The organism is Pseudomonas sp. MF6751 (assembly GCF_016613265.1).
Lineage (GTDB): Bacteria > Pseudomonadota > Gammaproteobacteria > Pseudomonadales > Pseudomonadaceae > Aquipseudomonas > Aquipseudomonas fluorescens_BV.
This window is the reverse complement of record NZ_JAENSV010000028.1, coordinates 1-57,245: the sequence shown is the minus strand read 5'-3', so window position 1 is coordinate 57,245 and position 57,245 is coordinate 1. Positions and strand designations below refer to the sequence as shown.

General features: G+C 60.4%; 52 protein-coding genes and 3 pseudogenes (1 of these 55 running past the window's edge). 23 read left to right on the top strand and 32 right to left on the bottom strand.

The genetic code is table 11. From position 1 onward, the window contains the following. The 3 genes in view from JJD66_RS20245 to hpaI are tightly spaced (at most 16 nt apart) and all read left to right on the top strand, a layout consistent with a single transcriptional unit that may run on beyond the window. Window positions 1-659, top strand: the 3' portion of a protein-coding gene (locus JJD66_RS20245; protein ID WP_198716044.1) for an MFS transporter. The gene continues 646 nt to the left of window position 1, outside the view; the window shows 659 of its 1,305 coding nt (coding positions 647-1,305); the start codon falls outside the window, past its left edge; the stop codon is at window positions 657-659. Between the two features lie 11 nt (window positions 660-670). Next, window positions 671-1,474: a 2-oxo-hept-4-ene-1,7-dioate hydratase gene (gene hpaH / locus JJD66_RS20240; RefSeq protein ID WP_105227274.1), complete on the top strand. Its 804-nt coding sequence runs from the start codon at window positions 671-673 to the stop codon at window positions 1,472-1,474. A gap of 16 nt (window positions 1,475-1,490) precedes the next feature. Continuing rightward, the gene (hpaI, locus tag JJD66_RS20235) at window positions 1,491-2,291 is read left to right on the top strand and encodes a 4-hydroxy-2-oxoheptanedioate aldolase (RefSeq protein ID WP_200648868.1); all 801 of its coding nucleotides are present in this window, start codon (window positions 1,491-1,493) and stop codon (window positions 2,289-2,291) included. 124 nt (window positions 2,292-2,415) lie between these two features. Here the strand turns inward: hpaI and hpaR are convergent, their stop codons facing one another. Next, entirely contained in the window at window positions 2,416-2,838 is a 423-nt protein-coding gene (gene hpaR, locus JJD66_RS20230; RefSeq protein WP_014719078.1) for a homoprotocatechuate degradation operon regulator HpaR, read from the bottom strand. Window positions 2,839-3,045: 207 nt separating this feature from the next. Here hpaR and JJD66_RS20225 point away from each other — a divergent pair. The 5 genes and pseudogenes from JJD66_RS20225 (at window position 3,046) to JJD66_RS20205 (ending at window position 7,219) form a co-directional block, all read left to right on the top strand. Continuing rightward, window positions 3,046-4,343 (top strand): annotated as a pseudogene (locus tag JJD66_RS20225) (NAD(P)/FAD-dependent oxidoreductase). Between the two features lie 134 nt (window positions 4,344-4,477). Continuing rightward, the gene (locus JJD66_RS20220) at window positions 4,478-4,843 is read left to right on the top strand and encodes a cupin domain-containing protein (protein WP_186560905.1); all 366 of its coding nucleotides are present in this window, start codon (window positions 4,478-4,480) and stop codon (window positions 4,841-4,843) included. Between the two features lie 13 nt (window positions 4,844-4,856). Next, on the top strand, window positions 4,857-5,678 hold the full coding sequence (locus JJD66_RS20215; protein ID WP_200648867.1) for a molybdenum cofactor biosynthesis F family protein: 822 nt from the start codon (window positions 4,857-4,859) through the stop codon (window positions 5,676-5,678). Next, window positions 5,671-6,474, top strand: a complete 804-nt coding sequence (locus JJD66_RS20210; protein ID WP_200648866.1) for an SDR family NAD(P)-dependent oxidoreductase — start codon at window positions 5,671-5,673, stop codon at window positions 6,472-6,474. The genes JJD66_RS20215 and JJD66_RS20210 overlap by 8 nt, the downstream gene beginning before the upstream one ends. After that, window positions 6,464-7,219, top strand: coding sequence for an SDR family oxidoreductase (locus JJD66_RS20205; RefSeq protein WP_200648865.1), 756 nt, complete (start codon window positions 6,464-6,466; stop codon window positions 7,217-7,219). The genes JJD66_RS20210 and JJD66_RS20205 overlap by 11 nt, the downstream gene beginning before the upstream one ends. A gap of 112 nt (window positions 7,220-7,331) precedes the next feature. On the opposite strand, the gene feaR is transcribed toward JJD66_RS20205, so the two are convergent. From feaR to JJD66_RS20190, 3 genes are all read right to left on the bottom strand, one after another. Next, window positions 7,332-8,273, bottom strand: coding sequence for a transcriptional regulator FeaR (gene feaR, locus JJD66_RS20200; RefSeq protein ID WP_198716050.1), 942 nt, complete (start codon window positions 8,271-8,273; stop codon window positions 7,332-7,334). A gap of 114 nt (window positions 8,274-8,387) precedes the next feature. Then, window positions 8,388-8,954 (bottom strand): DUF3156 family protein, encoded by a 567-nt coding sequence (locus JJD66_RS20195; protein WP_200648864.1) that lies wholly within the window; start codon window positions 8,952-8,954, stop codon window positions 8,388-8,390. Further along, the gene (locus tag JJD66_RS20190) at window positions 8,917-10,416 is read right to left on the bottom strand and encodes an APC family permease (protein WP_198716052.1); all 1,500 of its coding nucleotides are present in this window, start codon (window positions 10,414-10,416) and stop codon (window positions 8,917-8,919) included. The genes JJD66_RS20195 and JJD66_RS20190 overlap by 38 nt, the downstream gene beginning before the upstream one ends. Window positions 10,417-10,633: 217 nt before the next feature. Between JJD66_RS20190 and JJD66_RS20185 the strand changes: the two genes are divergently transcribed. Then, window positions 10,634-11,956 carry a hypothetical protein gene (locus JJD66_RS20185; RefSeq protein WP_200648863.1) on the top strand — a complete coding sequence of 441 codons (1,323 nt, stop codon included), beginning with the start codon at window positions 10,634-10,636 and terminating at the stop codon, window positions 11,954-11,956. Between the two features lie 32 nt (window positions 11,957-11,988). On the opposite strand, the pseudogene JJD66_RS20180 reads toward JJD66_RS20185, so the two are convergent. Both JJD66_RS20180 and JJD66_RS20175 read right to left on the bottom strand, forming a co-directional pair. After that, window positions 11,989-12,462, bottom strand: a pseudogene (locus JJD66_RS20180) (flavin reductase family protein); the annotation flags it as partial. A gap of 56 nt (window positions 12,463-12,518) precedes the next feature. Next, complete coding sequence (locus JJD66_RS20175; protein ID WP_032901980.1) at window positions 12,519-13,688, bottom strand: p-hydroxyphenylacetate 3-hydroxylase oxygenase component; 1,170 nt, start codon at window positions 13,686-13,688, stop codon at window positions 12,519-12,521. Window positions 13,689-13,923: 235 nt separating this feature from the next. Between JJD66_RS20175 and JJD66_RS20170 the strand changes: the two genes are divergently transcribed. After that, window positions 13,924-15,411, top strand: coding sequence for an aldehyde dehydrogenase family protein (locus tag JJD66_RS20170; protein WP_200648862.1), 1,488 nt, complete (start codon window positions 13,924-13,926; stop codon window positions 15,409-15,411). Between the two features lie 111 nt (window positions 15,412-15,522). Here the strand turns inward: JJD66_RS20170 and JJD66_RS20165 are convergent, their stop codons facing one another. After that, window positions 15,523-15,927, bottom strand: coding sequence for a RidA family protein (locus JJD66_RS20165; protein ID WP_060763682.1), 405 nt, complete (start codon window positions 15,925-15,927; stop codon window positions 15,523-15,525). A 357-nt stretch (window positions 15,928-16,284) separates the two neighbouring features. Between JJD66_RS20165 and JJD66_RS20160 the strand changes: the two genes are divergently transcribed. Further along, entirely contained in the window at window positions 16,285-16,758 is a 474-nt protein-coding gene (locus tag JJD66_RS20160; protein WP_198716056.1) for an Sbal_3080 family lipoprotein, read from the top strand. Between the two features lie 178 nt (window positions 16,759-16,936). Here JJD66_RS20160 and JJD66_RS20155 read toward each other — a convergent pair whose 3' ends face one another. The 4 genes from JJD66_RS20155 to JJD66_RS20140 all read right to left on the bottom strand — a co-directional run bounded on the left by JJD66_RS20155 (window position 16,937) and on the right by JJD66_RS20140 (window position 20,555). Continuing rightward, window positions 16,937-17,869 carry a pyridoxamine 5'-phosphate oxidase family protein gene (locus tag JJD66_RS20155; RefSeq protein WP_200648861.1) on the bottom strand — a complete coding sequence of 311 codons (933 nt, stop codon included), beginning with the start codon at window positions 17,867-17,869 and terminating at the stop codon, window positions 16,937-16,939. Window positions 17,870-17,948: 79 nt separating this feature from the next. After that, complete coding sequence (locus tag JJD66_RS20150; protein WP_200648860.1) at window positions 17,949-18,833, bottom strand: LysR family transcriptional regulator; 885 nt, start codon at window positions 18,831-18,833, stop codon at window positions 17,949-17,951. Beyond that, on the bottom strand, window positions 18,833-19,753 hold the full coding sequence (locus JJD66_RS20145; RefSeq protein ID WP_200648859.1) for a LysR family transcriptional regulator: 921 nt from the start codon (window positions 19,751-19,753) through the stop codon (window positions 18,833-18,835). The genes JJD66_RS20150 and JJD66_RS20145 overlap by 1 nt, the downstream gene beginning before the upstream one ends. Before the next feature lie 169 nt (window positions 19,754-19,922). Continuing rightward, window positions 19,923-20,555 (bottom strand): glutathione S-transferase family protein, encoded by a 633-nt coding sequence (locus tag JJD66_RS20140; protein WP_200648858.1) that lies wholly within the window; start codon window positions 20,553-20,555, stop codon window positions 19,923-19,925. Window positions 20,556-20,770: 215 nt separating this feature from the next. Between JJD66_RS20140 and JJD66_RS20135 the strand changes: the two genes are divergently transcribed. Further along, window positions 20,771-21,847, top strand: coding sequence for an aldo/keto reductase (locus JJD66_RS20135; RefSeq protein ID WP_054898365.1), 1,077 nt, complete (start codon window positions 20,771-20,773; stop codon window positions 21,845-21,847). A gap of 267 nt (window positions 21,848-22,114) precedes the next feature. Beyond that, a complete protein-coding gene (locus JJD66_RS20130; protein WP_200648857.1) occupies window positions 22,115-23,320 on the top strand; it encodes a DUF1835 domain-containing protein in 1,206 nt (401 codons plus the stop codon). 15 nt (window positions 23,321-23,335) lie between these two features. Here the strand turns inward: JJD66_RS20130 and JJD66_RS20125 are convergent, their stop codons facing one another. Next, window positions 23,336-23,857: a chemotaxis protein CheY gene (locus tag JJD66_RS20125; RefSeq protein WP_200648856.1), complete on the bottom strand. Its 522-nt coding sequence runs from the start codon at window positions 23,855-23,857 to the stop codon at window positions 23,336-23,338. Window positions 23,858-24,055: 198 nt separating this feature from the next. Here JJD66_RS20125 and JJD66_RS20120 point away from each other — a divergent pair, with 198 nt between their 5' ends. From JJD66_RS20120 to JJD66_RS20075, 10 genes are all read left to right on the top strand, one after another. Continuing rightward, window positions 24,056-24,745 (top strand): fimbrial biogenesis chaperone, encoded by a 690-nt coding sequence (locus JJD66_RS20120; protein WP_014719099.1) that lies wholly within the window; start codon window positions 24,056-24,058, stop codon window positions 24,743-24,745. A gap of 23 nt (window positions 24,746-24,768) precedes the next feature. After that, window positions 24,769-25,752 (top strand): fimbrial protein, encoded by a 984-nt coding sequence (locus tag JJD66_RS20115; RefSeq protein ID WP_200648855.1) that lies wholly within the window; start codon window positions 24,769-24,771, stop codon window positions 25,750-25,752. A 57-nt stretch (window positions 25,753-25,809) separates the two neighbouring features. Then, complete coding sequence (locus tag JJD66_RS20110) at window positions 25,810-28,608, top strand: ATP-binding protein (RefSeq protein ID WP_200648854.1); 2,799 nt, start codon at window positions 25,810-25,812, stop codon at window positions 28,606-28,608. Further along, complete coding sequence (locus JJD66_RS20105) at window positions 28,595-29,788, top strand: EAL domain-containing response regulator (protein WP_003192443.1); 1,194 nt, start codon at window positions 28,595-28,597, stop codon at window positions 29,786-29,788. Before JJD66_RS20110 ends, JJD66_RS20105 begins: the two co-directional genes overlap by 14 nt. A 70-nt stretch (window positions 29,789-29,858) precedes the next feature. After that, on the top strand, window positions 29,859-33,032 hold the full coding sequence (locus JJD66_RS20100) for a hybrid sensor histidine kinase/response regulator (RefSeq protein WP_200648853.1): 3,174 nt from the start codon (window positions 29,859-29,861) through the stop codon (window positions 33,030-33,032). A gap of 23 nt (window positions 33,033-33,055) precedes the next feature. Continuing rightward, window positions 33,056-33,703: a response regulator gene (locus JJD66_RS20095; RefSeq protein ID WP_054898360.1), complete on the top strand. Its 648-nt coding sequence runs from the start codon at window positions 33,056-33,058 to the stop codon at window positions 33,701-33,703. Between the two features lie 198 nt (window positions 33,704-33,901). Further along, a complete protein-coding gene (locus tag JJD66_RS20090) occupies window positions 33,902-34,504 on the top strand; it encodes a fimbrial protein (RefSeq protein WP_014719104.1) in 603 nt (200 codons plus the stop codon). A 75-nt stretch (window positions 34,505-34,579) separates the two neighbouring features. Next, window positions 34,580-35,320: a fimbrial biogenesis chaperone gene (locus JJD66_RS20085; RefSeq protein WP_105227296.1), complete on the top strand. Its 741-nt coding sequence runs from the start codon at window positions 34,580-34,582 to the stop codon at window positions 35,318-35,320. 85 nt (window positions 35,321-35,405) lie between these two features. After that, window positions 35,406-37,916 carry a fimbria/pilus outer membrane usher protein gene (locus JJD66_RS20080; protein ID WP_200648852.1) on the top strand — a complete coding sequence of 837 codons (2,511 nt, stop codon included), beginning with the start codon at window positions 35,406-35,408 and terminating at the stop codon, window positions 37,914-37,916. A 59-nt stretch (window positions 37,917-37,975) separates the two neighbouring features. After that, window positions 37,976-38,812, top strand: a complete 837-nt coding sequence (locus JJD66_RS20075; RefSeq protein WP_200648851.1) for a 5'-nucleotidase, lipoprotein e(P4) family — start codon at window positions 37,976-37,978, stop codon at window positions 38,810-38,812. A gap of 59 nt (window positions 38,813-38,871) precedes the next feature. On the opposite strand, the gene gspD is transcribed toward JJD66_RS20075, so the two are convergent. From gspD to JJD66_RS19975, 20 genes and pseudogenes are all read right to left on the bottom strand, one after another. Next, entirely contained in the window at window positions 38,872-40,998 is a 2,127-nt protein-coding gene (gene gspD, locus JJD66_RS20070; RefSeq protein ID WP_200648850.1) for a type II secretion system secretin GspD, read from the bottom strand. Window positions 40,999-41,003: 5 nt separating this feature from the next. Beyond that, entirely contained in the window at window positions 41,004-41,504 is a 501-nt protein-coding gene (locus JJD66_RS20065) for a general secretion pathway protein GspN (RefSeq protein ID WP_200648849.1), read from the bottom strand. Beyond that, window positions 41,501-42,103 (bottom strand): type II secretion system protein GspM, encoded by a 603-nt coding sequence (gspM, locus tag JJD66_RS20060; protein ID WP_020300756.1) that lies wholly within the window; start codon window positions 42,101-42,103, stop codon window positions 41,501-41,503. The genes JJD66_RS20065 and gspM overlap by 4 nt, the downstream gene beginning before the upstream one ends. Continuing rightward, entirely contained in the window at window positions 42,078-43,070 is a 993-nt protein-coding gene (locus tag JJD66_RS20055; protein ID WP_200648848.1) for a PilN domain-containing protein, read from the bottom strand. The genes gspM and JJD66_RS20055 overlap by 26 nt, the downstream gene beginning before the upstream one ends. Further along, window positions 43,067-43,768: a general secretion pathway protein GspK gene (locus tag JJD66_RS20050; RefSeq protein WP_200648847.1), complete on the bottom strand. Its 702-nt coding sequence runs from the start codon at window positions 43,766-43,768 to the stop codon at window positions 43,067-43,069. The genes JJD66_RS20055 and JJD66_RS20050 overlap by 4 nt, the downstream gene beginning before the upstream one ends. Then, window positions 43,765-44,373 (bottom strand): prepilin-type N-terminal cleavage/methylation domain-containing protein, encoded by a 609-nt coding sequence (locus JJD66_RS20045; RefSeq protein WP_200648846.1) that lies wholly within the window; start codon window positions 44,371-44,373, stop codon window positions 43,765-43,767. The genes JJD66_RS20050 and JJD66_RS20045 overlap by 4 nt, the downstream gene beginning before the upstream one ends. Beyond that, window positions 44,370-44,702, bottom strand: a complete 333-nt coding sequence (locus JJD66_RS20040) for a type II secretion system protein (protein ID WP_034128223.1) — start codon at window positions 44,700-44,702, stop codon at window positions 44,370-44,372. Before JJD66_RS20040 ends, JJD66_RS20045 begins: the two co-directional genes overlap by 4 nt. Then, window positions 44,699-45,124 (bottom strand): GspH/FimT family pseudopilin, encoded by a 426-nt coding sequence (locus JJD66_RS20035; RefSeq protein WP_034128224.1) that lies wholly within the window; start codon window positions 45,122-45,124, stop codon window positions 44,699-44,701. Before JJD66_RS20035 ends, JJD66_RS20040 begins: the two co-directional genes overlap by 4 nt. Before the next feature lie 7 nt (window positions 45,125-45,131). After that, window positions 45,132-45,542: a type II secretion system major pseudopilin GspG gene (gspG, locus tag JJD66_RS20030; RefSeq protein WP_087715863.1), complete on the bottom strand. Its 411-nt coding sequence runs from the start codon at window positions 45,540-45,542 to the stop codon at window positions 45,132-45,134. Between the two features lie 20 nt (window positions 45,543-45,562). After that, window positions 45,563-46,759 carry a type II secretion system inner membrane protein GspF gene (gspF, locus tag JJD66_RS20025; protein WP_200648845.1) on the bottom strand — a complete coding sequence of 399 codons (1,197 nt, stop codon included), beginning with the start codon at window positions 46,757-46,759 and terminating at the stop codon, window positions 45,563-45,565. Further along, window positions 46,756-48,423 carry a type II secretion system ATPase GspE gene (gspE, locus tag JJD66_RS20020; protein WP_442800181.1) on the bottom strand — a complete coding sequence of 556 codons (1,668 nt, stop codon included), beginning with the start codon at window positions 48,421-48,423 and terminating at the stop codon, window positions 46,756-46,758. Before gspE ends, gspF begins: the two co-directional genes overlap by 4 nt. 255 nt (window positions 48,424-48,678) lie before the next feature. Next, window positions 48,679-49,023 (bottom strand): annotated as a pseudogene (locus JJD66_RS20015) (substrate-binding domain-containing protein); the annotation flags it as partial. Window positions 49,024-49,560: 537 nt separating this feature from the next. Next, window positions 49,561-50,193 (bottom strand): LysE family translocator, encoded by a 633-nt coding sequence (locus tag JJD66_RS20010; RefSeq protein ID WP_200648844.1) that lies wholly within the window; start codon window positions 50,191-50,193, stop codon window positions 49,561-49,563. A 68-nt stretch (window positions 50,194-50,261) separates the two neighbouring features. Then, window positions 50,262-51,155 (bottom strand): AraC family transcriptional regulator, encoded by an 894-nt coding sequence (locus JJD66_RS20005; protein WP_234452280.1) that lies wholly within the window; start codon window positions 51,153-51,155, stop codon window positions 50,262-50,264. 89 nt (window positions 51,156-51,244) lie between these two features. Next, a complete protein-coding gene (locus JJD66_RS20000) occupies window positions 51,245-52,195 on the bottom strand; it encodes an MBL fold metallo-hydrolase (protein ID WP_200648843.1) in 951 nt (316 codons plus the stop codon). Window positions 52,196-52,278: 83 nt separating this feature from the next. Then, the gene (locus JJD66_RS19995) at window positions 52,279-53,022 is read right to left on the bottom strand and encodes an SDR family oxidoreductase (protein ID WP_200648842.1); all 744 of its coding nucleotides are present in this window, start codon (window positions 53,020-53,022) and stop codon (window positions 52,279-52,281) included. Between the two features lie 123 nt (window positions 53,023-53,145). Continuing rightward, window positions 53,146-53,943, bottom strand: a complete 798-nt coding sequence (locus tag JJD66_RS19990) for an aldolase/citrate lyase family protein (RefSeq protein ID WP_200648841.1) — start codon at window positions 53,941-53,943, stop codon at window positions 53,146-53,148. Between the two features lie 11 nt (window positions 53,944-53,954). Beyond that, on the bottom strand, window positions 53,955-54,737 hold the full coding sequence (gene hpaH / locus JJD66_RS19985) for a 2-oxo-hept-4-ene-1,7-dioate hydratase (protein ID WP_200648840.1): 783 nt from the start codon (window positions 54,735-54,737) through the stop codon (window positions 53,955-53,957). A gap of 95 nt (window positions 54,738-54,832) precedes the next feature. Next, window positions 54,833-56,140 (bottom strand): MFS transporter, encoded by a 1,308-nt coding sequence (locus JJD66_RS19980; protein WP_200648839.1) that lies wholly within the window; start codon window positions 56,138-56,140, stop codon window positions 54,833-54,835. A 69-nt stretch (window positions 56,141-56,209) separates the two neighbouring features. Next, complete coding sequence (locus JJD66_RS19975; protein WP_234452281.1) at window positions 56,210-56,962, bottom strand: polysaccharide deacetylase family protein; 753 nt, start codon at window positions 56,960-56,962, stop codon at window positions 56,210-56,212. Between the last annotated feature and the right edge of the window lie 283 nt (window positions 56,963-57,245).

The following is a 57,245-nucleotide window of genomic DNA, read 5'->3' as shown; positions in this document are numbered from 1 at the left end:
GGCTGACTGCCGAGCAAAAGCAGCAACTGCGCACCCAATTGAGCAACGAGGAACAGCGCAAGACCATCACCTCGTTCGGCGGCATCCTGCGTGACCCGCAGGTGTGGCTGCTGGTGGCCGTGTACTTTGCGGTGATGCTGGCGGTCAACACCCTGGCGTTCTGGATGCCCACCCTGATCCACGGCGCCGGCATCGGCCGTGACAGCCAGGTCGGCTTGCTCAGCGCCGTGCCGTACCTGGCCGGCTGCTTCTTCATGCTCGGCTGCGGGCGCTCGTCCGACCGCCACCGCGAACGCCGCTGGCACCTGTGTGTGCCGTTGCTGATGGCGGCACTCGGTATCGCCGTCGCGGGCCTGGCGCCCGGCAATGCGCTGCTGGTGATGGGCGGGCTGGTGGTCGCCGGCATGGGCGCCAGTGCCGCGCTGCCGATGTTCTGGCAACTGCCACCGGCGTTTCTCTCCCACACCACCCAGGCGGCGGGCATCGCCATGATCAGCTCGTTCGGCAGCATCGCCGCGTTCCTCGCGCCGTACCTGATCGGCTGGATGCGCGACGCCACCCAGAGCGCCAGCCTGGCCCTGTACGTACTCGCCCTGTTTATCGCCCTCGGTGGCTTGCTGGTGCTGCGCACCCAGGCCGCCATCGTCAACCCACACTAGAGACCGTTGCCATGCTCGACTCCCAGCAAATCCTCGCAGCTGCCGCCCACCTGGACCGCGCCGAACGCAGCCGCGAACAGGTGCGCCAGTTTTCCCTCGACTACCCCGATATGACGATCGAGGACGCCTACGCCATCCAGCGTGAATGGGTCGCGCAGAAGATCAAGCACGGGCGCACGCTCAAGGGCCACAAGATCGGCCTCACGTCACGGGCCATGCAGGTGTCGTCGAATATCACCGAACCCGATTACGGCGCCCTGCTCGACGACATGTTTTTCGACGAAGGCAGCGACATTCCCTTCGAGCGTTTCATCGTGCCACGGGTGGAGGTGGAACTGGCTTTCATCCTCGGCAAGCCGCTCAAGGGCCCCAACTGCACGGTGTTCGACGTGCTCGACGCCACCGAATGGGTGATCCCGGCGCTGGAAATCATCGACGCCCGCATCCAGCAGGTCGACCCGCATACCAACGCCACCCGCAAGGTGTTCGACACCATCTCCGACAACGCCGCCAATGCCGGTGTGGTGCTCGGCGGCCGCGCCGTGCGCCCCACCGAGATCGACCTGCGCAAGGTGCCGGCGGTGCTGTATCGCAACGGCGTGATCGAAGAGTCCGGGGTGTCGGCGGCGGTGCTCAACCACCCGGCCAAAGGCGTGGCGTGGCTGGCCAACAAGCTGGCGCCCTATGACGTCACCCTGCTGCCCGGCCAGGTGATTCTCGGCGGCTCGTTTACCCGCCCCGTGGCAGCCCGCCCTGGCGATACCTTCCACGTCGACTACGACCTGCTCGGCTCGATTGCCTGCCGCTTCGTCTGAACCCAGGAGTGCTTTCATGGACATGCCTGTCAACCGCTTCAAGCAACGCCTGCACAACCGCGAGGTACAGATCGGCCTGTGGCTCGGCCTTGCCAACGCCTACTGCGCGGAACTGGCCGCCAACGCCGGTTTCGACTGGCTGCTGATCGACGGCGAACATGCGCCCAACCAGCTGGGGGACATGCTCGCGCAATTACAGGCCATCGCGCCCTACCCCAGCCAGGCGTTGATTCGCCCGGTGATCGGCGACACGGCGCTGATCAAACAACTGCTGGATATCGGCGCCCAGACGCTGCTGGTGCCCATGGTCGAAAGCGCCGCCCAGGCCCGGGAACTGGTGCGCGCCCTGCGCTACCCGCCCCAGGGTATTCGCGGGGTCGGCAGCGCCCTGGCCCGCGCCTCGCGCTGGAACACCATCGCCGAGTATCTCGACCAGGCCGATGCGCAGATGTGCCTGCTGGTGCAGATTGAGAATGCCGAGGGCCTGGCCAATCTGGACGCCATCGCCGCTGTCGAAGGCGTGGACGGGGTGTTTATCGGCCCGGCAGATTTGAGCGCGTCCATGGGGCATCGGGGTAACCCGGGGCATCCGCAGGTACAGGCGGCGATTGAGGACGCCATCGTGCGTATCGTCAAGGCGGGTAAGGCGGCAGGGATTCTCAGTGCTGATGAAAATCTCGCACGGCGCTATATCGAGTTGGGGGCGACGTTCGTGGCGGTGGGGGTGGATACCACGGTGTTGATGCGGGGGCTGCAAAGCCTGGCCGGGAAGTTCAAAGACTTACCGATGGCTGCCAATACCGGTGGTGTCTACTGAGATCCAATGTGGGAGCTGGCTTGCCTGCGATAGCGCTGGGTCAGCTGGCTTATTTGTCGCTGACGCACCGCTATCGCAGGCAAGCCAGCTCCCACAGTTGACCGGTGGTGGTTCAGTCATTAGTTCAGCGCTTGATGTTCTTCAAGTCATCCAGCAACCCCAACAAGGTCTGGAATTTCTCTTCGCCAAACTGATCCTGCAAGCGCTGGTAGTTGGCCTCCATGCACTGGCTCATGGACTCGAAACTCGCCTTGCCCTTGTCCGCCAGGGTAATCAGCACCCGGCGCTGGTCTTGTTCGGCCTTGCGCCGGTGCACCATGCCGGCCGCTTCCATGCGCACCAGCACGCCGGTCATGCTCGGTTTGAGGATGCAGGCCAATTCCGCCAGTTGGTAGATCTCCAACTCACCATGCTGTTCAAGGATGCGGATGATGCGCCATTGCTGTTCGGTCAGGCCGTGTTCATTCAGGGAAGGACGGAAAAAACTCATCGCGGCCTCGCGCGCTTGCAGCAAGGCCAGGGTCAGGGATTGTCGAGGTGTGGACATAGGGCTCAGGGTCACGAAGTATTTAGTTAATAGTTTAACGAAACTCTAACATTCCCGGCCGGCGAGCGCGCTATAACTTGTAGGTGCCCTCGCCCGTGGCGCGCTGAATCAAAAACCCGGGCACGCAGGATCAAGACTTCCCGCCCGCCAGGGGCCCTAATGGAGGCATCCGCTTTAGCGCCTTCCTTCACTTTTTCAGGCTGCGCCATGATCAACATCGAAACCCCCACGTACTACACCGCCACCAAGAAATACAACCTCAGCTTCCCCACCCTGGAACAGGATATCGAGGCAGACGTCGTGGTCATCGGCGGCGGCTTTTCCGGGATCAACACGGCCCTTGAGCTGGCGGAAAAAGGCATCACCAACATTGTGGTGCTTGAAGCGCGCTACCTGGGCTTTGGCGGCACGGGCCGCAACGGTGGGCAGATCATGGCAGGCATCGGCCATGACCTGGAGAAGATCAAGAAGGACGTGGGCGAAGACGGCCTGCGCCAAGTGTTCGAGATCAGCGACCTGGGCGCCGACATCATCAAGAACCGCATCGCCAAGTACAACATCGACGCGGACTTTTGCCACGGCTACGGCTACATGGGCTTCAACGCCCGCCAGGAAAAAACCCTGCGCGCCTGGGAGAAGGACTTCAAGTCGATCAACAGCCAGCACGAAATCCGCTTTCTCGGCGGCTCCGACGTGCAGCAGATCATCGGCTCCACCGCCTACACCAGCGCCCTGCTGCACATGGGCGGCGGGCATGTGCATTCGCTGAACCTGCTGCTGGGCGAAGCCACCGCACTGGCCAGCCATGGCGTGAAGATCTTCGAGAACAGCCCGGCCCTGGACGTCAGCTACGGCGAGCGCATCACCGTGCGCACCGGGCGCGGTTCGGTACGCGCCAGCAAGTTGCTGTGGGCCTGTGACAGCTTTCTCAACAAGCTGGAGCCAGAACTGCACCGCTCGACCATCAACACCTATGCGTTCCAGATGATGACCGAGCCGTTGTCCGAGGAGTTGATCCAGCGCATCAGCCCGATCCGTGGGGCCTACAGCGATATCCGCCCGGTGATCGACTACTACCGCGTGACTAACGAAAATCGCCTGCTGTTCGGCGCCGCAACGCCTTTGGTGGAGCATATTCCCGGCGACCTGAAAGCCTGGAACCGCCACCTGATGCTGAAGATTTTCCCCTACCTCAAGGACGTGAAAATCGACCTGGCCTGGGGCGGCCCAATGGCGTGCAGCCCGAACCTGTTCCCGCAGGTGGGCACCTTGCCGGGGCGCAGCAACGCGTTTTTCGTGCAGGGCTATTCCGGCTTCGGCGTCACCCCCAGCCACATCATCTGCAAGGTGCTGCCGAAGGCATGAGCGAAGGCTCGGCGCGCTATGACCTGGTCAGCTCGATTCACCGCCCCACCATCATCGGCAAGGACGCGATTCGCCCGCTGCTGCTGACGGCGGGCAAATCCTGGCACCAACTTTCCGGCTACTGGAACGGTCGCCGCTAACCCCCTGTAGGAGCGGGCTTGCCCGCGAAAAACTTCAACGATAACGCGTGCTTCCTGAATGAACGCGGCGCCTGTGAGTTTTTCGCGAGCAAGCTCGTTCCTACAAAAATCTCGTACTTATCGGAGCATCTGCCATGACACTTACCACCCTCAAACACAACGTCCAGCTGTCGGAACTCGATGCCTGGGGCACCGTGGCCGACCTCGGCTCGCAAATCCTTGAAGGCGACGTCCGCGCCTTCGGCAAGATGACCTTTGGCGCGCCCACCGATGCGGTCAGCAGTGCGTACTTCGGCACGACCCAGGGCAAGTTCCGCATGGTCTACCCTTTCGCCGAGCAAGCCACGGTGGTCACCGGCGAAGTGGTGCTGACCGACGAGTCCACCGGCCAATCCACCCGCTACAAGGCCGGTGACAGCTGGTTCGTGACCAAGGGCACGCCGGTGCTGTGGGAAGTGGTCAGCGAGAGTTTCGTCAAACACTACTTCGCCGTCGTGTAAGGGAGGCGTTGCCATGTCGAATTCATCTGACTGGATCACCGTGGGCGCCCTGGCTGAGGGGTTTGCACCCGAGGCGTTCATCCTGCCGAACCTGGCCGACCTGGCGGGCCAGACCTTCACCCTGCACTTTGCCAATGGCTGGCGGATCGAACATCGCTTCGAGCAGGAGCGCCTGGCCTGGCACGCTGCCGACGGTCACTCCAGCGGCAGCGCCGCCTACCGCGCCAGCTCGATTCGCCCGGGCCTGTACCTGGTGGACTTTATCAAGCACGAGGCGGGGCAAAGCTGGTCGATCAGCCTGGTGCTGGACACGCCAACGGCCTCCTTTACCGCGGTGATTGGCCGTATGCCAGAACCGGCACAGACCCACGAAGGCCTTTACCACCGCGCCCTGGCCGGCAAACCGTTGACCTCGGTACAGGTTGACTTCCTCCATGGCAGCCTCGACCGGCCGTGGCAGGAAGGCCACTGCCTGCACGCCCCCACCGACGAGTTGGTCGGCCTGCGCAACCACTACCGCTACAGCCCCAGCGAGGTCTACGAACACATCTACCTCAACCCTCGGTTCTACGCCTGGCAATGCCTTGAGGGCGTGGAAAAAGGCTTGTGCGACACCGACCGCTGCCATTACTACAAGATCGCCGAACAGCTGTACCTGTTCGTCTGGCAGGAGAAGATTGTGCCGACCCTCGGCCTGGTGCTGATCGACCTGCAACAGCACCGCAGCGACGGCAAGATCTTCGGCTATGCCGGGGCGTCCTTCGACGCGCTGTCGAACTTCCCGATCAGTTCCTATTGCCAGGTGCTCAACCGCACGGAGTACCCCCGTGACTGAGCCGCGCACGGTGGTGATCACCGGGGCCGGCACCGGCATCGGCGCTGCCTGCGCACGCTTGTACGCACAGGAAGGCGCGCATCTGGTGCTGATCGGTCGGCGTCGTGAGCCACTGGAACAGGTGGCACAGGACACCGGCGGGCTGATCCTGGTGGGCGATGCCGCCTGCCCGGACACCTGGGACGGCTTCATCCAACAAATCCGCAGCCACTTCGGGCGCCTCGATGTGCTGCTGGCCTGTGCCGGTGGTCACGGGCTGGGCAGTGCGACCCAGACCAGCCCGGCCACCTGGGAAGGCGCGCTGCGCAGCAACCTCGACAGTGCGTTCTACAGCGCTCGCGCCTGCCTGCCGCTGTTGCAGGAAAGCGCCGGGAACATGGTGCTGATTGGCTCCATCGCTTCATTGGCGGCAGGCCCCGAGGTGTGTGGCTACACCACCGCCAAGCATGCGCTGCTCGGGCTCAATCGCTCGCTGGCCCGTGATTATGGGCCCCATGGCGTGCGGGTGAACGCGGTGTGCCCAGGCTGGGTGCACACGCCGATGGCCGACGCGGAGATGCAGCCGTTGATGGAGGCGTACGGCGAAACCTTGCAGCAGGCCTATACGCGTGTGTGTGCCGATGTACCGCTGCGGCGCGCCGCCCGTGCCGACGAGATCGCCAAGGTGTGCCGCTTCCTGGCCAGCGACGACGCCTCGATCATTACCGGCGCCACGTTGGTGGCGGACGGTGGCTCCAGCATCGTCGACGTGCCGACGCTGGCGTTTACGCGCCTGGAGCCTGCCCATGACGAATGACCTGGATTTCAGCGGCCAGGTCGTGCTGGTCACCGGCGGCGCCCAGGGCATTGGCCTGGGCATCGTCCAGGCCTTTGCCCAACGCGGTGCGCGGGTGGTGATTGCCGACCGTAGGGTTGAACAGGCTGAAGCCCTGGCTGCCGGGTTATGCGCGCAAGGGCATCACGTTGAAGCCGTTGGCGTTGACCTGGCGAATGCCGAAGCGGTGTTCGCCTGCGTCCAAGGCTTGGCGCAACTGGATGTGCTGGTGCACAACGCCGGGTACTTTCCGCTGACCGCCTTTGCCGACATCACCCCAACGATCCTGGAGCGCACCCTGGCGGTGAACCTGTCGGCGCTGTTCTGGCTGACCCAGGCGGCGTTGCCGATGTTTCGCGAACAAGGCCGGGGCTGCGTGCTGGTGACGTCTTCGGTCACCGGCAACCGGGTCGGTTATCCGGGGCTGAGCCACTATGCGGCGTCCAAGGCCGGGGTGAATGGGTTTATCCGCAATGCCGCGCTGGAGCTGGCGCCGTTGAATGTGCGGGTCAACGGCGTGGAGCCCGGCATGATCGCCACCCCGGCGATGGATAACCTGGGCGATGCGGCCGTGAACGACAGCATCGCCCGCCGTGTGCCGCTGGGGCGCCTGGGCGCGGCGGCGGATATTGCCGGGGCGATGGTGTTTCTGGCCTCTGACCTGGCGGGCTATATCACCGGGCAGACGCTGGTGGTGGATGGTGGCGCGACGCTGCCCGAAATCTGAAACCGGAACTGAGTGTGAGGCTTGTCACAATGCCAGTCAGCTAAGCGCAATCCCCTGTGGGAGCTGGCTTGCCTGCTCCCACATTGGATCTCATGCAGCTTGAAGGACCTGTTTATGCCCCCACCGCCTGCAACCGGCTGGAACGAAAATCCTTGGGCGATACCTCGAACTGCTTCTTGAACGAGCGGCTGAAATGCGCCGAGTCGGTAAAGCCCCATTTGTACGCAATCGAGGTGATCGACTCACTGCGCAGGAAGGGGTTGGTCAAGTCGTCTGCGCTGCGCTTGAGCCGTGCGCGCTGGATGTAGCGGCAGACGCTGTCGTCCTGTTCCTCGAACAAGCGGTACAGGTGCCGTACCGAGATATTCAGGCGGTTGGCCAAGCCAATCGGGCTCAGGCCAGGCTGGCCCAGCGACTCATCAATGACCTTTTGCACGTAGCTGCGCAGGTTATTGCCCTGCAACGAGGCGACGCCTTCACAGCGCTCATCGCCCTGCTCCAGCGCCGAGCCCAGCAGCGACACAAAGGCCGCCTGCAGTGCGTCCACTTGCGTGGCATCGTCGTCAGTGTCGTCCTTGCACAGTTGATCCATCAGCACATGCAACATGCGCCCGCAGGCTTTGGTCGAGGATATCTTGCCGAACGCCCGCGTCTGACCACCCAGATGCTTGCACACTTCGGTACGCGACAAAGACAGCGAAGCATGTTCGATCAAACCAAAGGGCGTGATTTCGATGGAGCCCACCGAATCCATCAACAGCATTTCGCCGGGGGCCAGTTGCACCGTCTGGTCGTTCTGGGTGATTTGCGAGTAGCCGCTGCGTTGGCTGACCAGGAAACATTCCTGGTCGTTGTCATGGTCGGCGTGGTGCGTCGAGCGCTTGATCAGCCCGGCATTGGTGCGCAGGATGGCCAAGCCACGCGGCAGGTTATGGATCTCGCCGATAAACAGCGAACGGTTGAAAGCCAGTTCGGTATCGAAGTGGCCGCACGCGTCGCGCAGTTCGCGGTTCCAGCTGTCGAGCCCGTCGGGTGCATGCTGTGGGATGCTCATTGGGTGTCTCCGCAGTGGCGTTATTCTTGTTGTTCTGGTGCAATAGTTAACATGTTATCTATATGCACGCAACAACAACCTGTTTGCCCTTTGCAGAAGCACTAATGGTGCCAATCAGAGGTCCGACAATACCCGCCGCAACCCGGCCAGTACGGCCAAGAGATACCCGCGTTGCTCGGGGCTCAACGCAATGTAGCGCCGGAACGCCGGCATGCGGTTGACCACCTCGCTGCCGCCCATATGCTCCAGGCGCACGCACCATTGCTGGTCTTGCAGCTCGATGCGCAGGCGCTTGAAATCCAGCGGCATCAACGCGTGGAACAACACGCTGTCAGCCTGCAAACGCGCCTGCAACTCACGGCCCAGTGCCTGGTTGCCAGCGCGGCGCCGCACATGAATACCGCTGCGCCGGATCGCGCCGCCATGGTGCACCTCAAAGCTGCCAGCGCCACCCGCTGCAGCAGGAACCCGCAGGACACATTCGGTCAGCACCAGGTGCATCAACAACTGCGACTCGGTGCGCTCGACAATCTCGAAGGCCACACCGCCCACTTCAAGGCTTGCCAGGCCCAGGTCACGCCGCAGGTGGGCCAGGGTCACCCCCGGCCGATACCCGTTGGGTGCGCGGTCAGCACGAAACAGCTCAAACAGTTTTTGCCGCAAGGTCGCTATAACCCTCATGGGCGTGCCCCGGTTCGTGATTGAATTCCTTGGCCAACACCTCTTCCACACAGGCGGGCTTGAAGGGGTTGACCTTCTGCACCACCAGGGTCCAGAACAGCGCATAGGTGGCCGTCACGCCGAGCATCACGCCAAACGGCACATAAATGTCAGCCGGGTTCATGCCTGGCGGAGTGATAAACCACATGCCCAGCAGGATGCCGATGCTGGAGACGATCTGCGGCAGCGGGAACCACGGCGAACGATAGGCCCGAGGCAAGTCCGGACGGCGAACGCGCAGGATCACCACCGACAGCGTCACCAACAGGTAAGCGAAACTCCACGCGCACACCGCCGCCAGCACCAGGTGCATGATGTTGTCGGTGTTGCCGCCCAGGTACAGCGCATGCAGGCACGGAATCAACATGGCCACCAGGATGCACAACAGCGGCGTCTTGAAACGCGGGTGCAGGTAGGTGAACACCTTGGGCAAGGCGCCATCCACCGCCATGCCGTAGAGGATGCGCGGCACGCCGGCCATCAGGGTATTGATGGTCGCAGCGCCAGCGAACAGAAAGCCGATACCCAGCCACAACGGGCCGATCTGCCCCATTACCTGTTCGGCAAATCGGGGGATGGCCATGGGTGTGTCCAGCAGGTGCACGCCGGACGCGGCGTCGAGCACGACGTTTTCCACCTGGCGCTTCATCGCCGCGCCATAGATGAACATGCACGTCGCCACGCCCATCAGCCCGAGCATCATCGCCCGTGGCATCACCTTGGCCGATTGGCGCAGGTCCGGCGCCAGCGGGGTGACGAACTCGCAACCCACGAACATGAACATCGCCATGCCCACCAGCGACAGCACGGTGACCAGGTCGGTGCCCACCAGCGACTCACCGAACCAGCCCTCCAATTGCACCGCCGGCGCGGCGATCAGGCCCAGTACGCCGAACACCATCAGGGTGGTCCACATGCCGAAGGTCAGGATGATCTCCGCCCGGCCAAATGCGCTGACGCCAAAGGCGTTCAGCACGCCGAACACCAGTACGAAACCGACGCCCAGCAACCACGAGCCGCCGGCCGACTCTGCCAGGGTATTGAGGTGTTCGAAGTTCACCAGGGCCATGACGCCGGCGAGGATGGTTTCGGCGGTGCCGGCGAACACATGCACGATCAGGTAGGCCGACAAGGTCCCGGTGATCGCAAAGAACCGGCCCATGCCGCAGTTGATGTAGTCGTACACCGAACCGGTGGTGGGCAACATCGAGGCGGCCTCGGCAAAGGTTGTCGCCTGGGCCAGCATCATCACCACGGCGATCAGCATCGCCAGGGCAAACGCGCTGCCACCGATGCCAAAACCCATGGTGGCGGTGAGAATCACCGGGCTGGCCATGATCAGGCCGATGGTGCTGGCCAACGCAGTGGGAAAACCTACCGTGCCCCGGTTGAGGTGTGCGGTGAGTCGGTCGTTGATCGACATGGAGGGGTCCTCGAAGCGGTTTTTTTTAATGTGTCGGCACTCTGCGCCCCACTCCCGTTGATCGTCTTGCCCCTGTCTGCCGCCGGTTTTGTTGCTGCCTGCCAAGGCCTGCTGCCTGGCGGGCAGAGTCAATTGCCTGGCACGCAGGGAAAAGACTTGGCCTCACACCGCTCGCCCTAATGCGCCCTCACTCTTAACCAAGATGGGGGCAATAACAATGGAGCACACACTGAAAAACCGCTGCCTGCGCCAGACGGTCGGCCTGGGCGTGGCACTGTTGGTGGGCCAGGCGCAGGCCATCGAGTTGTATGCGGACGCCGACACCCAGGTCACCGGCAACTTCCTCGCCGTGTACGGTATGTTCAACAGCCCGAAGAACTACGATGGGCGCAGCGGCGGCTCCACTTGGCGTGAGGCGTTCATCAAGTACGGTCTGAGCGTCGAACAGCGCCTGGGCAACCTGGGCGGTGTGTATGGCACGGCCAACCTGGTGAGTTCCGGTACCTGGGGCGACGGCGATGCGGCCGGGTTGACCAACGGCACCGAGCGCACCACCAAGTTTGACGAAGCCTTCGCCGGCTGGCGGTCTGGCGAGTTGTTACCGGCGCTGGGCAAGGACGGCCTGGACCTGTCGTTCGGTCGCCAGATCATCATGCTCGGCGACGGTTTTATCCTTAACGACGACGGCCCCAACCTGGGCAATGGCGTCGGCGACGGCGAGTTCAATCGCGGCGGCGCCTACTACATCGCCGCACGCCATGCCTTCGATAAGACGGCGGTGATTCGCCTGGACGGCAAGGACGGTGTGCATGGCAGCCTGATGTGGATCAAGTCCGACAACCGTGCCCAGGCCCTCACTGAAATGGCCGCCGGCACCCTGGAATACAGTGCCGCGCCGGGCACCCTGGGGCTGACCTATATTCACGGCATCGATGTGGATGAGCGCTTCGCCACCGACCTGCAGCGCCAGCGCAAAGGCATGAACCTCTACAGCCTGCGCGGCACCGGCAATGCCGGTATCGACAACGCGCACTTCGCCTTCGAACTGGCGCGCCAAAGCCGTCGCGATGGCCAGGAAAATGCCGGTTACGCCGAAGCCGGCTACACCTTCGCCAACCTGCCGTGGTCACCGGACCTGACCTACCGCTACGCCCGATATTCGAAGAACTGGGACGGCATGTTCTCAGGCTTCAACCGTGGCTACGGCACCTGGGTGCAGGGCGAAGTGGCAGGCAACTATTCCGGCCCCTTCAACAGCAACACCGCCGTGCAGCACGTGGCGCTCAAGGTCAAACCATTGGAGAACGTCACCCTGGGGGCGCTGTTCTTCGACTACAACACCGTCAGTACCCACGGCCAATTGAACCTGGATGGCCGCGAACTGGACCTGTATGCCGAATGGGCCGTCAACGAGCACCTGATCATCACGCCGCTGCTGGGCCTGTACAAACCCGATAAATCAGCCGATACCGGTGGCAATCAGGTCGGCGGCAACGGCACCAATGTCTACAGCCAACTGGTGGTCGCCGTGCCGTTCTAAACTGCTTCGGGCGCGCAGGGAGGCAGCGCCCGGACCTCGGCATAGGCGCCCTGATGATAGAGCAGCGGCGCACGGCCAAAGTCATCAAAGGCCACCACCTTGCCGATCATGATCCAATGGTCGCCGCCGTCCACCTGCTGGTATTTCTCGCAGTGAAAACGCGCCGAGCAATCGGCGAATACCGGCGAGCCACCCTCCCCCGGCTCGTACTCGATCAGGGCGAAGCGGTCTTCACGGGGGCGGGCAAAATTGTTCGACAGGTGCACCTGGTCCGCCGCCAAGACATTCACGGCAAAGTGGCTGGCCTCCTCGAACACGGCATGGCTGTTGGAGCGTTTGTCGATGCTCCACAGCACCAGCGGCGGGTCGAGGGACACCGAGTTGAAACTGTTGGCCGTCACGCCCACCTTGCGCCCGGAGGCGGTGGCGGCGGTGACCACGGTCACGCCAGTGGCAAAATTGCCCAAGGCGCGACGAAAGGCTCGTGGGTCGAATACGTCGGACATGCAAGACTCCCGGGTGGCCTCTATGGGCCGCCCTGATTGTTGTAGGGAAAACGCAGCTACACCATGCTCGGGTCGGGCTCCAGGCCCATCAGCTCACGGCCAAGGATCTGCGCGCACACGTCATAGTCGGTGTAGGCATGCGCGCCCGTCATGTGGGCATCGCGGAACAGGCGCTGCATTTCGTTGTGTTCGAACCAGGCATTGCCACCGGCGGCGGCGAACAGCCGGTCTACCGCTTCGATGCACATCTTGGTGGCGTAGGCCTGGTTGGTGCGCCAGAACGCCAGGGTTTCTCGCGCGGGGTAGCGGTGGGCGGCGCTGTGTTCGGCGTGGTCTTGCCAGGTCTTCTCCAAAAACGCCCGAGCAGCGGCCACCTGGTGGGTGGACTCGGCCAGGCGCATCAGCGCCGGGGTGGCTGCGCCGACGGCAGCACCAGTGTAGGCGCGCACGCGGTTTTTGGTTTTTTCGCGGAACACCTCCAGCATGCGCTCGGCTACGCCGAGGCTGACGGTGGAGAAGCCACTGGCGAAATACGGCCGGTACGGCGCGTAGAAAATCTGGCTGTCAGGGTAGAGACCAAAGCCTGCGGACTTGCCTTCCATCATGTCCTTGGCCTTCTGGATCCGGTGCTCGGGCACCCAGGCGTTGTCGATGATCAGGGTCTTGGTGCCACTGCCTTTCATGCCCGCCGCGAACCAGTCATCGCGGATCTGATAGTCACTGCGCGGCAGCACGGCAAAGCAGTAATCCTGAGTGCCTTCGGCATTCTGGCGACGGCAGCCGACAATCGCCCACTCGCCATGATCACAACCGCTGCTCCAGCCCATCTCACCACTGAAGTACACGCCGCCCTCGCCCTCGGTCACCCGGCCGAACGGCGCAATACTGCTGCTGGCCGTGGCATCCGGGTTGGCGCCCCAGATCTCCTCCTGCAACTGCGCCGAGAACAACGCCAGTTGATGGCTATGGGTACACAACAAACTCATGGCCCAGGCAGTGCTGGCGCAACTGCCGGCGAGCAAGGCGATGCAGTCGGCGAATTCGGGCAGCGACAGTTCCAGGCCACCGAATGCCTTGGGCTGGAAGGCGCGGTGCAGGCCGATGCTTTTGAGCAGCGCGATATTTTCATCCGGCACCTGGCGCAGCTGTTCGGCACGGCTGGCGTTCGCGGCAATGGCAGGCAGAAGAGGCTTGAGGTCTTCGAGGAGCGGGTTTGGCTTTTTCATGGACGGCCCTGCTTATTATTGGAAGTCCGGCAGGCGCTCCGAATCGTGGAACGGCGCGGGATGCAGGGCCAGTATCAAACGGGTCGTGCAGGCGGGAAATGCACGTTCGGCAGGCAAGCTTGTACTTTTCACAAGCACGGCAGGCACAGGCATAAAAGCTGGCAGGCACAGTCAAGCCGCTTATCAGTGCGTTGGTTAACCTCGGGGTTTCTTTGTGAACTGCCAGGAACCTGCCATGAGCGATATTCCGTTGCTGCCTCAAGTGGAAGCCTTTTTGCGTCGCCGCCATGGGCTGTTTATCGACGGTGTCAGCGTGCACAGCCACGCCGATCAAACCCTGAACGTAATCAACCCTGCCAACGGCCAGGTGATCGCCGAAGTGGCCGATGCTGACCTGGCGGATATCGACGCTGCGGTCGCTTCTGCCAACCGTGGTTTTCAGCTGTGGTCCCAGGCTGCGCCCGCCATCCGCGGCAACGTGCTGCTGAAACTGGCCGACCTGCTGGAACACCATCGCGAAGAACTGGCGCAGATCGAAACCTGCCAGTCGGGCAAGATCATCCAGATCTCCCGCGCCTTTGAGGTCGACCAGGCCGCGCACTTCCTGCGCTACTACGCAGGCTGGGCCACCAAGCTCAGCGGCCAGACCCTCACGCCGTCGCTGCCTTCGTTCAATGGCGAGCGCTACACCGCCTTCACCTTGCGCGAACCGGTGGGCGTGGTGGTGGGCATTGTGCCATGGAATTTCTCGACCATGATCGCCATCTGGAAGCTCGCCTCGGCACTGGTGACCGGCTGCAGCATCATCATCAAGCCCAGCGAATTCACGCCGCTGACCCTGCTGCGCATCGCCGAACTGGCCATCGACGCCGGATTGCCGGCGGGGGTGCTCAATGTGCTGACCGGCGGCGGCCAAGTCGGCAAGGGGCTGGTGGAACACCCCGGCACGCACAAGGTGTCCTTCACCGGCTCAGTGCCCACCGGTATTGCAGTAGGCCGCAGTGCCATGGGCGCCGGGCTGACCCGCTCGACCCTGGAACTGGGTGGCAAGAACGCCGCCGGCTTCCTGCGCGACATGGATGTAGACAAAGCGGTGGATGGCATTATCGAAGCGGGCTTCCTGCACTCGGGGCAAATCTGCGCAGCGGCCGAACGTTTCTTCGTGCACCGCTCGCAAATCGACGCCGTGCTGGAAAAACTCAAGGCGCGTCTCAGCCGCCTGACCATCGGCTCGCCCCTGGATGAACACACCGAATTCGGCCCGGTGACCCACCAGCAACACCAACAAAAACTGCTCGGCTACTTCAACCAGGCCCGCGCCGAAAACAACACGATCATCTACGGCGGCCACCTTATCGACCGCCCCGGCTGCTACGTCGAACCCACCGTAATCCTTGCCAACCACCTGCACGACACCCTGCTCAACGAAGAAACCTTCGGCCCCATCGCCACCTTCCTGCCCTACGACGATGAAGACGAACTGCTCGCCATGATGAACCACGGCCCCTTCGGCTTGAGCGCCAGCCTGTGGACCAACGACCTGGGCAAGGCCCTGCGCATGATCCCGGCGATCAAGGCGGGCACGCTGTGGGTGAACATGCATACCTTGCTCGACCCGGCAGTGCCGTTTGGTGGTAGCCGGTCTTCGGGGTTAGGGCGGGAGTTTGGTGGTGCGTTTATTGAGGATTACACCGAGCTTAAATCGGTGATGATTCGGTATTGAATGGCTGTAGGAGCGAGCTTGCTCGCGAAAAACGTCAACGATAACGCGTGCATCCTGAATACATGCGGCGGCTATGGTTTTTTCGCAAGCAAGCTCGCGCCTGCAAAAGCCCTAACTGAACGGAACCACCGCCTCCGCCTCAACCTCGATCAACCACTCAGGCAACGACAACCCACTGACGATAATCCACGAAGACGGCGGCGGGTTGTGCGCGAAGCGCTGGCGCAGCGCCTCGGCAATCGGCTCCTGCTGATCCCGGGCAGATTCGACGATATACAGCCGCAGCATGATCACATGAGACAGATCACCGCCCACCGCGGCCAGCACCTTTTCGACATTGTCCAACGCCGTGGCCGTCTGCTCCGCAATGCCTGGGCCCACCGTGCGCTCTTGAGCATCCACGCCCACCTGCCCGGACAACATGATCCGCCGCCCCTCTGGCACTTCCATGGCCTGGCTGAAACCGTATTGCAGGGAGTTGAATACCGTCGTGGGATTAATGACCTTTCGTTGCATGACCAATCCTTGTTGTCAGTAGGAAAACAAGGCTAACCCAAAGAAACCGCTCAGGATGATGGTTCAACATCCAGCAACATGTTCGTGGGTGAAGCGCTGAACCGTGAGTGCCCGGCGGCCTGATGAAAACGCGCAAACCCTACAGGCAATGACATTCCCTGTAGGAGCCGTCGAGCTTTAGCGAGGCCGCGATGGCGGTGGGTCAGGCAATGAATATTGTTGACCGGGCCGCCGCCATCGCAGCCTCGCTAAAGCTCGACAGCTCCCACATTGGATCAGCTGCGTCTCAGTAGATAGTGATCCATGCTGGAACTTCACTGCTATCATCCAGCCACTACTTATGACATGGAGGTCGCTATGCACCAGGTAACAACTCTCGCTTGCTTACTGGTATGCGGCGCCCTCACCGGCTGCAGCATCACGCAAACCGTCACCCCCGTTCCCTCCTCAACTATTCACTCGCCCGAAATCTGCATGATTCCCGCCGCAGGCCTGCGCGAGGGTTTCAACACCACCTACACAGCTCAACTGCGCAGCAAAGGCTTTCAGACCCGCGAGTTGCCGCCAGGTAGTCCGCCCGCCAATTGCGCGCTATCGACCACTTACATTGGCACATGGAGCTGGGACATGGCGCTGTATATGAGCTTTGCCGATATTCAGGTGTTCGAGAACGGCCGAAGGGTCGGACAGGCGCTGTATGACTCAACCTCAGGCGGCGCCCGTATGGGCAAGTTCATTGATGCACAAAGCAAAATCATCGAGATGACCAATCAGCTGTTTCCCAATGCTGATTACGGCATGACTCGACGTCAGGCTGACCGTCTTCCCTAGAGCGAGCTCATCCACCAGCCTGCGCCACCCTCGAAAATGTGGGAGTTTCACATCTCATTCTGTAGGAGCGAGCTTGCTCGCGAAAAACCCACAGGCACCGCGCTTACTCAGGAAGCCCGCGTTATGGTTGACGTTTTTCGCGAGCAAGCTCGCTCCTACATGGCATTATCGTGCCAGGCTACCAGGTGACCATCGCCAGACTGTGTGGCGAAAACTCCGCGAATTGCCACCGCAACGCCAATGCTGCCGGGCGGCGGACCACATGTTCCACCGTCACCGTCCACAAGCGCTGCGCACCCTCGAACTCAGCCACTTGCGGCCCGTCGAGAATCAAGGTTGTACGCCCCGCCACTTGCAGCACGTCACCCGTCTCAAAATCCACAAACAACAACCCCGCCACCGGGTTGGCGTGCAGGTTGCCGAGGGTGTTGAAGAACAGGTTGCCGGCAAAATCCGGGATAGTCAGTACGTTGCCTTCCACGCGCACAAATCCCGTATTGCCGCCTCGGTGGGAGACGTCCACCGAGCGTTCGCCGTGCTGGTCGATGTAGCTGGCGACGAAGAAGGTGTCGGCGTGGCGGATCAGTGCTTGTGCGGCGTCGTCCAGGCGGCTGCTGCGCTCGGACAGGTTGCCGGGTTTGCGTGCAATGCCAGCGACGGGCCGCAGTTGGATGTATTTGGGGCAATTGCCGAAAGTGTGCACTACGTCCACCGCAAAGCCCTCATCCTCAAGCGATCCGATCTGGCCATTCATGCGATTGCGGCGGCGGGTGTTGAGGTCGATGCCCAGCAGGCCGATCGCCGCGCCATCCGTTATCCCAGCCCAGGCGGGATCGCTTTTGACGGGCAGGCTGTCGATCTGCAGCGTGTGTGGGTCCGGTGAATGCACAAACCCGGGTGCGCCTTCCAGCATCGTTGCCCAGGGGATGCCTTGTTCGTCCACCACACCCGCGATCAAGTACGGCAGCAGCGGATAAAAATCGCGGTGCTGTTCAGGCAAATGATCACGAATGACCTTGGGCCCGATCATGGCCATGCGTTCAGAGACGCCGGCACTTTCCTGCATGTGTCGTTCGCCGACATGCCAAGGGGTTGCTTCAATCGAGTGCATGGCGCTCACCTCCGGTTAGATACGAGCATGCTGCGCCCAGGCCGTAATGGAGAGAATGCCCACCCAGGGCAATCCACTATTACGCCAACTGAAACGCCGGATGCTCGCGCAACGCGCTGACGCAGTAGTCGACAAAGCTGCGCACGCGCATCGACGCATGACGGCCTTCGCGGTAGACCACATGCACCGGCTGCGGCGGCAACTCGAAGGTAGGCAACAGGCGCTGCAACTGGCCGCTCGCCAGGTGTTCGTGCAGTGGGTAACTCAAGGCTCGAATCACGCCCGCCCCCTGCACCGCTGCATTGATCGCGCCTTGGACAGTGGCGCAACGCAGCCGGGCGCGAGCCTTGAGGGTGTAATGCGGGAAATCCCAGTGCACCGGGTCGGCGCTGGCAATCAGATGATGCTGCTTGAGTTCAGCCGGATGCCGGGGTTCGCCCCGGGTCGCCAAGTAAGCGGGGCTGGCACAAACGACAGTGCCCACCTGCCCGACTTGCCGCGCAATCAGCGACGAACTGGGCAATTCGCCGACCAGCACCGCCACATCCAGCCCTTGTACGTGCAGGTTAGGGAAATAGTCGTGGTAGTGCGCGATAACACGCACCGCCGGGTAGCGATCCGCATAACCGGCCAACAGCGGCGCCATGACATAGCGGCTGAACAGCAACGGCAGAAATATCCGCAGGTCGCCCTGGGCCTGCACATGCAAACCGTTGGCCGAGGCCTCGGCCGCGTCCACCGCTGCCAGCAGGCGCACGCAATCGCCAAGGTAAGCCTGGCCTGCATCGGTCAGGTTGACCCCGCGGGTGCTGCGATGCAGCAACACCACGCGCAGGCGTGCCTCCAGGCGCGCAACCGCACGTACCAGCGTCGGGCCGGAAACCTGCGCATGGCGTGCCGCCGACGCCAGGCTGGATTGTCCGGCCAGCGCCGCAAACAGCTGCATATCGCGATAACGCTCCATCAGGCACGCTGCTTGGTCGCGGCGCTAAGGGCCGGGTCCTGCCCGAGGCGATGACTGAGGAAGTCCACAAAAGTATTGACCTTGGCCGGTACTCGGCCGTTTTGCTGGAATACGACGTGGATCGGCAGCGGCGCCGGTTCGAAATCCTCCAGCACCAGCTCCAGCTCACCCGCCGCCACCGCTGCCGCGACTTGATAAGACAGTACCCGCGTCATGCCCCACCCCAGGCGGGCCAGGTTGATCGCGGCATTGTTGGCGGTGACAACCAGGCGTGGCTCGATGGGCACCTTCAGCGGCTGGCCGGCGTCAATGAATGTCCACTCACTGACCAGTTGGCTGGACGATGAGGTGACGAGCTTGGCCTCACGCAACTGCTCGGGCCGCTGGGGCCGCCCGTGCTGGTTGAGATAAGCCGGCGATGCGCACACCACCCGTCGTACTTCGCCGACCTTGATCGCTTGCTGCCCGGATTGCTGCAGGTGGCCGATACGCACCGCCACGTCAACACCTTCGTCGGTCATATTGACCACCCTATCGACCAGCAAGGCGTTGATACTCACCAACGGAAAACGGTCCAGATAATCCCCCAGTACCGGCGCCACATACAGCTCGCCAAACAGTACCGGTGCGGTCACCGTCAACTGGCCGCCCGGGATGGAGTAGCTGCCCGCCGCCGCTTCCTCGGCTTCGTCCAGCTCGGCAAGGATGCGTCGGCAATCGTCCAGGTAACGCTGGCCGGCTTCGGTCAAGTGCAGGCTGCGGGTGGTGCGCGCCAGCAACTGCGTGCCGATGCGTTGTTCCATGGCGGCAATGGCGCGGGTCACGCTGGGCGGCGACGTGTTCAGGCGCCGGGCGGCAGCAGCGAAGCCCTCCTCCTCGGCCACGGCCAGGAACACCTGCATTTCATGAAATCGATCCATCTTTACGCCTTCTGATTATGTGCCCCTGTGGCGAGGGAGCTTGCTGCCGCTGGGGCGCGCAGCGGCCCTGAAACCTGCCAGCGCGGTTTGGCTGAATAAATACGGCAGCCTTGTTGGGGCTGCTGCGCAACCCAGCGGGAGCAAGCTCCCTCGCCACAGGTGTTGGGCTTCAACTCGATTGCAAGCCGACAGCCGTGCGCGGCATGCCGACAAAACCCGGCAGTGCTTCGATGCTGGCGAGCCAGGCGCGTACCTTAGGGTAGTCGGCCAGGGACACATTGCCTTCCGGCGCATGGGCCACGTAGGTGTAGAAGGCGATATCGGCAATGCTGGGCTGCTCACTGGCGAGGAAACGGCTCTGGCTCAGTTGCTGTTCCATCACGCTCAGCAAGGCATGGGCACGGTTGATTGCACTGACAGTGTCCACCTCGGCGCCAAACACCGTGGCCAAGCGCGCCGTGGCAGGCCCGGCATGGAGTGGGCCGGCGGCGGCCGAGAGCCAGCGTTGTACTCGCGCGTGGCCAGTCGGGTCGCTCGGCAACCATTGGCCGCTGCCGTAGGTGCTGGCCAGGTACACCAGGATCGCATTGGAGTCGGCCAGTACCGTGCCGCCGTCATCAATCACCGGCACCTGGCCAAAGCTGTTCAGGGTGGTGAGGAACTCAGGCGTTTTATGCGCACCTTGCTTGAGGTCCACCAGGATAAATTCACTTGCCAGCCCCAGCAGGGACAACATCAGTTCGACCCGGTGGGAATGGCCGGACAGGGGGAAACCATAGAGTTTGATCGCAGGCTGGGTCATGACAGGCTCCAAATGAGTGGGTAACGACGCCAGGGATGTTCTACCACTGCCATGTCTGGCGGAATGACCAGGATTCACAATCCAGCATTTCATCCAGCGAAACAATCTTCATTGACGTCATAGCCAAGCTTGGCGCGAGGATTTCATGAAAAAATTCAAACTATCGCCGCCCCCATCGTTCACACCTTCATGTGCAACGTTAAGTAGGAGGCAACATGCAGTACCGACAACTGGGTCATTCCGGCCTGCTGGTATCGGAAATCATCCTGGGCACCGTGCCCTTTGGCGGTCGCGCAGAGTTTGAAAAATGCGGTGCGGTGGACGTGCCCCTGGCCAAGCGCATGTTCGATATGGCGTTCGACGCCGGGGTGAATATGGTCGACACCGCCGACCTCTATTCCCACGGCCTGGCCGAAGAAGTGGTGGGCAAGGCGCTGGGCGACAAGCGCAACGACATTCTGCTGGCCACCAAGGGCCGCAGCCCGGTAGACGACAACCCCAACAACTCCGGCTCGTCGCGCTACCACTTGATCCGCGCCTGCGAAGCCAGCCTCAAGCGCTTGGGCACCGACCACATCGACTTGTACCAACTGCACAACTGGGACGGCATGACGCCAATCGAAGAGACCCTGGAAGCCCTGCGCCTGTTGGTCGGCTCGGGCAAGATCCGCTACTTCGGCACCAGCAACTTCACCGCCTGGCAGATGATGAAAACCCTGGGCAAGGCTGAACTGCACGGCATGCTCAAGCCGATTACCCAGCAGATCTACTACACCCCGGAATCCCGCGAGGCCGAGTACGAGTTGCTGCCGTTGGCCCTGGACCAGCAGGTTGGCACTTTGGTGTGGGGCCCGATGGGCGAAGGCTTGCTGACCGGCACGACCCGACGCGGGCACAAGCCGCCGGCCAATACCCGCCAGGGCAGCGGTTGGCCGGAACCCTACGTCCACGACCAGGAACGTGCGCTGGACATTATCGAGACCCTCGCCGCCGTCGGTGATGAACACGGCGTCTCGGTCGCCCGCACCTGCCTGGCCTGGCTCAAGGATCGCCCGGGGATCACCTCGCTGATTATCGGCGCCCGTACGGAAGCACACCTGCGCGATAACCTGGCGGCCACCGAGCTGAAACTCACCGAAGAGCAGTCGGCGCGCATCGAAGCCGTCACTCGCCGTCAGCCGTTGTACCCCTACTGGCACCGCTTCACTGCCGGGATTGATCGTTTTGACCCAGCGGAGCAACCCTTCCTGGCCGAGCATCAAAAAACCCTGGATGCGCGCCAGGACAAATAAAACAGCACCCGCCCCAATGCCGATGAATTAAGCGAACGCAATGCTCAAAGCAACGAAGATCCAATGTGGGAGCTGGCTTGCCTGAGTGGCATTGGGGCAATGCCCACATTTTCAGGGTTGCACCGAACGGCAATGCTGCCTATATTTCCCGTCTGGCGCTCTCTACGCCACCTTCCGCGGAAAGGGCTGCGCCCAAGACATCCCAGCTCCACCTCATTTCTACGACTCCCAACCTTGAAGCGGAAAAGGTTTGTGCAAGGAGCTCGTATGTCGCAACGCCCTTTAGCCTCCACTACCCATGGCCGCCTCAACCTTGAGCAGCAGCGCAAGCGCGCCAAGGAATTGTTGTCGCAGCTGAAAAGCCTAGACCCCAGCGCAACCTTGTCCCAGGCTCAATGGCAGGTAGCCAAACAGCTGGGCTTCGCCAGTTGGCCCAAGCTCAAGGCCCACGTCGACGCCCTCGACTTTGCCGCCCGCCACCCTGGTTTCGATGCCAGCGATGAATCCCGCACCACCCATTGGCGGTGTGGTAACGATATTGCCCACAGCCTGCAACTGGCCGGGTTCAAGGGACAGTTCCGGATGCTCACTGACCCGTTGTGCATGGGGCCAGTGCGTGAACTACCCAGCGAAGCGTTCCGAGCGATGCGCAGTACCTTTATCAGTCAGGCCTTTGCCCTTGACTCCACTGAAGTTGCGCATCGCATCAACGATGAATACAACCAACTACAAGCCTTGAACAACGCCGATCACAGTGTGCTGTGGTGCGAGGCGGACGCCTACGATCAATTGTTCCTGGTCCGCGCCCTGGCTGACCTTGAGCGGGCGCCGCGCAAGCTGGAGCTGATTGAGGCAGACCGAATTCCCGGCGTCGAGCGATTTATCGGCATAGGCCAATTGGCCCCCGATGTGCTGGCCTGGCTCTGGCCGCAGCGGCGCTTGATCGACGACGACGCAGTGCAGTTGGCCAAACGGGCCTGGTCGGCTTACTGCGGCAGCTCACCGCTCAAGCTCGCGGAACTGGCCCATGGCAATCACCCTGCCCTGCCCTTTCTGGCGCCGGCGTTACAGCGTCAGTTACAGGAGTTGCCGGGTCTCGAGGATGGGTTGTCACTGACTGAACGTTTGTCCTTGCAATATATTACTGAGGCCGGGCCTGTGCCTTTCGGTCGGGTGTTTGCCGAGTTGATGGCCAAGCGCGAGCCACTGCCTTTCCTGGGCGATATGATGTTTCACGCGCTGCTGCGCCCATTGATTGATGGGACGGCGCCGCTGCTGATCGAGACCGAAACGAACATGGAGTGGCCGCGCCGCGTATTGGCGCTGACGCCACTGGCGCAGCAGGTACTGGACGGCAATGCCTGCTGGCTGGACCACGCCAGCCATGAGCGCTGGGTCGGTGGTGTGTGCCTGCGGCCACGGCAACCTCATTGGGCACTGGGCCATGATGATCTGCCCGTCTGGCGTGACTGATGCTGCACGATACGATCAGCGCTTGGGAAACAACCCGACGGCACATGCCACCACCGTCGGGTCACCTTGGTAGACCGCCCGCGGGCTAATCGAAGGCTGGGACGCTCGGCCGTCCACGGCGTGCAGCATGGGCCACTCAGCGATCGGAAAACTGTGTGACGGATCGACAATTTCCATGCAGCGACGCAGGGAGGTGAAGTCGGGCGACTGTGACAATGACAGGTGCAGGGTCTGGCTAACCGAGACCGACACCACAGAGCGCTGCGCACATTGCCCGTCATAGATCAGCGTGTGGCGGATCAACGGGTTGTCATGGCAGTACTTGAGCAGGTTGACCTGCCGTGAGTGCACCAGCGCAGTGTTGATGATCAGCAGGTCAAACGCCACAACGCCCGAGCGTGTCAGTGCCTGCAACTCGTCGAACGAACTCAACGGGGCGATGCGGTGATAGCCCAGCTGGTTGAGCATTTTCTCGATCTTGATCCGTTGCAAAAGCTCTGCATCGGCAATCAGAAGGCGTAACGCTTTATTGGACATAGGGTAAACCTGACAGTTGGGCATCCGCGTCGATCATTCAACGCTGAGCAAAGTAACCGTCAGGGGTGAACCCTGACTTTAAGGCGATTCTGAAACGGCAATCAGGGGCACACCGTACTTTTAAGAATCGCCTCAAAGCCTTCGTGCCACTCGCTACCTACCATGGTCTGCGTTCCCTCACCCGACCATGGAATTGCCGTGTTCATGTTTCTACTCAGAGTGGTACTGCTGGCCTGCGGGCTGCTGGTGCTTGCACCCCCGCCTGCCAATGCGGCGCTGAAGATCGAAGGCACCCGCCTGATCTATTTCGGCCAGGACAAGGCCGCCGGTATCAGTGTGGTCAACCAGGCCTCGCGGGAAGTGGTGGTGCAAACCTGGATCACCGGCGAGGACGAATCAGCCGACCGTACCGTGCCCTTTGCCGCCACCGAGCCATTGGTACAACTGGGCGCCGGGGAGCATCACAAGCTGCGCATACTGTATGCCGGTGAGGGCTTGCCCAGCGATCGTGAATCGCTGTTCTGGCTCAATATCATGGAAATCCCGCTCAAGGTCGAAGACCCCAACAGCGTGCAATTCGCGATCCGCCAGCGGCTCAAGCTGTTCTATCGCCCTCCCGCACTCCTGGGCGGCTCGGCCGAGGCGGTGCAGCAGTTGGTATGGAGCAGCGACGGGCGCACGGTGACGGCCAACAACCCCAGCGCCTTCCACCTATCGCTGGTCAACCTGCGAACCGACAGCCAGACACTCAGCGATTACCTGCTGCTCAAGCCTCATGAACGCAAAACCCTGACCGCGCTCGACGCTGTGCCCAAGGGCACCACTCTCCACTTCACCGAAATCACCGATATCGGTTTGCAAGCCCGTCACAGCACGGCGCTCAACTGATAAATCACGGGGTATTTGAACCGATGTCACTGACCAAACGCTGTTTACCGCTTCTGGTGTTGGCCTGCGCGGTCTTGCCCGCCACCAGCCACGCACTGGCCTGCCGCGAGGACGGCACCAACTCGATCATCACCCAGGAAGCGCTGGGTACGGCGCTGGCGGTCGCCGCCGACGCACCTAACGGCACTATCATTTGGGAATCAGGCCCGCGCTCGACCAATGTCATCTGCAAGGACGACTACCTCCACGGCCGTGAGGAAGTGTATTTCTACGTCAACCCCGCCAGCGTGAGTATCGGCACCGGGATTCGCGTGGGCATTCGCTACAACAACCAACCGATTACCCAAAGTACCGGCAAGGTCGGTACCGGTTTTTTCTCCGACCGAGGCTGCAATTTGTCCAACTGCGTGGGCTGGGACAAGGCGCGCTTCACCCTCAATTTCAGCGTGTTCATCGAGAAGTACGACCCCACGCCACCGAGCGGCCAGGCCAGCACGCTGACCTCTTACCGCGTGTTCCAACTGGACGGCGTGCGCGGGCTCAACTCACGCCCCAACAGCAACTTCAATTATGTGGTCACTGGCATGAACGATATCCGCTTCGTGCCTTGCACTCCCGAACTGACCGTCAGCCCCAGCGTGGTCAACTTCCCCACACCTTCGCGCAAAGCCTCGATCGGTGAAGTCGCCAGCAGCGCAAACTTCAGCCTGAACCTGCGCAAGGGTTGCGACACGCCCTATACCGTCAGCGCACGCTTCGCCACCACGCCGGGCGGCGGCAGTGTGAACAATGGCCTGCTGGTGCCGGACAACAACAGCTCAGTCGGCATCTCGCTATCTCGCGCCGAGAGCCAGCAGCAACTGCCCTTCAATAACTGGTTCACGCTGCAAGAACTGATGGGCCTGGGCCAGAGCCACGATGAATTCCGCGCCGACCTCAAGTGGCGCACCCTACCGATTCCAGGAGCGTTCGATGCTGCCGTGGTGGTGGATATGTACTACAAGTAGGTGATTTTTAAGGATCGTCTTATGCCACCGGCAAAGGCCCAGACGTAAAGTCTGCCGATGCGATTGAAAAGTTATCTGCTCCAGATCAACCCCGTCCTCTCCCGACCCGAAGCAGCCAGAAGGCTGCTTCGTATTTTTGCGAGCGTGCTGCTGGTAGGCATCCTCAGCGGGGTCTATACCTTTTTGCTGTCGACCTTCAACAACGACATCTCCCAGCGCCGCGGCTACATGAGCAGCGCCATTGCCGAAGCCCATACCTTTTTCACCAACCGCCAAGCCCTGCTCGAAAGCCTGAGCCTGTCGGCAGTGCGCAAGCAGTCCAGGGTCTATTCATCCTCGGCCGAAGAACAGCACCTGGAATTGGGCGACACATCGGGCAACCAGTGGAGCATCTGGCTGACCGCACGCATGCGCGACTACCTCAAGGCCAAACAGCTGAACCTACTCTATGTCAACGCCGGCCCCAACCCGCAAGTGATGCGCCTTTACGACGCCACCGCGCAGGTATTGCCGATTTCCAAATGCATGCTCAATCGCCTCAAGGCCCTGCAGCACACCGACCCGGCCACACTTAACGAACTTTGGCTGAGCGACAGGACTGAACAGCACTCGCACCTGTACATCTTCATCCGCCTGGACGAACGCGACCCCGACTCCGGCTGGCTCGGCCTGGAGATGGATAGCCGTGAAGTCTCCTCGACACTCAGCGACCAGAGCGCCGGCGAGTTCATGATGCTCAATTCCCAGGGCATGCTGGTGTTCACCAACAGCACCGATAAACAGTTGAGCCAGCAACAGCTGAGGCCCGGCGAAGACAGTTTTTTCGGTTTTGTCGGCAACGGCTGGCTACCCGACCACCTGGTGATTCGCAAACACCTGAAGTCCTCTGAGTGGCAGTTGATGTACTCCATCGACCTGCGTGCAGTGGTCACTGGCCTGTGGAAACAGCTGCTCGGTTCGTTGTTGCTTTGCCTGTTCAGCCTGACGCTGATCGGGCTGGTGATGCGCCGCGTCGACCAGCGTTTCATCATTCCGTCGATCCATCGCATCCAGGCGCTGATCGAAAGCGAAGCCTTCGGCCGCGATGTGATCCAGACCGCTCCTGTGGCCCTCTGCGTGCTGCGCCGCACCGACGGCCAGGTGGTACTGGAAAACGCCCTGGCCCAGCAATGGCTGGGTAACGGGCCGGAGCGCGAGGCGCTGCGCGCCGGCTGGATCGAGCAAGCCTTTGCCAACGGACCTTCCGAGCGCAGTGACTACTTTGAAACCATCGATGGCCGTCACCTGTACCTGAGCAGTGCACCCACCCGCTACAAAGGCGAAGACGTGCTGTTTTGCGCCTTCAGTGACATCAGTGCGCGCAAGCAGGTCGAGGCGGCGCTGGAAGAGGCGCGGCAATCGGCGGACGCAGCCAACGCGGCAAAAACCCTGTTCCTGGCGACCATGAGCCATGAAATCCGTACACCGCTGTATGGCGTGCTCGGCACCCTGGAACTACTGGCGCGCACGCAACTGGATGCACAACAAAAGGACTACTTGCAGGCGATCGAAGGCTCATCGTCGACCTTGCTGCAACTGATCTGCGATGTGCTGGACGTATCGAAGATCGAGGCCGGGCAGTTGGCACTGGAGATGGGCGAGTTCTCTGCGCTGGACCTTGTGCATGAAATCATCCAGGGCTACGCCGCAGCGGCCCACGCCAAGGGCCTTCAGTTGTATGCCTGCTTTGATCCCAAGCTGCCGGAACGTCTGATCGGCGACGTAACGCGCATCCGCCAGATTCTCAATAACCTGCTCAACAACGCGGTGAAATTTACCGACTATGGGCGCGTGGTGCTGCGGGTCAAAGTGCTGGGCCGCGACGGAGAACGCTCCAGTCTGTTGTGGCAAGTCTCGGACACCGGCAAAGGTATCGCCCAGGAAGACCAGGCGATGATCTTCGAGCCGTTTTACCAGAGTGAGGGCAATACCAATGTGGTCGCCGGCACCGGCCTGGGCCTGCCTATCTGCCAGCGTCTGACGGAGTTGATGAACGGCAATATCCGCATGGTCAGCGAACTCGGCCTGGGCAGCAGTTTCAGCCTGATCCTGCCGTTGGAAGAAGCATCTGTTCCACCGATGACACCGTTGCTGGCCGAGACCATTTACGTAGCCTCGCCGATCCCGGAACTGGCAAACGCCATCGCCGGCTGGTTGCGCCGTTGGGGCGCCAGGGCCCAGGCCGGCTTGCCGACGCTGGCGGACACACATCTGCTGTTGCAAGTGCACCCCGGCAGTGTCGACCCGTTGCTGGTGCCCGAGTGGCCCGGGCCGGTGATTCACGTGAGCAGCAACGCCTGCCCCGGCGTAGAAGCCGACGCCGGCGCCTGGCATGTCAACCTCAACCACCTGGGGGCTATTCATCAGGCCGTGAGCCAGGCGCAAGGACTATGGGTGGCCCGTGCCGATGAGCAAACGCACCGGCGGGATCTGAACAAACTCAACCTGCACCTGCTGGTGGCCGAGGACAACATCATCAACCAGCTGATTTTGCGTGATCAACTGGAAGAACTCGGCTGCACCGTGGAGCTGGCGGCCGACGGTCAGCAAGCGTTGCAGCTCCACACCGCCGGCAACTTCGACGTGGTGTTGACGGATGTGAACATGCCCCATATCAACGGCTATGAACTGGCGCGTGAACTGCGGCGCCAAGGCTGCACGTTGCCGATTATCGGGGCCACCGCCAACGCCATGCGCGGCGAGGCCGACCTGTGCCTGGCCGCCGGCATGAACCATTGCCTGGTCAAACCCTTTGCGTTGCGGGCTCTATTCAACTCCCTGGCGCCTTATGCACGGATCACCCATGAAGCCCCTTAGTATTCTGATTGTCGAGGACCATCCCCTGCAGCATATCTACCTGCAGAACTTGCTCAGCGAGTTGGGAGACTTCCTGCTCGAAACCGCCGAGGATGGCAAAGAAGCGCTGGAGCGCCTGCGCCAGCGGGACTTCGACCTGGTACTGACCGACCTGCTGATGCCCGGCATGGACGGCGTGCAGTTTATCCAGTGCCTGGCCAGCCTGCGCTGCAAGCCGGCGCTGGCAATCATGAGTGCGGCGTCGAGGCGCATGCTGATGGCGGCCAGCCTAGTGGCGAAAAACCTCGATGTGGAAGTGCTTGGCCTGATTTCCAAGCCCGTGAACGCCGAGGCCTTGCGCACCCTGGTCAACCAACTCAGGAACAGGGTGCGCACGCCTACCCCCGAACTGCCCGAGCACATGGACATCGACCGTCACACGCTGGTGCAGGCCATGAGCAGCGGCCAGTTCCAGGCCTGGTTCCAGCCGAAAAAATCCCTGGCCAACGGCCGTATCGTCGCTGCCGAAGCCCTGGTGCGCTGGATGCACCCCGAACAAGGCGTGATGCTGCCTGCCGCGTTCCTGCCGGCAATCAAGGCGTTCGAACTGGAGGAGCGGCTGTTGTGGCTGGTGCTCAAGCAAGCGATCCACGCCCAGGAACACTGGCGCCAGCGCGGCTATGAAATTCCAGTGTCGATCAACCTGCCGACCCACTTGCTCAACAGCCATGACCTGGCCGACCGTTTGCTGGAGTTCGTGCTGCACCACGATGGTATCCCGGGAATGATCTGCTTCGAGTTGATGGAATGTTCGGTGCCGCAGGACATCAGCAATTTCTACGCCGGCGCCTGCCGATTGCGGATCAAGGGGTTCGGTTTGTCCCAGGATGATTTCGGCAAGGGCTACAGCTCCTACCTCAATCTGGTGTCCACGCCATTTACCGAACTGAAGATCGACCAGGCGCTGGTGCAGGGCAGCCACGACAACGAAGGCATCGCCCAGGCATTGGCGAGCATTATCGCGCTGGGCCGCAAGTTGGGTCTGACGGTGGTTGCCGAGGGCGTGGAGACCCCGCAGCAATTGGCGCTGCTGCGCAAAATCGACTGCAATCAGGTGCAGGGGTTCCTGATCTCTCACGCAGTGTCTTCGGACCAATTTCAGCAACTACTGAACAATGATGGCCCCGCGACATCTCACTAGCTGGCGGCCACGATCATAAGGAGTAAGCTCCATCCAGTGCCGATTTATCCTGCGCCTGCGGAAACCCCTGATGAAGCACAATAACGCGATTCTCGAAGCCTTTACCCGCAGCTCATTGCGCCTGAACAAAGGCTTGATGGTGTTGATGGGAATCGCGTTGCTGCTGATGCTGACCAATTACTGGTCTCTGCACCGGGGCGTCGAAATTCGCTACAGCGCGATGCGCTTTCACTTTGCGCGGCTGATGGAAAACCTCGCAGAACAGCAAACCTACCTCAAGAGCCTGACACACCCCGGCATCCAGGCCGAACTGCTGCACGCCACCAACGTGCAGGTCAGCCTCAAAAGCCGCATGGTCGACAACCGTCGCACGCTGTACGAAGGCCAGAAGTATTCGTTTTCGGTGCCCTTCAGCGTCAAGTTCGATGAACAGCAGATCAGCACCGCCGCGAGGCCGCCGATTTTTGCCCTGGGTGCGCACTTGACCAGCTACTACAGCGCCTTCTGGTCCTCCTCGCCGTACGAGGCGCCGCAAACCTTCCTGCTCAATCGCCAGGCCGACTACGCCATCACCATTCCGTCCGTGGGCTATCAGCACCGGGAAAGCCCCGAGGATACCGACAACCCGGTGGCCCGGGTCAACGCCGTGCAGCAAATCCTTGCACAGGCGCCGCAGCCGCTGGAGCAGAATCGTGTGTATTGGCAGGCCGGCCCCGAACCCGAACATTTGCTGGCCTACATCGGCCTGCCACTCGACGCCCAGGGCCAGGCCGTGATCGGCACCCTGCTCGACGTGTCGCAGGTCGACGATGTACAGCGCGCGCTGAATCACTCGGCGTTTGATCGCTTTACCCTGATTGGCCCTGACGGCAACCGGTTGATTGGGCCAACCAATCAGACGCAGCTCAGCGATGGTGTGCATTTCACGGCCGACGGCTTTGAATTCAAGGTCACCGAGGCCGGCGACCAGCCCTGGAGCGCGGTCTATGGCCTGAACTACTCGCACTTCTTTCACTCCGCGTTGTGGCCGTTGAGCACCATGGCGTTGGTACTGTTCAGCCTGATTACACTGGGTTGGGCTGGCAGCCGATGGTATCGACGCCAGGTGATCACCCCAGCACAACTGGCCCACGAACGCATCGCCGAAAGCGTGGCGTTCAGCCGCGTGATCATCGACACCGCACCCACTGGGTTATGCGTGGTGCGACGCAGCGATGGCAGGGTATTGATCGAGAACCAGCGCGCCCAGCAATGGCCGGGCACCTCACGCCTGGTGGAGGCAATGGCCGGTAAGCACGATGGCGCCGAGAGCGGTGAGACGCACTTGGAGATCGAAGGCCGGCACCTGCAGATCGGCTTTGTGTCGACCCGTTATCAGGCTCAAGACGTACGCCTGTATGCATTCAACGATATCACCCGGCACATCGAAGACGCCCAGGCCCTGGAAGAGGCACGTCATGCCGCCGATGCGGCCAGCGAGGCCAAGACGCTGTTCCTGGCAACCATGAGCCATGAGATCCGCACGCCGCTGTATGGCGTGCTCGGCACCCTCGAATTGCTCGGCCTGACCGACCTCGACCCGCACCAGAAAACCTACCTGCACACCATCCAGCGCTCGTCCGCCACACTGTTCCAACTGATCAGTGATGTGTTGGATGTCTCGAAGATCGAGTCCGGGCAAATGGCGATAGAAGCCGTGGATTTCTGCCCGCTGGACATGCTCGAAGATACCTTGCACACCTACGCCGCCTTCGCCCGGCGCAAGGGGTTGCAGCTTTACAGTTGCATCGACCCGCAGTTGCCGAACTGCCTGATGGGCGACCCGATGCGCATCCGCCAGGTCCTCAATAACCTGGTGAGCAACGCCATCAAGTTCACCGACTTTGGGTGCGTGGTGATTCGTGCCAGGGTGGTGGGCAGCGACGCCAATAATGTCGACCTGGAATGGCAAGTCACCGATTCCGGCGTGGGCATTGCCGAGGCGCAGCAGGCCAAGCTCTTCGATCTGTTCTACCAGGCACCGGACACCGCCAGCGAAGGCGGCACCGGGCTTGGCCTGCCGATTTGCCGGTGGCTGGCGCAGATGATGGACGGCGAAATCCGCGTGGTCAGCGAGCCCGGGCTGGGCAGCAGCTTTACCCTGAAAATGCGCTTGCCACTGTGTTGTGGTGCACTGACCAACCTGCCGCTGATCGAGCCCAGCTCGACGCCGGTGTATGTGCAGGCACCGGTACGCGAACTGGCGCAGGCAATGAGTGACTGGCTCAACCGCTTGGGAATCACCGCCGCCCTGGCCGCGACCACCCAGGACAAAGACAGTCACCACGCGGTACTGGTAGAACTGTTACCCGGCGAGCCCCCCAAGCCATGGGCCGGCCAACGTGTGCTCTGCCTGCCCGGTGCGCACAGCCCGCCGCTGCACACAGCGCAAGGCTGGGTGGTGGATATGCACGACATACGCACCATCGCCGCCACCGTATCACTGGCGCAGCACGGCAGGCACGAGCAACCCACGGCGACCCGGCCACAAAGCGCCGGGCGGCTAGAGCTGCGCATCCTGGTGGCCGAGGACAACCCGGTCAACCAGGCGATTATCAAGGAACAGCTGGAGGCGCTCGGTTGCTCGGTGAGCCTGGCCGCCAACGGTGAACAGGCGTTGCAGTTATGGCAACCGAAGGCCTTCGACCTGGTGCTGACCGACGTGAATATGCCGTTGATGAATGGCTATGAACTGGCCAGAACCTTGCGTGAGCATGATCCACACTTGCCGATTATCGGCGTGACCGCCAATGCAATGCGCGAGGAAGGCGTACGTTGCCTGGCAGTGGGCATGAACGCCTGGATCGTCAAGCCCTTGAGCCTGCAAACCCTGCGCGATCAGTTGATCAAACTGTGCAAGGTCAAGTCGCCGGTTGAGCCTGACGCCCAGGTATTCGACGACCGCGTGCAACTGTCGGACAAGATGCGCCCGCTGTTCATCAGCAGCGTGCAGCAGGATATGCAGCGCATCGGCGCGGCCCTGGTCCAGCGTGATGCCCGTGGCCTCGGCCAACTGCTGCACTCGATCGCCGGCGCTTTGGGCGCAGTGCAGGCGCTCAGCCTGGCCCAGGCCTGCATCGAACTGGAAAGCGCACTTAACCGCGGCAGCCTCGACACAACGCTTGAGCTCAAGGTGAAGACTGTGATGCAGCGTCTGTCGGCCGTTCTGGAGACTCTCCAGCTCGGGCACTCTTCACTCACTTGAACTGGCACTACGGACGGCCCTTTATGAAAAAATTCAACGTGGTAATCGCGGACGATCACCCGATCGTGTTGCTTGGCGTTCGCGAACTGGTAGAGCGTGACATGCGCTTTCAAGTCGTCGGCGAGGCCGTGTGTTCGGCCGGCCTGATCGAGCTGTTGCAACATCAAGGCGCTGACATCGTGATTACCGACTACAACATGCCGGGCGACTCGCCTTATGGCGATGGCCTGAAGCTGGTGGAGTACCTCAAACGGCACTTCCCGCAGGTACAGATCCTGATCCTGACTATGATCTCCAACCACCTGATTCTCACCCGCCTACAAGAGCTGGGCGTGGTCGGCATCATCCAGAAAAGCCAGTTGCATACCGAGATTCAACTGGCACTCAAGGCGATCGCCCAAGACAGCGACTATCGCAGCCTGGAGCCGCCAAAGACCTCGGTGATAGAGACCCTCACGGCAATTGACGAGCGCTTTACAAGTTTGTCACCCAAAGAGTTCGAGATCCTGCGCCTGTTTATTTCCGGCATGAGTGTGAGTGACATTGCGCGCCGCCAGAACCGAAGTTCAAAGACCATTAGCGCACAAAAAGTATCGGCCATGCGCAAACTTGAAGTGAGCAGCGACCAGGACCTTCTTGCTTATTGCCTGGAACGTAACATCTTCAACTAACGCATAACTTGCAAGCCATTCCTGGACAATGGCTTCGCCCTTTGTTTTCTGGCTCTTCACTGCTGAAACCGTGCAAATAACCTGCCCGCCCCAGCGCTTATAAGAATCGTCTTATTCGCTCCTACCGCCTCGTCGCCTACTCTTTGCTCGCAGTTCAACAACAGCACTTTTTTCCAACTAAACCTTACGGACATCATCATGAAGAAGTTTTCCCTGGCTGTTATCGCCTCGGCCATTATCGCGGCCTCCGGCAGTGCATTCGCCGAAGGTGAAGCAGCAGCGCCAACCCTGGGCGGCAGCGGCAAAATCACCTTCACCGGCGTGATCAACAACGACGCGTGCTCGGTGGACGGCGCCAACTCCGACCGCACCATTTCGGTGGACATGGGCAACGTTTCGATCAAGGACATGGGCACCGCGGAAAACCCAACCGCAGGTCGTGTGACCGCCAAAGACTTCAACCTGAACGTCAACTGCAACCAGGGCACCAAGGTCGCCATGATCTTTGACGCCAACAACGGCGGTTCCGGCCTGGTCACCGGCAAAAAAGTACTGGCCCTGAACCCGGGTTCGGCCACTGCACAAAACGTCGGTATTGCCCTGCTGGACAGCAAGGGCAGTCTGATTGACCTCAGCTCGCCAAGCACCGCACGCATTGAAAGCACCATGCACGGTGCCGGTACTGAAGGCGGCGACGCCACCCTGAGCTTCGCGGCCGCCTACGTCACTACCGCAGCGGCGGGTTCGTCGACCGCCGGTCGCGGTGACGCCACCCTGCCGTTCATCCTGCAATACGAATAATTCGGCGCCCCGGGCACCGAACGCGCGAGGCCTTGCGGCCTCGCCATTGTCTTCTGATTACACCGGATAACCCTCATGCCGCCTCGTTCTATCGCCGCATGTCTGGGGCTGCTGGGCTTGCTCATGGCTACCCAGGCCGCCGCCAGCATTTCATTGAATGCCACCCGTATCGTGTTTGACGGTGACCACAAGGAAGCCAACATTACCGTGCGTAACGGTAACCAGGATGTATTGATTCAATCCTGGGTCGACATGAACGACGCCAGCGCCAGCCGTGCGCCGTTTGCCGTCACCCCGCCACTGGCACGGGTATTCGCCAAGGAACAACAACTGCTGCGCATTCTGTATGAGGGCACCGGCATGCCCACGGACCGCGAGTCGGTGGTGTGGCTCAATGTGCAGGAAATCCCCAAAGCCAACGAATCCGAGAACACCTTGCAGTTGGCCATCCGCCAACGCATCAAGATTTTTTACCGCCCTGCCGGCCTTACCGGCAGCGCGCTGCAAGCCCCTGCACAGCTTGAATGGACGCTGGCCAAACACGGCAGCCAAACCCTGTTGCAGGTGAAAAACCCGACGCTGTACCACGTGTCCATGGCCGACATCAAAGTGCAGGCGGTAGTGGCCAGCGACTCCACCATGATTGCGCCCGGCGAACAAAAACAGTTTGCGCTCAGTGCTCCAGTTGCCAGCGGGCCGGTGCGGTTGTCGTTTTCCAGCATCAATGACTACGGCGCGCAGAATCACTACAGCGCGCCGCTGTCTAGCGGCACTGCGCTACCGGCGTATGCGACTGAATCGCGACTTAACCCCTAAGCACTTTCGCTAACTCACAAGCTCACTTCGCGTGCGTGTTTGCGTGCCCGACTGTCCGTCAATCAGGGATGTCATAGGTCTTCGCATGTCTTTTCTTTCCAGCAACAGGCCCGCACGTGGCGTATTGAAGTTGAAGACGCTGTCGCTGGCGATTGCTGCCAGCTTGCCCAGTCTGACCATGGCCGATGACGCTGCGCAAACCTTCAACACCACCTTCCTGCAAGGCTCGCAGTCGCCGGTGGACTTGCAGCAATTGCTCTCGGCCAACAGCGTGCTGCCGGGCAATTACCGCGTCGACCTGTACAGCAACGAAATGCTGGTGGGCCGACGCGATATCGATTTCAGGCGCAACCCGAAAAACGGTCGTGTAGAAGCCTGCCTGACCCTCGACCTGCTCAAGCAACTGGGTATCGACCTGCACCGTTTGCAGGCCGAGGGCAAACTTGACCCGCAGCAGCCGCAGGACTGCTACGCCCTTGCCGACATGATCGAAGACGCCAGCGTGCGCTACGACAGCAGCCGTCTGCGCCTGCTCGCAAGTATCCCGCAGGTGGCGATGCAGCGTGGCTTGCGCGGGTATGTCGACCCACAGTTGTGGGACGACGGTGTGCCCGCCGCCTTCATCAACTACCAGCTCAACAGCAGCCGCACCGCCGGCGACTATAAAACCCGCATTGCCAATAACCTGGGCCTGCGCAACGGCATCAACCTGGGGGCCTGGCGCCTGCGCAACGAGTCGAACCTGAGCGGCGGCACCGATCGCTCGAACACCTTCACCAGCAACCGCACTTACTTGCAGCATGACGTCACCGCGATCAAGGGCCAGTTCAGCGCCGGTGAGATTTTCTCCGACACTGACCTGTTCGACAGCGTGCGCTATCGCGGGGTAAAGCTCGCCTCTGATGATGGCATGCGCGCCGACAGCGAGCGCGGCTATGCACCCGTAATCCGTGGGGTGGCGCAGACCAACGCGACGGTGGAAATCCGCCAGAACGACTACATCCTCTACACCGCCAACGTCGCGCCAGGCCCGTTCGAGATCAACGATATCTACCCCAGCGGCTCCAACGGTGACCTGCAAATCACTGTGATCGAAGCCGACGGTACGCGGCGGGTGACGATGCAGGCGTTCTCCAGCCTGCCGATCATGGTGCGCGAAGGCCAGGTGAAGTACAGCGTCTCGGCGGGCACGTTCAAAAGCAATGCCGATGGCCTGGCCTCCCCACGTTTTCTCAGCGGCACCCTGGCCTATGGTTTGACCAGCAACCTCAGCGGGATTGTCGGCCTGCAAGCCAGTGAAGACTACAGCGCGCTGTCGATCGGTGCCGGGCGGAACACCTCGTTCGGGGCGTTCTCGCTCGATACCACCCATTCGTCCAGCAAGGCCCAGGGGCGAACCTCCCAGGGCAGCAGCGTACGCGCCTTGTACGCCAAGACCTTTGCCGGCACCGATACCAACTTCACCCTGGCCGCTTATCGCTACTCCACCGAGGGCTATCGCAGCCTCACCGACCATGTGGAAGACAGCAGCGAAGACGTGCGCGTGCGCACCGGCCACTCGAAAACCCGCACCGATCTGACCATTAACCAGAGCCTCGGACGCAACAGCGAATTTGGCAGCCTGTATGTGAACGCCAGCGACCAACGCTACTGGAATCGGGGCGGCTCCCAGAGCTTTTCCGCGGGCTACACCGGCAACTGGGGCGACCTGAGCTACAACCTTGGCGTGACGCGCACCAAGCAGATCGTCACCTGGGGCGAGCCGAGCAGCGACACGCAGGTGAACCTGTCGGTGTCTTTCCCGCTGGGCAGCCAGGCCCGCGCGCCACGGGCGTTTGTCACCACCAGCCACCAACGTGGCGATACCACCACCCAAGCGGGCATCAATGGCTACGTGGCCGATACCAGCGACACTTTCTATTCGGTGCAGGCCGGCCACAGTGACACCAGCGGCGACTCAGGCTCGGTGAACGTCAACAGTCGCACCGCCGTGGCAGATGTCAGCCTCGGTTACAGCCAGGGCCAGGGCTACAACTCACAGAACTTCAATCTCGCCGGCTCGGTGGTGGCTCATGCGGGTGGCGTCAACCTGGGGCAGACGGTCAGCGAGACCTTCGCCCTGGCCGAAGTACCAGGCGTCTCTGGTGCCAAGATCAGCAGCTACAGCGGGGTGGAGACCGGGTACAACGGCTATGCGGTGGTGCCCACTGCGCAACCCTACCGGGTCAACTGGATCAGCCTGGACACTCGCGATCTGGGAGGCGACGTGGAAATCACCAACGCCACCCAGCAACTGGTGCCGCGCCGTGGCGCAATCGTGGTGGCGCATTACAGTGGCACTAGCGGACGTCGCGTATTGTTTGAGTTGTTTGATGCCCAGCATCAACCGCTGTCGTTTGGTGCCTCACTGGAAGACGCCAATGGCAAGCAGTTGGCGATTGCCGATCCGAATGGCAATGCCTTGGCACTGGTGGAAGAGGATCAGGGCATGCTGATCATCAAGTGGGGTGAGCAGCATTGTCGTGCCACCTATGCGTTACCACCGCAGAACAAGGCGCTGAACTATGAGCGCCAGTCACTGGTGTGCACGCCTTGATTGTGCGGGTAATTGCGCTACTGTGCTGACCACGCGCCTACCCTCTGCGAGACTTGCTCATGCGTAACTTGTTATTCGCCAGTGTCTGCCTGTTGACCACCGCTCTGGCAGGCTGCCAGCAAACACCCCCGGCCAACGACCAACTCGATGCAGTGCTCTGGACCCAGACGTCCATCGAACACGAGCTGATCTACCGCCAGCTCTTCGCCAACGCCACCCTCCAACTCGATGTAGCACTGGCCGACCCCAGCTGGGACGCCCTGCCTTTGCCTGCCCGCAAGCTGACCGGTTTGCCGCCGGCGGTGATCGTGGATATCGACGAGACCCTGTTGGACAACGTGCCGCTCAACGCTCGCGACATCATCAACAATCAGGTCTATTCCTACGATCGCTGGAATACCTGGGTCGAGCAGGCCAAGGCTCAGGCGCTGCCGGGTTCCGTGGCGTTCCTGCAAGCGGCCAGACAAAAAGGTGTCAAGGTGTACTACCTCACCAACCGCGAGCACAGCCAGGTCGCGGCCACCGCCAAAAACCTGCGTTTGCGCGGCTTTCCGATTGAGAGCGACGCGCAGATCCTGGCGGCCAGCACGCCTACCGGCCACTGCGAAAGCGCGGGCTACGGCAAGCAGTGCCGCCGTCAGTGGGTCGCCAGCCATGCCCGCGTGCTGTTGATGGCCGGTGACTCGCTGGGAGATTTCGTGCAAGCCGAACACAACACCCTGGATGCACAACGCAAGGCCGTCGAACCCTATGTGAACTGGCTAGGCCAGCGTTGGTTCCTGCTGCCCAACCCGAGCTACGGCAACTGGTATAGCGCGCCGTATGGGGATGATGAGAGCTTGCCGTTTGCGCAGAAACGCAGGCTCAAGCAGCAGGCATTGCTGTTGCAGCAATAGGGTAAAGCCCTGCCGTGATGATCGTTCCCTCACTCTGCGTGGGAACGATCAAGAGCCGCTCATTGCTTGGGGCGCAACAGCTGCATCTGCTGGCGATAATCATCCGTCACCTGCCGCGCCTGGCTGCTGCTGGTAATCACCCTCGGCGTAATCAGCACAATCAGCTCCGTGCGGTCCTTAGACTTGCTGGTATTGCCAAACAACCAGCGCAACCCCGGAATCTTCCCCAAGTAAGGCACGGCACTGACGCTCTCAGCATTGTCTTGCTTGATCAACCCGCCGAGCAGCACCGTCTGGCCACTCTGCACCGCTACCTGGGTGGACACCGAGCGCGTGGAGATACGCGGGTTCACCGGCGTCTCACTGTTCCCCGCCGGGTTCTGGGCATCACTGACCTGTTGCTGGATATCCATGTACACCAGCCCGCCCGGATTGATGCGCGGCACCACATCCAGAATCACCCCCGTCTGCACATATTCGACACTGCTCAAGGTGGTGTCGGCGTCCCCGGTATTAACGGTGGTCTGACTGATGGGAATGTTGTCCCCCACCTGGATCTGCGCCGGCTGGTTGTTCATCACCACCAGCGATGGCGCCGACAGCACCTGGGTGCGGCCGTTGGTTTCCAGGGCGTGCAGGGCCACTTGCAGGTTGGAGCTGACGAAGGAGTAGAACAACGAGTCCGCCGCCCCCAGCCCTGCCCCGCCACCGCCCAGGGCGCCTTGGCTGCCGGAGGCGTTGGCCACCGTGGTGCTGGTGGAATTACCGGCCAGGCGGCCCAGGTACCACTGCACCCCCAGGTCCAGTTCGCCGGTGAGCTTGACCTCCAGAATGCGGGTCTCGATCTGCACTTGCAGCGGTGGGTTGTCGAGGCGTTTGATCGCCGCTTCGATCTCTTTCCATTGCGCCGGGCGGGTGCGCACCAGCAGTTGGTTGCTGCTTTTTTGCGCGGTGATGCGCGTGCCCGTCTCGAGGTCGCTGGTGGGCGATGCCTGGGTGTTTTCGGCAGGCTCGGATTCAGGTTCTTCGGCTGCGGGCACCGGGGCGCTCGCCTGCAAACCGGCACTGGTGGATGAGGACAAGGTGGTGGTACGCAAGCCCGGCGCTACCTTCGCCGGGGCGTCATCCTTGATCGTGCCATTGCCGTAGATCTGCCGCAGGTACTTGGCCAGATCGGCGGCCTTCATATTGCGCACGTCGTACACATACATCTGCGGCTCGTTGCCGCCGCCCTCGTCGATGGTGCGGATCCAGTCGCCCACTTCGCTGAGGTACTGGGGCTGGGAAGAAATCGCCACCACCGAGTTGGTGCGCTCGACCGGCAAGAACCGCAGCATGCCGGCCAGGGGTGTGCCACTGTCCGCGCCGAACATGGCTTGCAGCTCGGGCATCAGCTCGGCCACCGAGGCGCGTTGCAGGCCGAACACCGCCACCGACATGCCCTTGAGCCAGTCCACGTCGAAGGTGTCGATGGTGTCCTGGTAGTTGGCCAGTTCGTCGGGCGTGCCGGCCAGGCTCAGGACATTGCGCGCCGGGTCCACCAACAAAAAAGCGTTTTCACGGGCGAAGGGTTTGAGCAGTTTCTGCATCTCGGTGGCCGAGATATAGCGCAGTGAAAACAGACGTGCCGAGAGGCCGCTGGCCGGTTGCGCCACGCGCATCTGCGGCACCAGCTTGCCCGCCACTGCCTGGTTGGCCGGCAGGATCACATAGCGGTTGCCCTGTTTGATCATGGCGTTGTCGGTCCAGGACAGCAGGGTTTCGAGAATCGACAGCGCTTGCTGTTTGTCCACGGGCTTGGAGGTGGAGAAGCTGACAGTGCCCTTCACGCCCTCGGCGATGCTGTAGTTCTCGTGCAACAGGTCGCCCATCACGCTGTTGATCACGGCCTCGATAGGCTGATCGGCGAAATTGAACACGATGTCGCCGCCCTGCTCCGGCACGTTTACGGGCGCCGCGGGCTGGCGCACAAACGCTTGATTGCCACGAATCAGCTGGCGCTGCGGCGGAGCCTGGGTGGCAGGTGGAGGGCTTTCGGCCACAGGTGCCTGAAGCGGCGGGCGCTGTGCGCCGGTGCCCTGCAGGGCCTCGTGCAGCAGGTCGTCGTCCGGGTCGAGGGGGTCGGGCAAAGATCCACAGCCGCCCAGGGAGACGGCGGTAGCCAGGCAAAACAGCGAAGTGCGCATATCGATCAAGGGAGAGACTCGCGGGGATGTGAGATCAGGGGTAACCGCTTACCGTAGAGGCTCAGGGTCTGGGTGCGCCCGTTGAGGGCAAAACGGGCGTATTGCGGGGTCAGGTGCTCCAGGCGCCAGCCGTTGGGCAACGCCTGGCCCAAGCGCACCGTGAGCGTTGGGCCACCGGCTTGCTTGAGCATGGCCATTTGCAGGTTGCCGGTGATCATGATGCCGCTGAGGGTCAGGTTGGCCAGGCTCGCCACCTGGGTTTTACCCACCTCCCGGTCCGGGCGGCGATCCGGGCTGAACAGCGGCGTTTGCCAGGTACCGGCAAGGTCTTGCAACGCTGGCGTGGGAGCGGCCTGCACCTGGAACGAGGGTGGCGCATGCGCCGGCGCATCGGGTAACCACCGGGGGGCGTCGCCGATGCTGCTGAGGATCATCGCCATCAACAGCCCCAAGAGCCCGGCCACGCCGAGCCAGCCCCATTCCAGAGGACGCAAGGGGCCAATCATGGTGCCACCCGCGCCGGTTGCAGGTAGCCGCGCACCAGCAGTTGCACCGCCAGCTTGCCTGCCCCGCCACTGGCTGGCGCCTGTTTGTCGCGACGGATATGCAGCTCATCGACGAACAGAAAAGGCGGCTGATATTCCAGCCCATGCAGGATCGCGGTCAGCGGTTCGATGGCGCAATTGAGCGTGAGGCTGACCTTGACCTGACGATAGGGCTCGCTGTCGTTCTGTTCAGGCGTGATCGGCTTGCGCTGGGTCAGGTTGCAGCCGCCGCCGAGGTTGGCGTGGCTGTTGATCAGGTCGGCGAGACGCTGCATCAGGTCGGCGGCGACCACGTCCGGGTCGTCCCCCGGCAACAGGCTGGCGCTGCTGGCCGGGTCTTGCTGTGCTTGCGCCAGCTGTTCGCGCAAGGCATCGCCCTGGCGTATGACGCTGGCATAGCGCTGCTGCTGTTCACGCAACTGTTCGGCCTGTTCACCCATGGCCCGCAGCGGCCCGGCGAACCAGCTGTCGATCAACAGCCAATAGGCCGCGCCGAGCACCAACGCCAGGGTCAACAAGGCGGCGCCGCGGCGTTCACGGGGTGTGAGGGGTCGGCGCATCGGCGGCCTCCTGGCGTAAGTGGGCACGCAAGGCAAACTGGTCCTTGCCGCTGCGTGCGTCGGGTTGGATCACACCTTCAAACTGCGCGTTGTCCAAGCGCTGGCAGCCTTTGATGCGGCTGATCAGGCCACTGGCCTTGGCGCTCTGGCCGGAGAAACTCACCTCGCCGTCCTTGACGTCCAATTGGTCGAGCCAGGTGTCGGCGGGCAGGCAACTGGTCAAGTCATTCAGCAGCGCGGCCAGGGGTGGTTGCGCCCGTTTACGCTGGCTGAGGTACTGCGCCGCGCCACGGGTGTTGAGCAGTTGCTGGCGCAGGGCGTGCACCTGGGCGACCTCGGCTTTTTGCTGTTGGACAGTGGCGTGCATGCTGTCGAGTACCCGCTGGCGGTCGTTGAGCCACAACAGCATCGCCGCGATCAGCAACGCGCCGCACAACCACGGCAGGCTGCGCTGCAATTGCTTGCCGGCAGGCCGCGAACGCGGGCGTAACGGCGCGGGTAGCAGGTCGATACCCAGGCCCGCCACATCCACGCGGTGTGGGTACAGGCCGAGGGCGGCGCAGTCAGTGAGGACCTGGTCAAGGCGCTCGCGCAGGATCGCCACCACCCTCACCTCCAGGTGGCTGGGGGTGCGCCGCTCCTGGCGGGCGACGAAGTAGAGCTGCTCGGCGTTGAACGGGGTGTAGCGGTCCAGCTCATAGCCAACCACCTCCACGAGGTTGCGCGCGGCAGCCAGAGGCAGCTGCACGCTTTGCTGCAACACGGCGTCGGGGGCAAGCATCAGCACCTGGCGCGTATTGCCTGTGACCACCGGTGTCGTCAGCGGCCAGTGATGAACGTGCTCGGGCGGTTCCTGGAACGCCAGCCACTTCGGCACACAGCCGCGTAACTCCGTGAGCCACAAACGCCAGCCTTGTTGCAGTAGGCTGCCGCGCCAATAGCGGGCAATCGGTTCGAGTTGAATCATTCTTGCCACCGCACTACCCGATAGGGCTGTGCGCTGTCCTCCGCAGGGCTTAGTAAAAGGGTCAGTCGCAGGCGTGCCTGATAGCCGCCGGGGCGCTCGGCGCGGCTGTCGATCTCCACGACCTGGCCGGGGTCGACGCCCTCGGCGTCCTGGCGTGGCAGGTTCAACGCCTTGCGCATCAGGGGGCTGGCGAATGCCGGAGCGGGCCGGTCGAGGTCGCTCCACAAGGTGATTTGAGGCAGTAGTTGGCTGTAGAGCGCCGGGGTCATGCCGGGGAGTTGACGTACCTCTTCCAGCACCCGAAACGGCGGCAGGCCCTGATGGCGGCGAGTCTCAAGGGCCTTGACCAACTGCTGGGCCTGAACCGGTGTAGCGCCGCAGGCCAGGGCCAGGCGCGTGAGGTCTTGGGAGGCGGCGTTGACCAGGTACAGCTTGCCGCGCTCACTGCGCACACTGACCTGCAAGCGGGCGTCGTCGAAGGTCAGCGCAATAGAACGCCCGTCCGCCACCCACTGCCCTTGCGCCATGACCTGTGCGATACCGGCCTGGGCGGCCAACAGTGTCTGGGTGTGCTGGCGCAGCCACAGCGCCTGGCGACTTTGCAGTTGCACCCACCCGGCCAGGCCACCCAGCAATACGCTGAGCAAGGCCAGCACCCACAACACCAGCAACAGGGCCGCACCGCGTTGGCGCTTCATTCTTCGCTGCTCGCGCTGGACAGGTTCAGGCGCAGCGCAACCACCTGGGCGACCCATGGCACCGGCCCGTCGACGGAGGCGTCGATGCGCACCGCTGTAGGCAGGCGCCGGGGCCAGGGCCACGGGCTCAACCAGTCGGTGGGCTGGCCCAGTGGCGAGACACCGCGATAGCTGAACTGCAGCGCCTCGACGTCATGCAAAAGCACCTGCGGCTCATCGCGCTGCGCGTTGGCGTGGGAGGCCCTCTGCGAAAAAGCCACCTGCAGATCCTGCCCGACCCGTTGCAGGGTAAAGTGCTGGATACCCCCGCCCAATACACCGGGCAAGGTCGCCACAAACTGCAGACGTTCAGGCGTGCCGATAAAAAAACCTTCGGCCTGGCTGTCATCGTCAGTGAGCTTTAGCGGCAGCGCCTCGCTGATCGATGTGCGCAAAAACTGTTGGGCGGCGCGCATTTCATCCAGGCTGACGGTGTAGGCCTGGGCCTTGGCCACCGCCCGATTAGCCCCCAGCAACGCTGCGCTCACCAGCAGCAACAACACCGACAGCAAGCTGAGCACCACGAGTACTTCCAGCAACGTGAAGCCCTGCTCACGGCGCTTCACAGGCGCGCCTTCAAAGTGCTGAAGTGCGCCTGATGCGCGCCTTCACGCACGTTCAGGTCAAGACGAAACAGGTGCGGCTGTTGGCGGGTACTGGTCAATTGCCAATGGATACCCTCGAGTTCGCCTTGGCGGGTTCCCTCCGTCAGCGGGCCGGCGGCTTCCTGGTCCAGCACCGTGAGCGCGGCATGGCTGAGGCGGTCGCTGCGGGCCACCTGGGACAAGGCGCGCGCGCTTTGGCCGAAGGCAACCAGCAACACGCTGCTGCACACCGCCATCAACGTCAAGGCGGCGAGCATTTCCAGCAGGGTGAAACCGGCCTGGTGCTTCATGGCAGCGCCTTGGACTGCACACTGCCGGTAAGCCAGCCAATGTCGATGCGCCAACGCCGGCTGCCGTTGGCCAGCAGCAGGTTACCGCCTGTGGAACTGCCGTCGGGATAGAACACCACCGCGGGCCCAGCCTGCTCGGCACTGTGCAAGGTCACTTGCACCTGCGCTGGCCACTGCTGTGACGCACGCCCTGGAGCCTGGAACGAGCGGCCCTGGAGGTCGAACTGAGTGCGCGCCGCCTGGCCGCTGACGATGGCGCTCGCCCGCGTGGCGCGCAGCGCCTCGACCATCTGCGCGACCACCCGGCGCTCCTTGGCCACCTGCAGCCCTTGCCGTACACCCAGCCCCAACAACCCCGCCGCAATGCCGATCAATAGAATGACCACCAGCATCTCCAGCAGGGTAAAGCCTCGCTGGGCCACTGGCGGGTTATTCCCAGTTGCCCAGGTCGGCACTGTAGCCCTCACCGCCGGGTTGGCCGTCCTGGCCGTAGAAGATCAGGTCGAAGGCACCGTGCTCACCGGGGAAGCGATAGCCGAACCCGTGGCCGAACGGGTCTTTCAACTCCGAAGGCTTGGCGTAGGGGCCGGACCAGTTGGAAGCACTGGCCGGCTTGTCGAGCAGCTGTTGCAGGTTGTTGGGCGGCGCCCCCACGTCCAGGGCGTAGCTGTCGATCTTCATGCTCAAACTGGCCAATTGCGCCTTGCCCGCGCCGTACTTGCCCTTGTCCACATTGCCACCGACCTGGCGCACCACAATGGTCGCGACAATACCCAGCAGCACGATCACCGCCAGCATTTCCAAAAGGGTGAAGCCGCCTTGGCGGTGTCGGGTTTTCATCGGTTCTGCTCCTTGAAAGTTCATATATGGCTGGTGAGGCTCATCAGCGGCAGCATGATCGCGAGCATGATCACCGCCACCAGCACCGCCATGACCACGGTCAGGGTCGGCACCAGTGCCGCGAGCAAGCGTTCGATGGCGCGCTTGGCCTCGACGTCGAAAATGTCGGCGACCTTGAGCAGCATGCTGTCCAGTTCGCCGGCCTGTTCACCGACTTCAATCATGTGCAGCGCCAGCTCCGGTAGCAGCGGCTGGCGACCGAACGCATCGGCCAGGGTGCCGCCACCCTTGACCCGTTGCGCTGCCAGCGCCACTTGCGCCTGGAGCGCACGGTTGCTGCAGACTTGCCGGGCGATCACCAGCGCGGGCAGCAGCGCCACGCCGTTGCTGAGCAACGTGCCGAGGGTGCGGGTCAGGCGGGCGGCTTGCACCCGTTGCAATAGCGGGCCGATCACGCGGATGCTCAGCAGGTGACGGTCGTAACGCTCACGGCGAAGGGGGTCGCGCAGGCGCGCCGCCAGGATCCACCCACTGATCGACAACCCGGCCAGCACCACCAGGCCATAGGCGCCGAGGAACTCGCCGAGCGCCAGGATCACCTGGGTGATCAGAGGAATCGGTACGCCAAGGTCCTGAAAAATCGGCACGAATTGCGGCACCACATAGGCCAGCAACAGCGCCAGGGAACCCAGTACACCCACCACCAGGAACGCCGGGTAGATCAGCGCATTGATCACCTCGCCGCGCAGCAACTGGCTGCGCTCCAGGTAGTCGCTGAGCTGGCGCAGGGTGCCTTCCAGCGCCCCGCCGGCTTCACCGGCGCGCACCATGCTCAGGTACAGCGGGGAAAACGTGCCGCCCTCCTCCTCCAGCGCCGCCGACAACGGTTTGCCGGCCTTGACCTGGTCGCGGATACGCTCGATCAAGGCCCGCACCTGAGGATGGCGGGCTTGCTTGAGCAACAGGTTCAAAGCACGTTCGAGGGGCTGGCCGGCGCCCAATAACGTGGCCAACTGCTGGGTGAAACTCACCAGCGCTGCCCCCTTCAACTGCCCGCGCGCCTGGCGCAACAAGGGGCTGCTGGCTGTTTCGATGTGCAGCAGCAACCACCCGCGCTGATGCAAGACGGCGACAGCGGCCGCCTGGTCAATGGCCTGCAACGTGCCGTTCTGGGCCACGCCCTGGCTGTCCAGAGCGCGGAACTTGAACAGGCTCACGCGTCATCTCCACGGGTGACACGCAACACTTCTTCCAGGGAGGTGACACCGGCCAGGGCCTGGCGCAATCCGTCTTCATACAAGGTGCGCAAACCGGCGCGGCGGGCGGCGTGCTCGAGGCTGGCGGCGTCGGCGTGGCCCATCAGCAGGCCACGCAACTCGTCGTTCATTACCAACAACTCAGTGAGGGCACTGCGGCCGTGATAGTCACCGCGGTAAAGCAGGATGGGACGCTGCTCGGTCAGGCGATCCAGGCCGTGCTCCTTGATCAATTCCGCTGGGGCCTGGAAGGCAACCCGCGTGGCCGGGTCCAGGCGCCGCACCAGGCGCTGGGCGAGAATACCGCTGACGGTGGAGGCGATCAGGTAGCTTTCCACGCCCATGTCCAGTAAGCGCGTGATACTCGCTGCGGCGCTGTTGGTGTGCAGGGTCGAGAGGACCAGATGGCCAGTGAGTGAGGATTGGACGGCAATGCGGCAGGTTTCCAGATCGCGGATTTCGCCGATCATGATCACGTCCGGGTCCTGGCGCACGATGGCGCGCAGCGCTCCGGCAAAATCCAGGCCGATGGCGGGCTTGACCTGGATCTGGTTGATCCCTTCAAGCTGGTATTCCACCGGGTCTTCCACGGTGATGATCTTGCGTTCAGCCGTGTTGAGTTGCGACAGCGCGGTATAGAGCGTGGTGGTTTTGCCCGAGCCTGTGGGCCCGGTGACCAACAGGATGCCGTGGGGCCGCGCCAATAGATCCTGGAAGGCCGCCAGGCGCGGGCCATCAAAGCCCAGGCTGGGGAAATCGAATTGCACGGTTTGCCGGTCCAACAGGCGCATCACCACCGACTCGCCAAAGCTGGTGGGCACCGTGGACACCCGCAGGTCCAACGCTTTGCCCTGGATGCGCAGCATGATGCGCCCGTCCTGGGGCAGGCGTCGTTCGGCAATGTCCAGGCGCGCCATGATCTTCACCCGCGAGATCACCGCCGCCGACGAACTGGCAGGCGGTGCTTCGGCGTCGTGCAGCACGCCGTCGATGCGGTAGCGCACCTTGAGTTGGTTTTCGAAGGGTTCGATATGGATATCCGAGGCGCGCTGTTCCACCGCGCGCTGCAGGATCAGATTGACCAGGCGAATCACTGGCGCTTCGGAGGCCATGTCCTTGAGGTGTTCGATGTCCTCCAGCACGCCGCCCTGCTCATCGAGGTTTTCGATCAGGCTGCCCATGGCAGAACGGCCCTGGCCGTAATAGCGCTCGATCAGCGTGTCGACTTCATTACGCGAACCGACGGCCAGCCAGACCGGCACCCCACAGGCATACGCCAGGGCCTGGAACGGATACCACCGCGCCGGGTTGGCGGCCATTACGCGCAACCCGCCCTGATGCCAACCCATCGGTACGACCTGGTAATGACGCATAAAGCGCTCGGTGACCACGGGAAGCGGGTCGAGCAACGGCGGCGCCGCGTCGGCCAGCAGCAGTGGCGCATCCAGCAAATCGGCCCAGGCGCGAGCCAGTTCGACTTCGGACACCAGGCCCAGGCGCGTGAGTAAACAGAGCAAGTCGCCAGGCTCAGTGGATAAACGCTGGGCGCGTTCCAGATCAGCGATTTTGAGCCCGGCGTGCTGCATCAGCCACGCGCACACCTGGTCGGTGTGCGGGATCTGCATCTTGCAAGCATCGATGGGCGCTGACGACATCATTGAGGAATATCTAACGTTGCGAAAAGTATGGCTATTTAGAACTACCGAACAATGCCATTAGTTCGCCATAGCCCAGGCAGGCGTTAGCCGGGTGTATCGACTGGAAGTTATAGCCCTAGTTCCGGATAAGGGGGTAATTAAATACAAAACATTGCCAAATGCACTGATTTAGAGCGTTGACGGCCATTGGCCACTAGTTGCACTTAGCCATAATGAAGTTGTTCAGGTGCTCTCTCTTTCAATTAACTGACAGTGCAAAAGATTCAAGCGTTTAACTTCATCGTCGGTGGCTAATACGCCCAGACTTTGCAGGACGCGTGTGGCAGCGAGTACACCAATCTCCCACGCGGGTGGCTGGAGGGTGCTGAGGCTGGGCAGCAACATGTGGGCAAACGGGTAGTCGCCAAAACCCAATACGGCGCAGTCCCGGGGGATGTTCAGCCCGGCGCATTGACCGGCCAGCAAACCGCCGGCGGCGAGGTTGTCGTTGGCGAAGAAAATCGCGCCGGGCGTGACCGCCTGCCCCGTCAGCGCTTCCATGGCCTGCTTGCCCGCTTCACAAGACGCCGAACTTACAAATCTCCACGATGAACGACGTGTACCTTGTTGCCATCTGGATCACGCAAGTATGCGCCGTAGTAACCTTCACCATACTGCGTACGTAAGCCGGGCCTTCCTTCATCCGATCCGCCCGCATGAAGCCCGGCGGTATAGGCAACGTCTACCGCATCTGGAGAGGGAGCCGAGAAAGCGACCATGCTGCCATTCCCTGCCCTGGCTTCGTTGCGATCATAAGGGCTGTACACCCGCTACCCTCCTTTGTTTTTGATGCGTGGAATTCTATCGTGCCTCTCCAGGCAGAGGGTACACAGTCACCACTGGCGGCTGAAAGACAGATACTCGATCTGGCGACACTCCCACCTCCATAGGCGGAGTTCATTATTATTGCTGAATACTAGAGGAACTCATCTAAAGGGTTCGGCCGAACCATGGCTTCGATTCTCCGACTGTAGTGGTCAAGTTCAACCTCACGCTATACTGGACAGTGGAACAAAATAAAACCATATCTATCAAAAACTGCCTACCCTGTGTTTATTTAAGCCCCTAGAATAAACGCGCAGCCAGAATGGCAATGGCCAATAGCAGAATAACGGCGCCAAAAAATTTATTAATGTAGATCCCGATGGCCGGACGCTTTTTTATTTTCGTTGCAATTCCACCAGCCAGAAACATCAGAGGAATTTCAATCAAGAACATAATTAAGATTAGCTCAATGCCCAATATCAGCATCTGCATACCCGGCGCACCTGCTTCAACCTGAATAAACTGCGGGATAAATACCAATGTAAAGATGATGGCCTTAGGGTTCAGCACGTTGGTCAGTAATCCTTGCGAATAAAGTTCACTAAGGCTTTTCCGCTCACTGTTGCTTTGAAGGCTAATCGTGTTTTTGTTGTTAAAAATGCCAAGGCCTACCCACATGATATAGAGCGCGCCGCCGATGACAAAAAACTCATATAACACAGGCGAAGAAGCGATCAGTGCCGTAACGCCGGCAATCGCAAGACCGATGTGACACATCACCCCAGTGACAGCGCCCAATACCGTAATCAGCCCCGCTTTCGTTCCCTGGGTTATGGCATTAGACAATGCGCAAAGCATGTCGGCACCAGGGATCAACGTTAACGCAGCAGCCGAAATAGCAAATAAACCCAGCGTAGAAATATCGATGAACACGTTTTCATCTCCTCGTCAAAAAGGCACATAGTCGGCCCCTCTTAGTCGGCGAGATAGAACGATATTGCTCAAATGCGTCGGTTGCGATAGCTACATGGCGTGACGCCGTAAGTTGACTTAAATACCCTGCCCATGTGCGACTGATCGGCAAACCCGCAAGCGATAGCGATTTCCGCGATATCTCCGCCCCTGGAAAGCAATACCTTAGCCTGTTGCAATCTAAGCTGCCGCTGATAGCGATTCGGTGATAAACCGAATTTTGCCGAGAATTGACGACAAAGGTGGAACTTCGATATGCCGACCTCCCGTGCCAGTATATCCAGACGCACTTCCTGGGTTTTATGATCGTGCAGATACTCTTTTGCTCTTCGCAAGCTTGGCGTGATGTCGCTGGCCTCAGTTAATGACTGCCACGGAGAAAACACCTGGAGCAGCTCCGCCACACAGTCGCTCCATACCACTTCACGGTCAAAATGACTGGATTGCGTTTCAATCAGTACCGAAGCGGTTTCACACAACTTTCTGGCGAAAGCCGCATGTTCGATGTGCTTCCCCTTAATAGCCGGTAAATGCATTGCCATGTTTTCCGCTGCGCCGAGCAGCATCTCGTTGCTGGGATAAAACATAAAATAGTGGCAGCCCTCCTCACCCAGAGGTGTCCCGGCATGCATCTGCCCTGGCGAGATGATGCTAATTTGCCCACGGCAGACGATACCGTCGGAGTCTCCTTTGGCGCTGTTGTTATTGGCGCCACGCAGGACAACGCCAATCGACCAGGTATCATGCCAGTGCACGTCAAATCGATGGTCCGAAAAGTCCGCTATCAGCAACTCAAGACCGCCCAGCGCGTCAAAACGATGCATGAATGCCGAATTTCCCATTACATTTTTATCCGAACGATCGTTGCCACCGTTGGCCAAAATAACACACAACACGCAGCGTGAAAGCCCGCAGCTCAGCATTGAAAATGCTTCCGCAGCATCCTAAAAAAGGGGCCGCTGGGCCCCATTACATTATGTTCGCATTCGTTCCTTGTTAACTAGCATGCAGATTAATGTTTATTAATCACACCGTAGTTCAAAGGGTGCCAGTCATAGCCATCACCCTTTCTACTGATGTAGCCCAGGCCAGGGAAGGACAAATGGGCGCCCGCGACAAGCGCTCTTTGCTGTGCAAGGTCATCAAACAGCCTCTTGCGCTGCGCAACGGCGGCAGAGGCGTCAATATCATAGGCGATGGCGACATTAGGGTCAGGGAATTGCACGGAGGCGACGTGGATCATATCCCCCAATATCACCATCTTTTTCCCTTTGCTTTCGACGGCAAACACGCTGTGTCCTGGCGTGTGCCCGCGCGTTTCGATAGCCGAAATACCCTGCGTTAGTTCCTTTTCTCCCTCGAACGTCTTCAGTTTCCCCGCCATTTCATAAGGTTTCAATGAGGTGATCGCGGCATCAAAAAAGCGCTTATCTTTCTCTTCCGCCTGCCGTTTTGTTTCTTCATTAAGCCAAAAAGCGACTTCTTCTTTTTCCACTCTGACAATGGCGTTCGGGAAAGCGATTTTATCCTGCGCCACCAGCCCCCCCACATGATCGGGGTGCAAATGGGTTAAATAAATCTCATCCACCTGCTCCGCCTTATAGCCCGAAGCATTCAAATTTTTCATCATCTTGCCCAGCGTTTCACCATGCAGCGCGCCGGTGCCGACATCGACTAAAACTAACTTTTCTCCGGTGTTAATAAGATAGGCATTCACCGATGTCGGCAACGGTAACGATAGGTTATTGACCTCCATCGCCTTTTCAAGCTGCTTCAGCTGAGTATTGATCAATATTTTATCTGCGGGCATGGGACTTATTCCGTCAGACAACGCCGTCACTTCGAAATCGCCAAGCATTATCCTGTAGAAACCTGGATTTTCTATTTTAGAAAAAGGCGCCGCGGCGGTTGAAGCGGCAGAAAAAACGGCGAGAAACGTGCCAATGAGTATATTGCGACGCATAGAGAACCTCGTAGATTGAAGAAGGAAACACCTAAAAACTCTATGTAACAAGGGACATGAACTAAGAATATCCCTCCAATCACTTAGAACTCCTGCACTGTCGGCCTGATAACGATTTCACTCACGTCAACGTCCAAAGGCTGCTCGATCGCATACGCTATGGCACGCGCGATCGCATCGGCAGAAATTGCCTGGCTCTGGTAAAGCTCGCTAACGGCCTTCGAACTCTCCGCGTGCGAGCTGCCCATCCTCAGTTCGGTATCTATCAGGCCCGGAGAAATGATCGTGGTTCTGATCTTCCCGCCGACCTCATGGCGTAAACCTTCGGTTATAGCGCTTACTGCGAATTTTGTGCCGCTATAGACCGTCCCTCCGGGACTAAACACTTTCTTGCCGGCGATAGAGGAAATAGTGATGTAATGACCGAATTGCTGTTTTTCGAACAGTGGCAACGTCGCGGCGATGCCGTAAAGCACCCCTTTAACATTGATATCGATCATCCGCTCCCACTCATCAACCTTCACGGCATTGAGCGGAGCAATCGACATCAGCCCCGCGTTGTTGATCAATACATCGATCTTACCAAATTGCCTAACAGCCATAGCGATGATCGCTTCGACATCCTGGCGGTTCGTCACATCCGCCTGCAGCGCCAATGCAATCCCCCCGGCATCAACGATTTCCCGAACTAAATCGTCAAGACGAGCTTTTCTACGCGCTGCGACGACCACCTTGGCCCCCTTCGCCGCCAGATGCCTTGCGGTGGCTTCTCCAAGACCGCTGCTTGCGCCGGTGATCACAACGACTTTGCCTGAGATAGTGTTCATCTTACTTCCCTCATGTGTTTGTCTTTGGGAGTACTTTATCTACTGTTTAACATCAGTAAATGGGCGTATCGCAAACCGGCGTTTTAATACCTGGAATACATCCGATCAGCACAAACGACTTAGTCAGCTTAGCTTACGCTCACCACTGCCCTCTGATACCGGCGAAAACTCTCTCGCTAACGTCTCTGCATTACGTGCCAAGATGCCAACATCGACTCCAACAGCCACGAATGTAGCCCCCAACATAAGGCATCTTCGGGCAAAGTTAACATCGAGTGTCAAAATACCTGATGGTTTTCCAACTCGCTCCAGGCGCTTGATTGCATCTTCAATCGCATTAACAACCACAGCACAATTGGGCTCTCCGGGGAAACCAAGGCTGGCAGCAAGATCCGCTGGCCCAATAAATACGCCATCCACGCCTTCAATCAAGGCGATTTTTTCCAATCTTTCGAGAGACTCTGCCGTTTCTACTTGCACCAACAGACAAAGCTCCTCATGCGCACGCTTTGCATAATTGTCAACCCGACCAAACCGGGTCGCGCGCGTCAGGCCAGAAACACCTCGGATACCTGCAGGCGGATAATGCATTGCCGCGACAGCACGTTCAGCCTCTACCTCATCTTGGACGTAAGGAATCAACAAGGTCTGAGCACCAATATCCAGAAAACGCTTGATTAAAACCGGGTCATTGCTCGCAGGCCTGACAATCGGATTTACCTGGTAAGGCGCCAGCGTCTGCAATTGAGGAAGAACACTCAATACGTCAGAAGGTGAATGCTCTGTATCTAAAAGAAGCCAGTCAAACCCTGTTGCGGCAACAATCTCCGCCGCGTAACTTCCGGGCAGGCTGCACCATAATCCAATCTGTTTGCGTCTTTGCGCAATGGCATACTTGAAGTGATTGACCGGAATTTGCATGTGGCGCCTCTCTATTTAAATGATACGCCAATAGCCCCAAGTGGACCGAAATCCGCATGAATCACATCTCCTTTAGAAATATCGACTGGTCGCGTAAACGAACCGCAGAGCACAATCTGGCCCTTCTCCAGTTTCCCGCCAACGGCATGAAGTTTATTCACCAGCCATGCGATGCCAGCCGCCGGGTGCCCCATGATTGCGGCGGATACACCAGACTCTTCGATGATGCCATTCTTCGAAAGCGTGGCGCCTATCCACCGGATATCAACATCCATTGGACGAATTGTGCGCCCGCCAATGACTATCGCTCCGAAGGCGGCGTTGTCGGCAATAGTGTCGGTGATCGCCCGCGGCACCTCGGTCCGATAATCAATTATTTCCATCGCAGGTGTAACGAATTCGGTAGCACGCAAGACATCGTGAATTCGGGTGCCTGGCCCTTCAAGATCCTCGCCCATAATGAATGCCAGCTCAACTTCAAGACGTGGTTTCAAGAATTTAGCAGCGTCGATGCATGCACCATCGTTATAAAGAGCATCGTCAAGAATGCGGCCGTAGTCCGGCTCGGTCATGTTTGATGCCTGCTGCATAGCCCTGGATGTTAAACCGATCTTGTGCCCGATTACGCGGGCACCTTTAGCTATCCTGAAGTCCGCCCAAAGAGCTTGTATTTGATAGGCATCCTCGATTTCTATATGCGGGAAGCTCTTGCTCAATTGTGCAATTGGCTTTCGTTCAATCTCGGCGTGCATAAGTTGAACGGCGGCGCTTTGGCGTTCTATTTCGCTCAGCATGTTAATCTCCCATTCAAATTGAAAACACACTATCAAATGACAGTATTAATTGATTTTTTACTATTGGCTGTCCGTCGAATCGAATAAGGCGTGCCTCAATCTTCGCTCGCAATTTTTTGCAGAATTAGCGCCAAGAGGCCTGCAATAAATAGACACGCCGCCATCACTGCGAGACCCGCCGTGAAGTTTCCCGTTTCCTCTTTCAACCATCCCATAATCCACGGGCCTAAAAACCCGCCAAGAGTGCCAATCGAGTTGATTAGCGCGAGCCCGCCTGCCGCCGCAACACCTACGAGATAGCGCGACGGGATCGCCCAAAAAACGGCGCGGGCGGCGTTCACGCCTACCAATGCAATCGTCAACCCCACTAATGAAAATACAAACGACTGAGTGAGGAAAGAAACAAAGAACCCTAAGCCCGCGATCACGCAGGTGAGCATTACATTTTTGATCCGACGGCCATTCTTGTCGACGTAAGCAGCCCAGGCGATCATTACAACGACAGCACATAGATAGGGAATGGCAGTCAGGAAGCCGACAGCGACGTTCGAAAAATTCTCCTGCTTGATAATCTGTGGCAACCAGACTTGCACACCGTATGATCCGATAGAGAACCCCAGATATATACCGCTGAGTATCCAGACACGAATATCGGAAAGTACAGATCGCATATTGGTTGCGGGTTTTACACGCTGCTCGTTAGCTACCAGCCTGACTACGAGCTCCCGCTCATGGGGGTTGAGCCATGACGCTTTGCCGGGAGAGTCTGCCAGTAGTTTTGCGACGAAGAATCCAAGTACAACGCAAGGGAGTGACTCTATTAAAAACATCCACTTCCACCCCGCGAGACCCAATACACCATCAAGATTGAGCAACAAAGCGGAGACGGGTGCGCCTATAAAAGAAGACGCAGGGATAGCGATTAAAAACCAGCCAATGATTTGAGCACGGTATTTCGATGGAAACCAACATGACAAATAATATGCAACACCGGGAAAGAATCCAGCTTCGGCGACCCCCAGCATAAAGCGCAATATATAAAAACTCATTGGCCCTGATGCAAATACCATGGCGGCAGATACCAGCCCCCAGGATATCATTATCCTGGAGATCCACAGCCTGGCCCCTACGCGATAGAGAATTAGGTTACTGGGCACCTCAAAGAGACAATACCCCAAAAATAGAATGCCCGCGCCATAACCGAATTGAGATGACGTTAACCCGATATCTTCATTCATGGTTAATGCTGCGACTGAGATACTGGTGCGATCTATATAGTTGAAAACATAAGAAATCATGAGAATCGGAAGAAACCGCCACGCGATTTTTGCGAATAGTTTCTTTTCTATTTCATCAGTAACATTTTGCTGTGCAGGGGTGCTCACTTCTTGTATTAATGACATATTCCCTCCCGCTAAATGCTTGAATGCTGGCTTCTAGCATGTCTCCAGCACTACACCACACGAATCACCTTATTCAGAAAAGAAGCGCTCAGCATAGGTAACCTCGATGAAGCCGCGACTCTTGAACCAAGAGGCCAACTCATCATGTCGGGGATACCAGACATCCGGAAACTGCTTAAAATGGTGAAGTATTTTATTGAAGACCGACGCAATTAACGGACGCGCACCAAATTGACAATGAAGCGTCAGATTTATAAGTGAGCCGGGCTCGTGCCGATATAAATAATCAAATGTTTCTTGGTAGGCATTGAGATAATCCGATGGGCTCTGCCGTAATACACGATTGTCAGCGAAATCTGTATGGGGCAGCCCGACAATGGAGCCTTTGGGCGTTTCAACCATACGAGGAAGATCGGTATCATTGTAATCCCCATGCCAAAGAAACCCCTCCTGAGCCAAGAATTCTGCGGTTCGATCGGTTGCCGCGACCACAGGAGATAACCACCCTAATGGAGAATGCCCCAACTGCTCTTCAAATATTCGCTTACAGTCGCGAATGTTTTGCTCCTCTTCCGCAGGCTCCATATAAGCGTGAACTTTATCCTGCGTATATGAATGAGCTGCAATTTCATGGCCGTACTCCAGAACTGTCTTCATCGCCTCTGGGTACATTTCAATCGACTTGATGTTGGCGCAGACTGTCGCGTTGATCCCGTGTTCATGGAGGATTCGAACCAATCGCCAAATACCCTCTCTACCGCCGTATTGGGACCAGGTAACACCTGCGCGGTCATAAGTCCCCGGTTTGAGTGAGGTTGTCATTGGACCGTAAGGCGGCGCCTTTCCTTCAGACCAATTCTCAAGTAATACAGTAACGATGACTGCAATGCGATTTCCATCCGGCCACGCAAATGCTGTAGCTGACATATTTTCTCCGGTTACCTTGCCGCCCCGACAAAAGTACCGGGGGGGTTGTGTAAGGCGGCCGCGAAAACTGAGTGCAACACCTGACCTTTCCGGTACGGTGCTGCCCCTATGTCCTATTCCGAACTCAGCGTCGAAGAGCGCGCCATCATTCAACTCAGTCAAGCTCAAGGCTTCAGCC

What these genes read in the sequence shown, in the direction of transcription:
- JJD66_RS19995 (WP_200648842.1), bottom strand. Translation starts at nt 53,022, where the DNA reads ATGAACACTATCTCAGGCAAAGTCGTTGTGATCACCGGCGCAAGCAGC.
- JJD66_RS20125 (WP_200648856.1), bottom strand. Translation starts at nt 23,857, where the DNA reads ATGTCCAATAAAGCGTTACGCCTTCTGATTGCCGATGCAGAGCTTTTG.
- JJD66_RS20205 (WP_200648865.1), top strand. Translation starts at nt 6,464, where the DNA reads ATGACGAATGACCTGGATTTCAGCGGCCAGGTCGTGCTGGTCACCGGC.
- JJD66_RS20195 (WP_200648864.1), bottom strand. Translation starts at nt 8,954, where the DNA reads ATGAGGGTTATAGCGACCTTGCGGCAAAAACTGTTTGAGCTGTTTCGT.
- JJD66_RS20170 (WP_200648862.1), top strand. Translation starts at nt 13,924, where the DNA reads ATGAGCGATATTCCGTTGCTGCCTCAAGTGGAAGCCTTTTTGCGTCGC.
- JJD66_RS19980 (WP_200648839.1), bottom strand. Translation starts at nt 56,140, where the DNA reads ATGTCATTAATACAAGAAGTGAGCACCCCTGCACAGCAAAATGTTACT.
- JJD66_RS19975 (WP_234452281.1), bottom strand. Translation starts at nt 56,962, where the DNA reads ATGACAACCTCACTCAAACCGGGGACTTATGACCGCGCAGGTGTTACC.
- gspG (WP_087715863.1), bottom strand. Translation starts at nt 45,542, where the DNA reads ATGAAAACCCGACACCGCCAAGGCGGCTTCACCCTTTTGGAAATGCTG.
- JJD66_RS20175 (WP_032901980.1), bottom strand. Translation starts at nt 13,688, where the DNA reads ATGAAAAAGCCAAACCCGCTCCTCGAAGACCTCAAGCCTCTTCTGCCT.
- JJD66_RS20150 (WP_200648860.1), bottom strand. Translation starts at nt 18,833, where the DNA reads ATGGAGCGTTATCGCGATATGCAGCTGTTTGCGGCGCTGGCCGGACAA.
- JJD66_RS20075 (WP_200648851.1), top strand. Translation starts at nt 37,976, where the DNA reads ATGCGTAACTTGTTATTCGCCAGTGTCTGCCTGTTGACCACCGCTCTG.
- JJD66_RS20080 (WP_200648852.1), top strand. Translation starts at nt 35,406, where the DNA reads ATGTCTTTTCTTTCCAGCAACAGGCCCGCACGTGGCGTATTGAAGTTG.
- hpaH (WP_200648840.1), bottom strand. Translation starts at nt 54,737, where the DNA reads ATGCTGAGCGAAATAGAACGCCAAAGCGCCGCCGTTCAACTTATGCAC.
- hpaR (WP_014719078.1), bottom strand. Translation starts at nt 2,838, where the DNA reads ATGTCCACACCTCGACAATCCCTGACCCTGGCCTTGCTGCAAGCGCGC.
- JJD66_RS20095 (WP_054898360.1), top strand. Translation starts at nt 33,056, where the DNA reads ATGAAAAAATTCAACGTGGTAATCGCGGACGATCACCCGATCGTGTTG.
- JJD66_RS20185 (WP_200648863.1), top strand. Translation starts at nt 10,634, where the DNA reads ATGGAGCACACACTGAAAAACCGCTGCCTGCGCCAGACGGTCGGCCTG.
- JJD66_RS20220 (WP_186560905.1), top strand. Translation starts at nt 4,478, where the DNA reads ATGACACTTACCACCCTCAAACACAACGTCCAGCTGTCGGAACTCGAT.
- JJD66_RS20135 (WP_054898365.1), top strand. Translation starts at nt 20,771, where the DNA reads ATGCAGTACCGACAACTGGGTCATTCCGGCCTGCTGGTATCGGAAATC.
- JJD66_RS20160 (WP_198716056.1), top strand. Translation starts at nt 16,285, where the DNA reads ATGCACCAGGTAACAACTCTCGCTTGCTTACTGGTATGCGGCGCCCTC.
- JJD66_RS20090 (WP_014719104.1), top strand. Translation starts at nt 33,902, where the DNA reads ATGAAGAAGTTTTCCCTGGCTGTTATCGCCTCGGCCATTATCGCGGCC.
- JJD66_RS20050 (WP_200648847.1), bottom strand. Translation starts at nt 43,768, where the DNA reads ATGAAGCGCCAACGCGGTGCGGCCCTGTTGCTGGTGTTGTGGGTGCTG.
- JJD66_RS20140 (WP_200648858.1), bottom strand. Translation starts at nt 20,555, where the DNA reads ATGACCCAGCCTGCGATCAAACTCTATGGTTTCCCCCTGTCCGGCCAT.
- JJD66_RS19990 (WP_200648841.1), bottom strand. Translation starts at nt 53,943, where the DNA reads ATGCAAATTCCGGTCAATCACTTCAAGTATGCCATTGCGCAAAGACGC.
- hpaH (WP_105227274.1), top strand. Translation starts at nt 671, where the DNA reads ATGCTCGACTCCCAGCAAATCCTCGCAGCTGCCGCCCACCTGGACCGC.
- JJD66_RS20110 (WP_200648854.1), top strand. Translation starts at nt 25,810, where the DNA reads ATGCGATTGAAAAGTTATCTGCTCCAGATCAACCCCGTCCTCTCCCGA.
- JJD66_RS20000 (WP_200648843.1), bottom strand. Translation starts at nt 52,195, where the DNA reads ATGCGTCGCAATATACTCATTGGCACGTTTCTCGCCGTTTTTTCTGCC.
- JJD66_RS20165 (WP_060763682.1), bottom strand. Translation starts at nt 15,927, where the DNA reads ATGCAACGAAAGGTCATTAATCCCACGACGGTATTCAACTCCCTGCAA.
- JJD66_RS20065 (WP_200648849.1), bottom strand. Translation starts at nt 41,504, where the DNA reads ATGATTGGCCCCTTGCGTCCTCTGGAATGGGGCTGGCTCGGCGTGGCC.
- JJD66_RS20145 (WP_200648859.1), bottom strand. Translation starts at nt 19,753, where the DNA reads ATGGATCGATTTCATGAAATGCAGGTGTTCCTGGCCGTGGCCGAGGAG.
- gspM (WP_020300756.1), bottom strand. Translation starts at nt 42,103, where the DNA reads ATGCGCCGACCCCTCACACCCCGTGAACGCCGCGGCGCCGCCTTGTTG.
- JJD66_RS20100 (WP_200648853.1), top strand. Translation starts at nt 29,859, where the DNA reads ATGAAGCACAATAACGCGATTCTCGAAGCCTTTACCCGCAGCTCATTG.
- JJD66_RS20040 (WP_034128223.1), bottom strand. Translation starts at nt 44,702, where the DNA reads ATGAAGCACCAGGCCGGTTTCACCCTGCTGGAAATGCTCGCCGCCTTG.
- gspE (WP_442800181.1), bottom strand. Translation starts at nt 48,423, where the DNA reads ATGCAGATCCCGCACACCGACCAGGTGTGCGCGTGGCTGATGCAGCAC.
- JJD66_RS20215 (WP_200648867.1), top strand. Translation starts at nt 4,857, where the DNA reads ATGTCGAATTCATCTGACTGGATCACCGTGGGCGCCCTGGCTGAGGGG.
- JJD66_RS20055 (WP_200648848.1), bottom strand. Translation starts at nt 43,070, where the DNA reads ATGATTCAACTCGAACCGATTGCCCGCTATTGGCGCGGCAGCCTACTG.
- gspD (WP_200648850.1), bottom strand. Translation starts at nt 40,998, where the DNA reads ATGCGCACTTCGCTGTTTTGCCTGGCTACCGCCGTCTCCCTGGGCGGC.
- hpaI (WP_200648868.1), top strand. Translation starts at nt 1,491, where the DNA reads ATGGACATGCCTGTCAACCGCTTCAAGCAACGCCTGCACAACCGCGAG.
- feaR (WP_198716050.1), bottom strand. Translation starts at nt 8,273, where the DNA reads ATGAGCATCCCACAGCATGCACCCGACGGGCTCGACAGCTGGAACCGC.
- JJD66_RS20190 (WP_198716052.1), bottom strand. Translation starts at nt 10,416, where the DNA reads ATGTCGATCAACGACCGACTCACCGCACACCTCAACCGGGGCACGGTA.
- JJD66_RS20105 (WP_003192443.1), top strand. Translation starts at nt 28,595, where the DNA reads ATGAAGCCCCTTAGTATTCTGATTGTCGAGGACCATCCCCTGCAGCAT.
- JJD66_RS20130 (WP_200648857.1), top strand. Translation starts at nt 22,115, where the DNA reads ATGTCGCAACGCCCTTTAGCCTCCACTACCCATGGCCGCCTCAACCTT.
- JJD66_RS20115 (WP_200648855.1), top strand. Translation starts at nt 24,769, where the DNA reads ATGTCACTGACCAAACGCTGTTTACCGCTTCTGGTGTTGGCCTGCGCG.
- JJD66_RS20005 (WP_234452280.1), bottom strand. Translation starts at nt 51,155, where the DNA reads ATGCTGAGCTGCGGGCTTTCACGCTGCGTGTTGTGTGTTATTTTGGCC.
- JJD66_RS20085 (WP_105227296.1), top strand. Translation starts at nt 34,580, where the DNA reads ATGCCGCCTCGTTCTATCGCCGCATGTCTGGGGCTGCTGGGCTTGCTC.
- JJD66_RS20155 (WP_200648861.1), bottom strand. Translation starts at nt 17,869, where the DNA reads ATGCACTCGATTGAAGCAACCCCTTGGCATGTCGGCGAACGACACATG.